The sequence below is a fragment of the Pseudoflavonifractor capillosus genome (assembly GCF_016902575.1).
GTDB classification, from domain to species: Bacteria; Bacillota; Clostridia; order Oscillospirales; family Oscillospiraceae; genus Enterenecus; species Enterenecus capillosus_A.
On the sequence record NZ_JACSNZ010000012.1, the window covers coordinates 1 to 49,065 of the forward strand.

The 49,065-nt window shown below is 59.7% G+C and carries 39 protein-coding genes; 14 read left to right on the plus strand and 25 right to left on the minus strand.

The features are described from left to right. Positions 1 to 637: 637 nt before the first annotated feature. From H9X86_RS05930 to rpmH, 11 genes are all read right to left on the minus strand, one after another. Positions 638 to 7,783 (minus strand): glycoside hydrolase family 2 TIM barrel-domain containing protein, encoded by a 7,146-nt coding sequence (locus H9X86_RS05930; RefSeq protein ID WP_204900647.1) that lies wholly within the window; start codon positions 7,781 to 7,783, stop codon positions 638 to 640. Positions 7,784 to 8,053: 270 nt separating this feature from the next. After that, positions 8,054 to 8,689, minus strand: a complete 636-nt coding sequence (locus H9X86_RS05935) for an HAD family hydrolase (protein WP_204900648.1) — start codon at positions 8,687 to 8,689, stop codon at positions 8,054 to 8,056. Between the two features lie 244 nt (positions 8,690 to 8,933). Next, complete coding sequence (locus tag H9X86_RS12735) at positions 8,934 to 10,193, minus strand: PSP1 domain-containing protein (RefSeq protein ID WP_204900649.1); 1,260 nt, start codon at positions 10,191 to 10,193, stop codon at positions 8,934 to 8,936. Positions 10,194 to 10,234: 41 nt separating this feature from the next. Then, positions 10,235 to 10,981 (minus strand): DNA polymerase III delta subunit-related protein, encoded by a 747-nt coding sequence (locus H9X86_RS05945; protein WP_204900650.1) that lies wholly within the window; start codon positions 10,979 to 10,981, stop codon positions 10,235 to 10,237. Further along, positions 10,981 to 11,304 carry a cyclic-di-AMP receptor gene (locus H9X86_RS05950; RefSeq protein WP_204900651.1) on the minus strand — a complete coding sequence of 108 codons (324 nt, stop codon included), beginning with the start codon at positions 11,302 to 11,304 and terminating at the stop codon, positions 10,981 to 10,983. The genes H9X86_RS05945 and H9X86_RS05950 overlap by 1 nt, the downstream gene beginning before the upstream one ends. 22 nt (positions 11,305 to 11,326) lie before the next feature. Continuing rightward, positions 11,327 to 12,604, minus strand: coding sequence for an aminotransferase class I/II-fold pyridoxal phosphate-dependent enzyme (locus H9X86_RS05955; protein ID WP_243416861.1), 1,278 nt, complete (start codon positions 12,602 to 12,604; stop codon positions 11,327 to 11,329). An 801-nt stretch (positions 12,605 to 13,405) separates the two neighbouring features. Then, complete coding sequence (gene jag, locus H9X86_RS05960) at positions 13,406 to 14,158, minus strand: RNA-binding cell elongation regulator Jag/EloR (RefSeq protein ID WP_204900652.1); 753 nt, start codon at positions 14,156 to 14,158, stop codon at positions 13,406 to 13,408. Between the two features lie 17 nt (positions 14,159 to 14,175). Continuing rightward, positions 14,176 to 15,477 carry a YidC/Oxa1 family membrane protein insertase gene (locus tag H9X86_RS05965; protein WP_204900653.1) on the minus strand — a complete coding sequence of 434 codons (1,302 nt, stop codon included), beginning with the start codon at positions 15,475 to 15,477 and terminating at the stop codon, positions 14,176 to 14,178. Between the two features lie 3 nt (positions 15,478 to 15,480). Next, entirely contained in the window at positions 15,481 to 15,726 is a 246-nt protein-coding gene (gene yidD / locus H9X86_RS05970) for a membrane protein insertion efficiency factor YidD (RefSeq protein WP_204900654.1), read from the minus strand. A 4-nt stretch (positions 15,727 to 15,730) separates the two neighbouring features. Beyond that, positions 15,731 to 16,069 carry a ribonuclease P protein component gene (rnpA, locus tag H9X86_RS05975; protein ID WP_204900655.1) on the minus strand — a complete coding sequence of 113 codons (339 nt, stop codon included), beginning with the start codon at positions 16,067 to 16,069 and terminating at the stop codon, positions 15,731 to 15,733. Between the two features lie 308 nt (positions 16,070 to 16,377). Continuing rightward, positions 16,378 to 16,512: a 50S ribosomal protein L34 gene (gene rpmH, locus H9X86_RS05980; protein WP_204900656.1), complete on the minus strand. Its 135-nt coding sequence runs from the start codon at positions 16,510 to 16,512 to the stop codon at positions 16,378 to 16,380. 594 nt (positions 16,513 to 17,106) lie between these two features. Between rpmH and dnaA the strand changes: the two genes are divergently transcribed. The 8 genes from dnaA (at position 17,107) to rnhA (ending at position 26,826) form a co-directional block, all read left to right on the plus strand. Then, the gene (dnaA, locus tag H9X86_RS05985; protein WP_204900657.1) at positions 17,107 to 18,423 is read left to right on the plus strand and encodes a chromosomal replication initiator protein DnaA; all 1,317 of its coding nucleotides are present in this window, start codon (positions 17,107 to 17,109) and stop codon (positions 18,421 to 18,423) included. 274 nt (positions 18,424 to 18,697) lie between these two features. Further along, positions 18,698 to 19,816 (plus strand): DNA polymerase III subunit beta, encoded by a 1,119-nt coding sequence (dnaN, locus tag H9X86_RS05990; RefSeq protein ID WP_204900658.1) that lies wholly within the window; start codon positions 18,698 to 18,700, stop codon positions 19,814 to 19,816. A 193-nt stretch (positions 19,817 to 20,009) separates the two neighbouring features. Next, on the plus strand, positions 20,010 to 20,225 hold the full coding sequence (locus H9X86_RS05995) for an RNA-binding S4 domain-containing protein (protein ID WP_204900659.1): 216 nt from the start codon (positions 20,010 to 20,012) through the stop codon (positions 20,223 to 20,225). Continuing rightward, complete coding sequence (gene recF / locus H9X86_RS06000; RefSeq protein WP_204900660.1) at positions 20,222 to 21,331, plus strand: DNA replication/repair protein RecF; 1,110 nt, start codon at positions 20,222 to 20,224, stop codon at positions 21,329 to 21,331. Before H9X86_RS05995 ends, recF begins: the two co-directional genes overlap by 4 nt. Before the next feature lie 5 nt (positions 21,332 to 21,336). Then, positions 21,337 to 21,621: an extracellular matrix regulator RemB gene (gene remB, locus H9X86_RS06005; protein ID WP_204900661.1), complete on the plus strand. Its 285-nt coding sequence runs from the start codon at positions 21,337 to 21,339 to the stop codon at positions 21,619 to 21,621. Between the two features lie 203 nt (positions 21,622 to 21,824). Continuing rightward, positions 21,825 to 23,768: a DNA topoisomerase (ATP-hydrolyzing) subunit B gene (gene gyrB, locus H9X86_RS06010; RefSeq protein ID WP_204900662.1), complete on the plus strand. Its 1,944-nt coding sequence runs from the start codon at positions 21,825 to 21,827 to the stop codon at positions 23,766 to 23,768. Positions 23,769 to 23,781: 13 nt separating this feature from the next. Then, positions 23,782 to 26,322: a DNA gyrase subunit A gene (gyrA, locus tag H9X86_RS06015; RefSeq protein WP_204900663.1), complete on the plus strand. Its 2,541-nt coding sequence runs from the start codon at positions 23,782 to 23,784 to the stop codon at positions 26,320 to 26,322. 66 nt (positions 26,323 to 26,388) lie between these two features. Continuing rightward, positions 26,389 to 26,826 (plus strand): ribonuclease HI, encoded by a 438-nt coding sequence (gene rnhA, locus H9X86_RS06020; protein ID WP_204900664.1) that lies wholly within the window; start codon positions 26,389 to 26,391, stop codon positions 26,824 to 26,826. A gap of 563 nt (positions 26,827 to 27,389) precedes the next feature. On the opposite strand, the gene aspS is transcribed toward rnhA, so the two are convergent. The 12 genes from aspS to H9X86_RS06080 form a co-directional block, all read right to left on the minus strand. Next, complete coding sequence (gene aspS / locus H9X86_RS06025) at positions 27,390 to 29,168, minus strand: aspartate--tRNA ligase (protein ID WP_204900665.1); 1,779 nt, start codon at positions 29,166 to 29,168, stop codon at positions 27,390 to 27,392. A 38-nt stretch (positions 29,169 to 29,206) separates the two neighbouring features. Then, a complete protein-coding gene (hisS, locus tag H9X86_RS06030) occupies positions 29,207 to 30,583 on the minus strand; it encodes a histidine--tRNA ligase (RefSeq protein ID WP_204900666.1) in 1,377 nt (458 codons plus the stop codon). A gap of 76 nt (positions 30,584 to 30,659) precedes the next feature. Beyond that, on the minus strand, positions 30,660 to 31,073 hold the full coding sequence (locus tag H9X86_RS06035; protein ID WP_204900667.1) for a methylglyoxal synthase: 414 nt from the start codon (positions 31,071 to 31,073) through the stop codon (positions 30,660 to 30,662). Positions 31,074 to 31,099: 26 nt separating this feature from the next. Beyond that, positions 31,100 to 31,834 carry a nucleotide-binding protein gene (locus H9X86_RS06040; protein ID WP_204900668.1) on the minus strand — a complete coding sequence of 245 codons (735 nt, stop codon included), beginning with the start codon at positions 31,832 to 31,834 and terminating at the stop codon, positions 31,100 to 31,102. Between the two features lie 159 nt (positions 31,835 to 31,993). Further along, on the minus strand, positions 31,994 to 32,704 hold the full coding sequence (gene rsmG / locus H9X86_RS06045) for a 16S rRNA (guanine(527)-N(7))-methyltransferase RsmG (RefSeq protein WP_204900669.1): 711 nt from the start codon (positions 32,702 to 32,704) through the stop codon (positions 31,994 to 31,996). Positions 32,705 to 32,717: 13 nt separating this feature from the next. Beyond that, positions 32,718 to 33,050, minus strand: coding sequence for a hypothetical protein (locus H9X86_RS06050; RefSeq protein WP_204900670.1), 333 nt, complete (start codon positions 33,048 to 33,050; stop codon positions 32,718 to 32,720). Further along, a complete protein-coding gene (mscL, locus tag H9X86_RS06055; protein WP_204900671.1) occupies positions 33,050 to 33,433 on the minus strand; it encodes a large-conductance mechanosensitive channel protein MscL in 384 nt (127 codons plus the stop codon). The genes H9X86_RS06050 and mscL overlap by 1 nt, the downstream gene beginning before the upstream one ends. Before the next feature lie 20 nt (positions 33,434 to 33,453). Continuing rightward, entirely contained in the window at positions 33,454 to 34,755 is a 1,302-nt protein-coding gene (gene serS, locus H9X86_RS06060) for a serine--tRNA ligase (protein ID WP_204900672.1), read from the minus strand. A gap of 201 nt (positions 34,756 to 34,956) precedes the next feature. Continuing rightward, a complete protein-coding gene (locus H9X86_RS06065) occupies positions 34,957 to 35,841 on the minus strand; it encodes a ParB/RepB/Spo0J family partition protein (protein ID WP_204900673.1) in 885 nt (294 codons plus the stop codon). Positions 35,842 to 35,887: 46 nt separating this feature from the next. Beyond that, the gene (locus H9X86_RS06070; protein ID WP_204900674.1) at positions 35,888 to 36,646 is read right to left on the minus strand and encodes a ParA family protein; all 759 of its coding nucleotides are present in this window, start codon (positions 36,644 to 36,646) and stop codon (positions 35,888 to 35,890) included. 787 nt (positions 36,647 to 37,433) lie between these two features. Beyond that, positions 37,434 to 38,231: a ParB/RepB/Spo0J family partition protein gene (locus H9X86_RS06075; RefSeq protein ID WP_204900675.1), complete on the minus strand. Its 798-nt coding sequence runs from the start codon at positions 38,229 to 38,231 to the stop codon at positions 37,434 to 37,436. Positions 38,232 to 38,351: 120 nt separating this feature from the next. Then, complete coding sequence (locus H9X86_RS06080) at positions 38,352 to 39,203, minus strand: YitT family protein (protein ID WP_204900676.1); 852 nt, start codon at positions 39,201 to 39,203, stop codon at positions 38,352 to 38,354. A 231-nt stretch (positions 39,204 to 39,434) separates the two neighbouring features. On the opposite strand from H9X86_RS06080, the gene H9X86_RS06085 reads away from it, so the two are divergent. From H9X86_RS06085 to H9X86_RS06110, 6 genes are all read left to right on the plus strand, one after another. Further along, positions 39,435 to 40,004 (plus strand): xanthine phosphoribosyltransferase, encoded by a 570-nt coding sequence (locus H9X86_RS06085; protein WP_204900677.1) that lies wholly within the window; start codon positions 39,435 to 39,437, stop codon positions 40,002 to 40,004. Between the two features lie 233 nt (positions 40,005 to 40,237). Then, entirely contained in the window at positions 40,238 to 41,479 is a 1,242-nt protein-coding gene (locus H9X86_RS06090) for a BMP family ABC transporter substrate-binding protein (protein WP_204900678.1), read from the plus strand. A 235-nt stretch (positions 41,480 to 41,714) separates the two neighbouring features. Next, complete coding sequence (locus H9X86_RS06095; RefSeq protein ID WP_204900679.1) at positions 41,715 to 43,295, plus strand: ABC transporter ATP-binding protein; 1,581 nt, start codon at positions 41,715 to 41,717, stop codon at positions 43,293 to 43,295. A 3-nt stretch (positions 43,296 to 43,298) separates the two neighbouring features. Next, positions 43,299 to 44,408, plus strand: a complete 1,110-nt coding sequence (locus H9X86_RS06100) for an ABC transporter permease (RefSeq protein ID WP_243416863.1) — start codon at positions 43,299 to 43,301, stop codon at positions 44,406 to 44,408. Beyond that, entirely contained in the window at positions 44,401 to 45,396 is a 996-nt protein-coding gene (locus tag H9X86_RS06105; RefSeq protein WP_204900681.1) for an ABC transporter permease, read from the plus strand. Before H9X86_RS06100 ends, H9X86_RS06105 begins: the two co-directional genes overlap by 8 nt. Before the next feature lie 72 nt (positions 45,397 to 45,468). Further along, positions 45,469 to 47,214: a S41 family peptidase gene (locus tag H9X86_RS06110; protein ID WP_204900682.1), complete on the plus strand. Its 1,746-nt coding sequence runs from the start codon at positions 45,469 to 45,471 to the stop codon at positions 47,212 to 47,214. An 849-nt stretch (positions 47,215 to 48,063) separates the two neighbouring features. On the opposite strand, the gene H9X86_RS06115 is transcribed toward H9X86_RS06110, so the two are convergent. Together H9X86_RS06115 and H9X86_RS06120 are read right to left on the minus strand one after the other, a co-directional pair. Beyond that, positions 48,064 to 48,510, minus strand: coding sequence for a nucleoside deaminase (locus H9X86_RS06115; protein WP_204900683.1), 447 nt, complete (start codon positions 48,508 to 48,510; stop codon positions 48,064 to 48,066). Position 48,511: 1 nt separating this feature from the next. Continuing rightward, on the minus strand, positions 48,512 to 49,065 hold a 554-nt coding region (locus H9X86_RS06120), incomplete at its 5' end, for a peptidylprolyl isomerase (RefSeq protein WP_204900684.1).

Sequence of the window (49,065 nt, forward strand, 5' to 3'; positions counted from 1 at the left end):
TCAGACGACCCACGGCCCGAAAAATCTCCTGCTGTTCCTGGTGATGCCAGCACACCAAGTTTTCATGGCAGCTGGCCCTACGGCTGGGCGGTTTCCCTGTCCGGGCCTTTCCCTGGCGTTGCGGCTGTTCCCAGCCGCCGATGCCCCGGCCCCCGGCAGCCGCAAGCGGCTGCACCCCACCGGGGTCAGGCTCTGGTGGGGAAGCTGTGCATGGCTTGTCTAGCTGTGTACTATGCCAGGAGCAGCCGCTTTCCTGGATCGGCACCAGACCAGAGCCAGCCATAGACTTGACGCATGTCCAGCCCCGTACCCCAAGGGGGGTACTTAGGGGGGAACGCCCTAAGCGATTCTTTCCCCAATTTCTCATCGGGGAGAAAGTCACCCTGCGGAGCAAACCAAAGCCAAAGGGATTGCCAGACAATCGTTGAAAAGCAAAGGCAAAAACACCCTGGGGAGCAAATAAGGCCAGCGGGTGCTACCAGAGAATTGGCGAGAGGACAATCCCCCAGCGGGTAGCGTCCCCGGGCTGGCAAGCCTGCACCTCGCCATCATCCTTCCGCCACAGCCCATAAAAGGCACCCCCAGGCCGGAATTTCCGGCCTGGGGGCTTTTTCGTTCTCCGTATATGGCTTAGGTCTTAGCCCTTGCGCTTGCGGGACACCACCACGGCGCCGCACAGCAGGCTCATGGACACTGCCATGGCTGCCACGTACAGCAGCATCTGGTTGGCATCGCCGGTGGGAGGCACTTTGCCGTCCTCGTCCACTGCCACGTTGGCCAGCACATAGGTGCTGAAGTGCTCCAGGTTGGCGGTGACGGTGCGGGCGTCCTTATCCACGGTGATGGCGATTTCCTCGGTGGTCTTGCCGTCGTCAGACACATAGAACAGCTTCAGGTTGTCCACAGACAGGTTCTCAGGGATGGCGAAGGTCATCTGTACCTTGCCGCTGGGCTGAACAGGCTTGCCGTTCAGGGTGGCGGTGATGTCCAGAATGGCGGTGTTCTTCATGTCATCCACCAGGTTCTTCAGGGCTTCCTTCACGGTGTCGTAGATCTTGCCCTGGGTGACACTCTCCACGGTGATCACGGTGTTTGCCTCAAACACCTTGTCGGCGTTGCCCACGGTGATCCGGTTATCGGTATTGTTGTCCAGAATCACGTCTCCACCGGTGACAGGGGCGGAGGGCTCGGGGTCTACGGGAGTGGAGGGCTGGGGATCCACACTGGTGGTGGGATCAGGATCCACACTGGTGGTGGGATCAGGATCAGGATTCACGCTGGTGGTGGGATCGGGATCGGGATTCTCGGTGGGAGGCACGTAGTTGGGATCCTTGGCACCGCAGTTGGTGCACACGCCATCCACATAGTGGTGGCCGGTGGCCTTGATAACCTCTTGCTCCACAAGGATCTCACCGCACACGGAGCACTTCACGCCGTCGGTGAGGCCGTCCTGAGTACAGGTGGCGGCCTTGCCGGGGATGGTCTCCTGGGTGTGTCCGGTGGCAGGAATGTCCTGCACATCCAAAGTGTCGGTATAGGTCTCCTCACCGAACTTCACGGTGGCGGTGTAGGTGGTGGTACCCATCTGGGTACAGGTGGCCTCTTCCTTCACCTTGGCGGTGACGGCTGCATCCATCTCCAGCTTATTGTCACAGGCGCAGGTAAACACAGCAGTGGCGGTCTTTCCATCCTTGCTGAAGGTGAAGGTGGGCTCGCCATAGGTGTGGGTGTGGGCGTCCTTTTCAAAGACGGCAGTGACAGTGACGTTCTTGGCAGGCATGGTGAAGGTGTTACCCGTGATCCCCACGGTCTCGTCGTCCACCTTCCACTCCTTGAAGTGCCAGCCCTCAGCAGCCTGCTGGAACAGGGTCACAGTGTCCCCGGCAGCGGCGGAGGTGGGATAGGCGGAGGCAGTGCCCTGGCCTTCCTTGTTCACCGTGATGCTGTACTCCTCCGGCTGGACGATGTCGCCGTTCTTGGTGATGACGATGAAGCTGACCAGCATGTCGTTGTTGTCATTGTCGGTGGCCTTGGGGCTCATCTTCAGCTTCACACTGCCCGCCTCGGTCAAAGTCATCTCCAGCTGGGCATACTGGCCGTTCTGGACGTTCAGGTTCTTGTCCACAGTGGCCAGCTGCTGATCGTCCTGGAGCAGCTCAATGGTGGCGTTGCGCTGATACTGGGTCTGATACCAGATGTTCTTGTAGCCCACATACACCTGATAGGTGCCGGCCTCCAGGCCATCGAACTGGTAGACCAGGGGCTTTCCATGACCGCTGTTCTCCTTAGAAGATGCGGTCATGTTGCGGATGGTGGAATAGATGTCGGTGCCGTAGTCCTCGTGGGTCTCAACCTCGGCCTCGGGGTTGGTGCAGCCCCAGCCGCTCTCCTGGGTATAGGCCTGGTCGGGGGTGGTGTTGCGCAGGGTGGCGGAGTTGTACTTGAGAATGTTGGCCACCGCATCGGTAAAGGCGGAAGCGCCGGCATCCACAAAGTAGACCACGTTGCCGGGCACCACAGCCACGGTGGTGGACACGTCATGGCCGGCCACGGTGCCGGTGAGGGGCAGAGTGCAAACCTCGGTGGCAGCGTTGATGGCATTCACCTGGGCCTGGTTCCAGGTCACTTGGGCGTCGGACTGTTCATCGCCCTGAATCACCCGCAGGGTGGCAGGGGGCGTGAAGGTCTGGCCCAGATAGTGATGGTCGGGCAGGTTGTCCAACACCTCGAAGTAGTTGGGATCGGTGCCGAAGTGGGCAGTGACCACCACGTCACGGGCGGGCATGGTGTCCATCAAAGCGGGGTTGCGGTAGGCGTCGGTGATGTGGGCGTCCTCGCCGTCGGTGGCCCAGTGGTCAAACACCTTGCCCTCAGGAATGTCGGCAAAGAAGGTCACAGAGGAACCCACCTTGTACATCTGAGAGGTGATGGTGCCCTCCTCGTCCAGGGAGCCGCCCACCACGGTGACGGTGTAGCCGTCCATATAGTTGGCGGTGACGGTGACGTTTTCGTCGGGCATGACGAAGGTGGTATTCTCGCTGTAAGCATCCTCAAAGGTGACGTTCTTGCTGGTGCTGGACCAGTGGTCGAACATCTTGTTCTCGGGAGCCTCGCCAGCCTCCAGAGTGATGGTCTGACCCACATACACCTGCTTCTCACTGGTTCCGGAGCCCAGGTTCAGGGTCAGGGTGCGCTGGCTGCCCTCAGTGATGGTAAAAGCCTTCTCAATGGCATCGCCGGTGAAAGCGCCGCAGAAGTTGATGGTGAGCTTACCAGTGCCCACAGCCTCGTTGTCGGCATACTCCACGGTGTAGTCCAAGCCACGGATGAGGGTCTGCTCACCCAGCTTTACCACGGGGTCGGGGCGGACTTCCTCACCCTTGTAGGTGTAGCTGTCCTCCAGGGTGACGGTGACGTTGCTGGTGTCAATGGTGGTGGCGCCGGTGACCCGGAACTCAGCGCCGGAGCCCCAGGCGTTGACGGTGTCACCGTAGGTGCTGCGAGGCACCACCAGAATGGACCGGACAGTGGCCACGCTGCCAAAGGAAGTGGTCTTCCAATTCGTATTCTTTGCCCAGCTGCCCGTGGCCACCTTGGTCCAGCCATCGCTGCTGGGATCGCCAGAGAGCTGATCCACCGTCTTGGAGCTGACATAAATGTCATGGTCACCAAAGGTGCCGTTGTAGCTGGGCTTGCCACCGTTCGTGTCCTGCCGGGGCAGATAGCGGATGCCGTTGATGGCAGTCTCCGCATCCAGCTCCACCATGAACCACAGCTTGTTCAAGGGGGTGGCTTTCCAGTTGGAGTGCCAGATGCTGCTCTCGTCGCCGTCAATGAGGTTGGAGCCGGGCTGGTCGTTGTGGTTGTTGTCCACCTTGACCTTGGAGAGGACGGAGCGGTCCAGCTCCTTGCCCTCACGGCCCAGTTTCACCACATAGTTGAACTCCTGGCCGTAGTTGTTGGCGGCAGTCACGGTGAGGGTGCCGTCCTCGTTGAAGGTGTAGGTGTAGTTCTCGGTGCCCTCCACGGTGACGGAGGTGATGGACTCGTTGGCAGCCAGGGTGTAGCTGGACCCGGTCTCGCTGCCCACGTCAAAGCCAGCCACTTCCTCGCCGTTGATGCTGATGGAGGTGATGGGGTAGGTGGAGGTGGGAACCTCGAAGCCCTCATTGCCCTTTTTCATCAGCTCAGTGGGATCCTTGGTGCTGACAGGGGAGATGCGGTAGGAGTAAGAATAGGTCTGGTTGGTGGGGAAGAAGTACCCATTCAGGGGCTTGTGGCCCATGAATGCGGTGTCGCTGACACCGTTCTGGTGCAGGTCCAGGTTCCACACAATGTCCTCACCCTGAGGAATCTGGTTGGGATGCCGATAGGTGGAGCTGTTGTAGGAGCCGGAGTTCATCTCCTCGGCGGTGTAGTGGGCCACGGAGCTCTCCAGCAGCTGATCGTCGCTGGTGACCATCAGGCCCACACCCTGTTCGTTGGTCAGGGCAGTCCAGCGGATGTCGGTGCGGTTGCCGTTGTCCTGGGGCTTGAGCATCTTCTTGCCGACCCAGGTGGAGTCCGCGCCCATGGCATCGTTGGGGTCGTACACGGTGGAGGTGTACACACCCACGGTGGAGCCGCTCTGGCGGTCCACATAGTTCTCGTCGGGGCCGCGGCCATAGTAGGTCAGGGTGTCATACTCCCCGCTGATGAGCATCCGGCCACCGATCTTAGGCAGACCGTTGGGGGCGAAGTTGCTGGTGGGAATAAACTGGCTCAAGACCACGATTTCGCCATTACCGTAGATCTGGTAGGCCATCAGGGCATCGGCATCCACCTTCATGGAGCCGCTCATGGCCATGAGCACCTGGTTGTCCGCCTTGGTAACTGCCACGTTCAGACCGGACAGGTTCTCCGCGGCGCCTGCGTTTTTCAGGTTGGAGTCCTTCTGCACAGTGGTGTCGTTGTAGGTCTCGGCACGGTACAGGCTCTGCTCAGGGCCCTGGGTCATGACCACGTTGCCATCAAGCTTGTAGGACTTGATGACACCATTTTTGGTGTCCAGGGTGATCTCAAACTTCTGGCCGTTGTCGGTGGTGCCGGTGAGGATCAGCTCGCTGCCCACTTGCCGGACAGACTGGAAGTCCTTGTCGGGAGCCTGGGTATCAGCGGCGGCACCGGCATCGGTGACATCCAGCTGGAACTGCTCATAGGCCACCTCATGGCCGGCCTTGGCCCAGTTGGTGTCCTTCTTCAAGGTCACAGAGAAGTCCAGCAGGTAGTCCCGGCCCTCCACCGCCTCAAACTGGGGCAGGGAGATGGTGACATCCTGGACGTGATCGCCGCTCATCAGGCTCTTGCCGTCCATGTTGGGGGTGTTCAGCTCCAGAGTGCCGCTGCCCAGGGTCTTGACCCCGTCCTCGGTGAGCTTCCAGGTGATGTTAAAGGCAGACAGGCTAGTGTTCTCGTATTCGTTGACCACCTTGACGGTAATCTCCCTGCCGGAGGTCACATCCAGGTTGTCCATGTAGAAGCTCACCTGCTGGTGTACCTTCTTGGCCTCGGTCATTTTGGGGGAGGGGGTGCGGTCGGCAAAGACCAAGCCGTTGCCGCAGAAGGCGTTGTCGTTGGCGGTCTTGTCGATCCAGTCGCCGCCATAGCCCCAGAACTCATCGTAGGTACCGTCCGAATTCTGCCGCACCGTGCGGATGGACTGGTCGATGTAGTCCCAGATAAAGCCGCCCTGGACATTGTCTTTCTCGCGGATGACATCCCAGTGCTCCAAGGCGTTGCCGTAGGCCTGGCCCATGGCGTGGTTGTACTCGGAGTGAACGTAGGGCATTTTCCCGTTGTAGTTGGCCACATTGCTGGGCAGGCTATACTGGGTGGAGTGGATATCCACAATGTTTGCTTTGCGCACATTTACGCTCCAGGGGTCGGCGCCAGCGGCCTTCTCATAGGAGTGCTGATAGCCGTCGCTCTCCCGCTCGTACTTGCGCAGACGGTCGGGGTCACGCTTGAGCAGGTACATAGAGGCGACCCAGAAGCAGTAGTTCTCATTCAGAGGCGCCCAGCTGTAGGTGGCCTCATTGCCCAGGGACCACATGATGACGCTGGGGTTGTTCTTGTACATCTCCAGGTTGGTGGCCACACGGTCCAGCACCGGAGCCACCCATTCGGGCATACCAGAGTTATTCTTGCCGGTGGGCACCTTGTCCCCGTTGGAGGCGGCGGCGTGGCTCTCCACGTTGGCCTCGGCGCACACATACAGGCCCAGCTCATCGGCCAGGTCGTACAGGGCCTTGTCGTTGGGGTAGTGAGCGGTACGAATGGCGTTGAGGTTGTTTTCCTTCATGACGGTCAAATCGGTGAGGTAGTCCTCAAAGGTGAGGGCATGTCCCGTCTCCAGATCAGTGTCGTGGCGGTTGACGCCCCGCAGCACCACCTGCCGCCCGGTGATCTGCATCTGCTCGTGGCCCTGATTGTCGATGTTCACCTTGTAGATCTCCCGGAAGCCGATGCGCTCCACCACTGCCTCCATCACAGTGCCGTCAGCCTTCTTCAGCTCCAGCACCAGAGAGTACAGGTTGGGGGTGTCGGGGAACCACTTGGCGGGGTTCCGCACCTCCATGGTGCTGGTGACGGTCCTGCCTGCATCGGCCAGCTTGACGGCATAGTCGGTGCTGGCCGCATCCAGGGTCACGGTCTGGTTGTCCGCCGTGGCCACAGGGGTGCCATCATCGTCCACAATGCGGGCGGAAATGGTGTATTCACCCTGGGCTTTGTTGAACAGGGCACGCACGTCGGTCTCCACCGTGACGGTGACGTCGCTGTCCTCACTGGTGCGGTCGTCAAACTTGGTCTTCACAAAGAAGTCCCGGATCTCCGCCTCATCCTTGGAGTACAGGTACACATCCCGGTAGATGCCGCTCTGGCGGATGAAGTCCTGGTTCTCCAGCCAGCTGCCGATGGACCAGCGGAACACCTTCAAAGCGATGGTGTTCTCCCCGCTCTCATTCAGATAGGGGGTGATGTTGAAATCGTGGGCGGTGAAGGAGTCGGTGGAATAGCCCACCTTTTGTCCGTTGACATAGAGATAGTAAGCAGACTCCACACTTTGGAAGGAGATAAAGACCTCCCGTCCGTCCCAGCTATCGGGCAGGGTAAAGCTGGTGCGGTAGTAGCCCACGGGGTTGTACTTGGTGGGGGCAGTGGGGTCGGTGTAGGTGTCGCTCTCAAAGTTGTTGAACCAGGGAAGGACCGTGTTTGTGTAGATGGGCTCGTCAAAGTACTTAAAGGTGCCGTCCTCATTGCGGTAGGTCTGCCAGGCCTGGGGCACATACTCCTTCTGGAAGGCGTCCCCGGTGTAGTCCTTGGCCAGGTAGGTGGCATCCACCTTGGCCGCCTCAGCAGGATTTTCCACCAGGGCGAAGTCCCACTTTCTGTCGGAGAGCAGCATGTAATAATCCGACGTCTCAGGGCCTACCTTGTCCAGCACGGATTTCTCCGCGGCCAGGGCGGTTTCGGCATCCTGATAGGAGATAAACTGGCTCTTGGCCCGCTCCCGGTTGATGCCGATGACCTCGCTGTCATCGTACCACTCGTCTCCGGTAAACTTGGCCTCTCCGTTTTCAAAGGCAATGCTGCTGGTAAAATGCGTTTCCCGGGTGCCCAGCACACCGTCGTAGACACCGGTGTCCGTGCCGTTGTTGCTGGCCGCCATGGCTGGGATCACCAAGCCGGCCGTCAGCGCCGTCGCCAGGGTCAAAGCCACTGTGCGCTTCCACACTGGTTTCATGTTCTACATCCTCCCTTTCCTTTGTCCAGGGTCCTAAGCGGTTTATACAAAAATTTGTCCGGGCGGACAACCGCCATTTTTACCATCATACCAAACAACTTGTCCTTTATCAAGGAAATATTTATATATTTTAACTTCATATCCTCCAAAAATCTCCTGTCATTTTTGTGGTTTCATCCAATTTCGCCGGATTGATATGAATTTTTCATAAAAATTACCGGGAATGGGACTGTAAAGTGTCCCATTCCCGGTTATACATGTATAGAAAAATCAGCGGCTCTCAAACAGCTCCAGCAGCTGACCGGGGGTGTACAGCACATAGGCAGCACTGTCCGCCCGGCCCTGCTCCACGCCGTTCCATTTGGCATAGGCAAAGTCCATCCCGGCAGACTGGGCTGCCTGGGCATCCGAGGGGGTATCACCCACGTAGAGAGCCTGGTCTGTGGTCAGTCCCAGGCGCTTCAGGCACTCCAGCAGGGGGGCGGGGTTTGGCTTGTGGAGGGTGGTGTCCTCCTCCAGCACCGCCGTCTCCATGTACCGATCCAGGCCGTTGCCCACCATGTCAATGTGATACTGGGCCCGGTTTTTGGAGGACACCGCCGCCTGGCGTACCCCCTGAGCCTGGAGGGCGTCCAGCACCTGCTCCACCCCTTCATAGGGGGTGGCCCCCTCCTCATACTCATTGACATAGCGCACCCACCGCCGGTAGACCTGCTGGGGGTTTTGGATGCCCAGTTCCTCCATGGTTTTCATGCCCGGATAGGCCATGAACTTGATGACATCTTTCAGCGCCCAGTCCTCTCCCAATTCCTCCTTGATAATCCGAATCAGAGGGTACATATTCATGTTGATGGTGTTGAGCAGGGTGCCGTCAATGTCATAGAGCACCCCTTGGTAGGTTTTCATAGGCTCCTCCTTGTGAAAAAGGTGCAGTCTTACGGCTGCACCTTTTGAATGAAGAATGAATAGTGAAGAATGAAGAATGCAAGCACTCCAGTCTCTGCAACGCCCAAAGCCTCCCTCAGGGAGGGAGATGGGCCGACGTAAGTCGGCTCGGAGGGAGCCAAAGAGCATGGCCCTCAAGTCTCTGCAACCATCAAAATCCGTGCCGCAAAGCGGCACACCACAATGATTCATGATTCATTCTTAATTATTCATTATTTTGTGGCTTTCTCCGGCGGTGATGGGGCCGGCTGCGCCGGCGCTTCTCCCCGCCGCCCTCACCGCTCTGGGTGGGCTGGCTGGGCTTGACATTGGGCTGCTTGGGCTGCTGCTGCTTTTGCTCCTTGCCCCCCTTGGGCTGGTTCTGCTGGGGCTTTTGACCCTTATTCTGCCGCTTTTGCTGCTGGGACTGAGGGGCAGACTGCTTGCCCTTGTCCGGCTGGGCGGCGGGCTGCCCCTCCTTTTTCCCGCTGCCACGGCGGCGGCGAGAGCGGGAGGACTTGCGCTCCTCCTCCTGGTTCACCGCCATATACTGCTCCAGCAGCGCCGCCAGGCTGGAGCCTTTGCTCAGGCTGTTCTCCTCCTGGATGGGCGTGCAGCGCAGCTTCTCCAGCTCCTCCTTGGGGGGAGCCACATAGTTCTCCGGCCGCTTGCCCTTGCCCGAGCGCACCACCCGGATCTCGGTGGTACGGTAGGTCTTAGGCTGCTCGGTGGAGTCCTCCAGGCGCACCTTCACCTGCTCCCGCAGCAGATTCACGGCGGTGACGTTGCCCACTCCGTCGGGACACTCCACAAAGGAGTCCTGCTTGGGGCAGCGCTTCACCGCATCCTCATAGGCATCCTGCTCGTATTTCAGGCAGCACATCAGCCGCCCGCAGGTGCCGGAGATCTTGGTGGGATTCAAAGACAGGTTCTGGGTCTTGGCCATCTTGATGGACACAGGCTGGAACTCGTCCAGGAACTGGTGGCAGCAAAAGGGCTTACCGCAGATGCCCAGGCCGCCCAGCATCCTGGCCTCGTCCCGCACGCCGATTTGACGCAGTTCAATGCGGGAGCGGAAGATGCCCGCCAGATCCTTTACCAAGGCCCGGAAATCCACCCGGCCCTCGGAGGTGAAAAAGAAGATGATCTTGCTGCCGTCGAAGCTGTACTCCACTTCCACCAGCTTCATGTCCAGGCCGTGGCGCTCCACCAGCTGCTGGCAGACCTTCATGGCCTCCTTTTCCTTGCGGTGGTTGTCCTGCACCTGCTTTTCATCCTTGGCGGTGGCAATGCGCACCACCGGGCGCAGGGGCTGCACCACGGCATCGTCCCGCACCATGGCGTTGGACCGGGAGCAGATGCCGTACTCCACACCTTTCCCCGTCTCCACGATGACCCCCACTCCCTGAGGGACGGTAAGACCGTTGGGGTCAAAATAATACTGTTTTCCGCCCTCTTTGAAGCGGACCGAAATAATCTCTGTCATGGATGTTCCTCCGTATATATCTCAGCCCCCCAGGGGCCGTTTCAGCCAAACAGGCGGGCGCACACCCACCCCAGCATATGGCCCACGCCGGGGTTGTACACGCCGTTTTCCCGGCACTGCTTCAAAATCTCCAGCACCCGGGCACCCCGCCGGGGCTGGGCGGTGAGCTGTCCGGCCACACACCCCTCGGTGAGGGACAAAAGCTCCAGCAGTTGGGCACTCTTGGCCTTTTCCAGCTCCAAAGCAGTCAAACCCCTGGCCACCTCCAGCTCGCTGCCACACAGCAGCAGCTGGGCCAGCTGCTCTGCCTTTTCCAGCTGCTTGGGGTCGGGCTGGAGCTGCTGTGGGGGCAATGCCAGGGTCTCGCACCGGGAGCGCACCGTCTCCAGCAGCAGCCCTGGCTGCTCACACAGCAAAAGAAAGGCCCCGTAGGCAGGGCCATCCTCCAGGCTTTTCAGCAGCGCATTCTGGGCCGCCGGATTCAGGGCATCGGCGGGGGAGATGATGTACACCTTCCGTGCGCCCTCATTGGGGGTGACATAGAGATCGGCCCGGAGAGCCCGGGCCTGATCCACACTGATCTCCCGCTTGTCCGCACCGGGCCCCACCCACTGCACATCGGGGTGGATGCCTGCATCCACCTTGCGGCAGTGGCGGCACACCCCGCAGGGTGCGGGGTGCCCGGTACACAGGTAGGCCGAGGCCATGCGGCGGGCCAGTTCTTTTCGACTGTCCTCACTGCCTCCGGTGATGAGGTAGGCGTGGGAGAGGGACTGGGGCAGCTCCATCACAGCCGCTCAAACCGCTCCACATCCACCACAAACACGGTGGCGCCACCCACGGTGACCTCCACCGGCATGGTGGGGATATAGCCGTAGGTCATCTCAGAGGCGGTGGGGATCATCTGCTTGCGGCTGTGGGAGTACTCCCGGATAATATCCATCACTGCCTGAACCTTCTCGTCCTCCACGCCAATGAGCAGCGTCACGTTGCCCGCCATCAAAAAGCCGCCGGTGGTGGACAGACGGGTGGACGAAAACCCGTTCTTGGACAGATTCTGGGTCACGGTACCCACATCGTCATGGTTGATGATAGCAATGATCAGTTTCATAGAATCTCCCCCTTGCTTTGCGTCAACAGTCATTGACCACTTTGATACTATCCATATTATATCCTATTTGCTCTAAATAGGCCAGATGTTTTTTGTCCACTTTTTCGCCGGGAGCCACCACCGGGATCCCCGGGGGGTAGGGAGCCAGCTGGCAGGCGCACACTTGCCCCACCGCCTCCTCCCAGGCCACCTCCTGGGTGGGGGCAAACAGGGCCTGCCTGGGACGCATCACCTGAGGCGGAGGCGGCGGGGGAGGGGGCAGCGGAGTGCCCGTCCCCAGGGGGATGCCCTCCAGGGCGGAGAGCAAGGCTGTGGCTGTGTCCGGCCCGTCGGCACAGGTGAAGATCAGCACCACATGGCCGCTGTCCGCCATCTCATAGTAGATGCCCCGCTCCATCAGCGTGCGGGCCACCTGGTGCCCATCATCGCAGCGCAGCACCAGACGGGTGGGGTCCAGCTCCACCTCACCAGGTGTGAGAGCCGGGAGGCGGCGGCGCAAGTTTTCCACAATCTTGGCGGTTTCTGTGTAAGCTCGCCGCCCTTCTCCCTCCAGGTAGTCCCGGGCCACATCCAGCCCCGCCATGAGCACATAGTTGGGGGAGGAGGAGCCGGTGAGGCTGGCCACCCGGCGCAGGTCCGCCCCCTCATATCCCCGGGCCAGCAGCAGGGCCGTCTGCCCCGGGGCGGGGAGGGTCTTGTGGGCGGACACCACCACCACGTCGGCACTCTGGTAGCCCGTGTAACCCAAAAAAGGCAGGTGTGCCCCATGGGCCCCGTCCACCATCAGCTTGGCCCCGTGGCGGTGACAAACGGCAGCAATGGCGGGGATATCCGACAACACACCGTAATAAGTCGGCGATATTATACATACAGTTTTTACTTTTTGGTGCTGTTCCAGGGCATTGAACACAGAGCGGTGACTGCCCCGATCCAGCAGCACCTCACTGCCCACCCCGGCAGTGAGGGCCAGCCCGGCCTGGATGCCCTGGGTGGAGCCGCCAGTGAGGAACAGGCAGGTGTCCATACCAGTGGCCTTGGCCCACAGCTGCTGGGCCTGCTGGATGGGATCATCCTCTTCGGGGTCGAAGAGGTCGCCGGTGGCGGGGTGCTCGGTGACATCCAAATGGGCCGGCCAGAACTCCAGCCCAGGGGCGGGGGAGCCGTGGTGGCCGGGCATGTCCAAGCGCTGGAGGGGCTGGTGGGACAGCTCCACCAGGCGGTCATAGAGGGGGGTGGGCATAGGCTCCACATCCTTTCGTAAACCTGTGGAAATGCCCTCTTTCAGTTCAAACCTGGGCAAATCCATAAACTTTTCGTATTTTACACTTATTATATTACACTTTGTATTTGAATAACATCATTTTATTTCTGGGGGATGGGTGGGGTTGGGGGGCTAATCCTTTTCCCCAGCCATGGCATGGCCTTGCCAGTCTGGCACAGAGCGCTCCGCTGGGGTCTATGTTTGCCCGGCCAAAAATAGACGAAAAAGCCGCCTAGGGCGTTCCCCCCTAGGTACCCCCCTTGAATAGCTGACTGGCATTGCGTCCCATATCCACGGCCCGGAACATCTCCTGCTGTTCCTGGTTATGCCACCACCCCAGGCCACCATGGCAGCTGGCCCTAGAGCCTGGGTAGTTCCCTGGTCCGGGCCTTCTCCCGGTGTAGCGGCTGTTCCCAGCCGCCGAAACCCAGGCAGCCCACAGCACGGGACCGCTGCACCCCACCAGGCCCTCAAGCCTGGAGGCAGGGGCCTCCGCCCGGCCGCAGTCGGCCGGGGTGCACCACAGGTAGGGCCGAAAACAGGAGAACGGAGCACCCCCCAGCAGCTATGGAGTGGGGGAGAGCACCATTTCCTCCCTGGCATGGTAACCGCCCTTCGGCCCGTCCTGGAAAGCAACTCCTCACAGCATGGGAAAGCGGGGTGGATTCCACAAGGCGGGGGAAGGCCCCGCCTTTGGTGGGTCTTTGGTGACTTTCTGCCCAATCAGAAAGTCACCCCAGCGGAGCGTCACCAGGCTGGCAAGTCTGCTCTTGATGGCAGCACAAGTGCAACAATGGCCTGCCGTGGATTTCCACAGCAGGCCATGAAGTTGTTGATCTCTCAGCGCTTTTGGGGATCGTAGGCCACAACGGTGCGGCGGTTGGGCTCAGTGCCGGTGGAGAAGGTGCTCACACCGGCCACGTCCTGCAAAGCGGCGTGAATGACGTGCCGCTCGTAGGCGTTCATGGCCTCCAGGGTAATGTTGCGGCGGTACTTGACCACCTTGGCGGCAGTCTTGTGGGCCAGACGCTGGAGGGCCTCCTCCCGGCGGGCACGATACCCCTCCGCATCCACATGGATGCGATAGCGGTGGCTGCGGCCCCGGTTGACCACATAGCCGGTGAGCTGCTGAATGGCGTCCAGGGTCTCGCCCCGGTGGCCAATGAGAGCGCCCATGTTCTCGCCCTCCAGCACCACCTGGTAGGTGTCCCCGTCCCGGGTGATCCGGGAGCTGGCCTCCACACCCATCTGGGCAAACAGGCCGGACTGGAAGCGGACAATGGCCTGGGCCACCTCGTCGTCCACAACTTCCTCCACGGGTGTGGAAGTTTCCTCAGCCTCCTGCTCAGGCTCCTCCGCCTTGGCGGGAGCGGCGGGGGCAACAGGGGCGGCAGCCTCCACAACCTCTTCCTCGTCGGGGGCCTCGTAGGTGAGCTTCACCTTGGCAGGCACCGAACCGATGCCCAAAAACCCGGTCTTGCCCCGCTCCAAAATCTCCAGAGACACATCGTCCCGATCCAGACCCAGCTGGGCCAGACCCTTGGCAATGGCCTCGTCCTCGTTCTTGCCTGTGACTTCAATAAACTTCAGCACGATGGTGCACTCCTCTCTCAGTCCTTGGGATCCTGCTCTTCGCTTTCGGGGGCGTAGGCCTCCTCATAGTCTCCGGCCTGCTCCTGCTCCTGGGCCTGCACAGGCTCCTCAGGGGTGGACACAGGGGGAATCACCGGGGTCTCCGGCTGCTGGGCCACCGTCTCCTCCGGCTCCACATCCTCTTCCACCGTCTGGCGGGTGGGGTTGGGATCCACATAGGGAGTGATGGGATAGCGGTTGGGGTCGTAGCTGCGGCCCAGGGCATAGGGGCGATCCCCTCTCTGGCTGGCAGTGACGTCCACGCCCTTGCCCTTCTTTTCCTTGTGCTGGACCTTCTTGCCCTTATTGGCGGCCATGGCCTGAGCCTTACGCTGAGCGGCCTGACGGCGGCGCTCCTTCTCTTCCTCCTTGGCCTTGGCAGCCCGGGCCTCCATCTCACGCTGGGCAGCCTCATAGTCCTTCTTCAGGATCTTGCCGCAGATGACTTCCTGCACCATCATGAACAGAGAGTTGGAGATCCAGTACAGACACAGACCCGCAGGCATGGTAAAGCCGATCCACAGAGAGATCAGGGGGCTGATGATCATCATGGAACGCATGCTGCCGTTGGTGTCCTGGTTGGCGTTCATCTTATTGGTGCGCTGGGACACCATCATGGACAGCAGGGACAGACACGCAGAGATGATAGGCAGCAAAAACAGGCCCACAGCACTGGGGGTGATGCCGCCCTGCCAAAAGTTTAGGCTGGGGATCTGGGACAAATCCAGCCCCAGGAAGTTGAAGTTGATGACGAACAGGCCGCCGGCGGACAGACCCGCTGCGGTGACAGCCTCCTTGGCGGTGGACAGGTTGCCAGCATTCAACTGAGCGGCCAGAGTCAACTCGCCAAAGCCGGAGCCAGCCTGGAAGCCAGCCACACCCAGTGCGCTGGCCACAGCGGTGGTGCCTGCATCGGTCAGACCCATCAGGTACTTCAAGGGCCGGCGGATGATGGCATACAGAGGCATCAGGATCAGCAGAGGCACCATGGACCAGCCACAGCCACCCATGGGGCTGACGTGGTTGTCCGCATAGAGCTTCTGGATCTCCTGGTTATAGCGCTCCCGGTCGGTGCCGCAGCGCTGTTGGATCTCCTTCATCTGGCCGCTGAGCAGATTCATCTTGATCATGCTCTTTTTGCCCTTGAGGGACAGGGGGAAGAGGATGATCTTCACCACCAGAGTAAAGAGGATCAGGGCCACGCCATAGTTGTCAAACACCTGACAGAAGGTTTTGAGCAGCCAACTAAAGGGCATGAGCACAATTTGCCAGATATCCATGTGTTACCTCCTGGACAATCGAGTTTTTTTCGGTGGAACAGGGTCGTAGATGAAGCCTTTTTCCTTGTGAAACGGATGGCAGCGCAGCACCCGCCACACCGCCAGCAGCCCACCCTTCACCGCCCCGTGTACCTCAATGGCCTCCAGGGCATAGGTGGAACAGGTGGGGATAAAGCGGCAGCAGGGTTGCCGGGCCGGAGAGATGTTTTTTCGATAAAAGCGCACCAAAAACAGCAAAACTGCCTTCATACACTTACTTCTCCATCAAATCCAGCTTGCGGCACAGGCGAAGGAAGGACTCCTCCAGCGGCCGATAGCGGCTAGAGCCTGCCCGCACCCGGGCAACCACCACCAGATCTATCCCCCGCACCAGCTCATGCTCATGCAGGCGGTAGATTTCCCGCAGGCGGCGGCGCAGCCGGTTGCGCACCACAGCATGTCCCACCTTGGTGGACACGGTGAGGCCCAGCCGATTGCTGTTGCGGCCGTTTTTCCGCACATACAGCGCCAGACGGCTGTCTGCGGCGGTATTTCCCTTGCGGTACAGGCGGCGGAAAATGTGGTTTTCCTTGATTGATACCGTGTATTTCACAAAAAAACTCCCTTCATCAGGGTGGAAACATCGGAATCCTGAAACGGCAACCTCCAGAGGTCTCCACAGGAGACGTTTCCAGCCATCCCCAAGAGCCACATGCGAGATTTTTTTCGTCCCAAAGAGGCGGGGCTTTACAGAAATACTTGGTGTATTTCAAAAAGCCGCAACGAATTTGGGGCGGAAAAGGGCCGCAAGGGGCCGCAGGGGCATGGATGAAAAGGTCTCCATATGAAGCCAGGGGCGAGGGATTTACTCCCGCGCCCCAGCCTTATTCTTATATTCCGATGTTGCCGCTGTTGCCACCATCAGTGGGTGAGACGAGCGCGGCCCTTGGCGCGGCGGCGAGCCAGAACCTTGCGACCGTCGGCAGTGGCCATGCGCTTGCGGAAACCATGGACCTTGGAGCGATGACGCTTCTTGGGCTGATAGGTACGAACCATGCGGAAACACCTCCTGTACAGATTGGCAAAGCACAGCGTGGACGCCGTGCCGCCCTCCACAACATCCCGTAGGGGATGCGGTCGGTAAAATCAATGCGCTCAATAGCGCACACGAAATTATACCCAAATCCGCCCCTTCTGTCAAGAAAAATTCCGATATTTTTTCTCCACACCCCACCAGCACAAGATATTGTGGTAATTCTTGACCTTCTTCACAACACCCGCCGTTTTTCCCCACTGTGTGGAGGTTTTGTGGAAAAATTTTTGGCTACAATATAAATAAGAATTGCCCTTTTCATATTTTTTTGCTATAATGTATGCCAAACCACAATGTACACATATTCCTTTCCCCGGTGCGTCATCCACCGGGGCTTTGACGCTTTGCGTCAAATGCCTCGGCCCACTTACCAGGGGAATGGTTTTTTGCGCGCTTACACATAGGGCCGCTCAAGCCCTATCACCGTGCCTTGAGGTGCGCCGCTACACTGCACACAGGGCGATGGATTCCATCTGTCGCTCCCCTTAGCGGCCTGTTTTTCCGCACAGGGTGTGGAAGGCTGAAATACTCTCTTGTAAGTTGAGGAGGCTCAAGCCATGAAATCGGCTGCTGACGTATGGGAAAAAGTAAAGACCCTCATGGAAAAGGATATGACCGCTGTGTCCATTGAGACCTGGTTTGGTGATGTGGAGGCGGTGGCCCTGGAGGACACCCGGCTGATCCTGTGTGTGCCCACAGAGTTTAAGCGAAACATCATCCGCACCCGGTTTCTCAAATCCGTGGAGGATGGGCTGCGGGAGCTGTTCTCCTTTGACGTGGCAGTCTCCCTGATGCTGCCGGAAGAGCGGGATCAGTACCGCAAGACCGGCCCCACCCAGCCCGGGGACCCCGCCTTCCAGGAGTACACCTTCGACCGATTCGTGGTGGGCTCCACCAACAAGTTCGCCTTTACCGCCGCTGAAAAGGTGGCCGACGAGCCTGGAGGAGCCTATAACCCCCTGTTCATCTACGGCCAGTCCGGTCTGGGCAAGACCCACCTGCTCCACGCCATTGCCAATCGGGTACGGGAAAACCACCCCGCCTACCGCATTATGTACATCAAAAGCGAGGACTTCGTCAACGAGCTCATCTCCAACCTGCGCCACGGCAACGATATGCAGGGCTTCCGGGACAAGTACCGCACCGTGGACCTCTTCTTAATGGACGACGTGCAGTTCATTGCCGGCAAGGACTCCAGCGAGGAGGAGCTGTTCCACACCTTTAATACTCTGTATGAGCAGAAAAAACAGATCGTCTTTACCTCCGACCGTCCGCCCCAGGAGATGCTGCGGCTGGAGCAGCGTCTGAAAACCCGCTTTGAGCAGGGCCTCCCCGCCGACATCCAGCCCCCGGACTACGAGACCCGTATGGCCATTCTGAAAAACAAGTCTCTGGAACGGGGCATTGTGCTGCCCGACCCGGTTTTGTCCTATGTGGCGGAGAACATCACCTCCAACGTGCGGCAAATCGAGGGCGTGGTCAACAAGATCATGGCCTTCCAGGAGCTGATGGGCGCCCAGGTGGACGTGGAAAACACCATCCGGGCTGTGCGGGACATCCTGCGGGCCAAAGAGGACTTTTTGCCCTCGGCGGAAACCATCATCCAAGAGGTGGCCCGGTTCTATGAGCTGGACAGTGATGTGCTCCGTGGCCAGAGCCAGAACAAGGAGATCGCCACCGCCCGCAACGTGGCCATGTATATTATTCGGGAAATGACCCAGCTGTCCCTGGCGGAGATCGGCCAGCAGTTCGGCGGCCGTCACCACTCCACCGTGCTCAACTCCATCAACCGGGTGGAGAAGATGATGAAGGATCAGCCCGAGCTCACCGAGATCATCCGGGACATCACCAACGCCGTGAACTCGGCCTGGTAATACGCCTTTTCCCCACTCAAAAATTCTTCCACAACTTGCACCAAGTTTTCCACAATGTTGTGGACTGTGGTGTGGAAGTGATGTGGAACGTCCCATTCACACATGGATCCGAGATGTCATGTGGAAGCTGTGTGGAAACTGGTCAGCCCCTCAAACCCCTGGGGCCGTAAGGATTGTGGAAATTTCCACAACTTCCGTAGCCCCTACTGCCTACTACGAATTTTATTAACCTTTCCTCTCTTTTTTGGCGGGGAAACGAGAAAGGACGCACACCATGAAATTCTCCTGTGAAAAAGCTCTTTTGCAATCCGCCGTTTTAATCGCCGGTCGTGTGGTAGCTGCAAAAAGTACCATTTCTGCTCTGGAAGGTATTTTAGTGGAAGCCTCCACCGATGGACTTCGCCTGTCCGGCTATAACCTGGAAACCGGGATCATTACCCAGGTAGACGCTCAAGTGTCTCAGCCTGGTTCTCTCATTTTGTCGGCAAGACTGTTTGGTGAGATCATCCGGAAGCTGCCCGACGACATGATCACCGTCTCCACCGAGGGAAATTCCGTCCACATCTCCTGTGGACCCACCTCTTTTGACATTATGGGCAGCCCCGCTGACGAATTTCCCGACCTGCCCGCCGTGGACGACGGAAGTTCCGTGACTTTGACCCAAAGCGCCCTGCGCTCCATGCTCTCCCAGGTGCTGTTCGCCGTGAGTACCAACGAGTCCCGTCCGGTGCACACCGGCGCTTTGTTTGAAGTGGAAGATTCCACATTGACTGTGGTAGCTGTGGATGGCTACCGTCTTGCCCTGCGCCGGGAAGCTTTTATCCGCAAATTCGGCATGAATACCTTCTCTTTTGTGGTGCCTGGAGCCGCTTTGACCGAAGTGGAGCGCATCTGCGGGGACAGCGACGAAGAAGTGATCGTCACCCTGGGTGACCGCCACGTCACCGTCCAGGTGGGTCAGACTCTGCTGGTTTCCCGCCGTTTGGAGGGCGAATTTCTCAATTATCGCCAGACAATCCCCCAAAACAACCCCATTTCCCTGTATGTGGACACCTCCATGCTGCAACTGTCCATCGACCGTGCCTCTCTGATTATCAACGATAAGCTGAAAAGCCCCCTGCGGTGCAAGTTCGAGGATGGCTCTCTGGCCATCTCCTCCCGCACCGCCATCGGCTCCGCCTTCGACCGCTGCCCCATCGCCGGGGACGGCCAGGGTCTGGAGATCGGCTTCAACAACCGGTATTTGATGGAAGCGGTGAAGGCCGCCCCCGCCCAGGAGGTGCGCATGGAGCTGGGCTCCCCCACCTCCCCCTGTCTGCTGCTGCCCAAGGATGGGGAGCCCGATAACTTCCTGTATATGATCCTGCCGGTGCGGCTGAAAGCGGGCGAATAAATATACACCATGGGTGTATATTTAATGAAGAATGAAGAATGCAGGCCCTGGGGCTGCCCAGCCCCTGCAAGATGCTACAGCAGTCTCGCCCATGTTAAATTTGTGCCGCCTTGCGGCACACCACAATCATTCATTATTCGTTCTTCATGATTCATTTTCTCTGGTTCATTTGGCGGTTTTAAGGAGAATTGATATGCAAAAGGATAGCATTACGATTACCACCGAGTTCATCAAACTGGACTCTCTTTTGAAGTTTGCCAACGCTGTGGCCACCGGCGGCGAGGCCAAGCAGATCGTCCAGGACGGTCTGGTGAAGGTCAACGGGGAAGTGTGCACCATGCGGGGCAAGAAAATCCGCCCCGGTGACGTGGTGGAGGTGGATGAGCAGCTGGAGCTGACGGTGGAATGACCGTCCAGCATCTCACCTTAGAGCACTTTCGCAACTACACCCACCTGGAGGCAGCGTTTCACCCTGGGGTAAATGTCATCGTGGGGGAGAACGCCCAGGGCAAGACCAATTTGTTGGAGGCCATTGGGTATCTCTCCTCGGGAGGCTCCCACCGGGCCCGGAACCACCGGGAGCTGGTGCAGTTTGGCGCACCCCGTGCCCAGGTCACCGGGCAGCTCTTCAACGGCCAGCGGGAGCTGGTGCTGGAGGCTCTGCTGCCAGTGGGCGCCCGGCGGAAGTTCACCTGCAACGGGGTGGGGCTGAAAACCCTGGGGGAGCTTTCGGGGCTGCTGCCGTCGGTGCTGTTTTGCCCTGAAGATCTCCACCTCATCCGGGAGGGGGCCGGGGTGCGGCGCCGGTTTTTGAATGACTGCATCTGTCAGCTGCGCCCCCGGTACGCCATGGCCCTATCCAACTACCGCAGGCTGTGGGAGCACAAGACCCGGATTTTGCGGGACTGCGGGGAAAAGCCATCACTGATGTATGCGCTAGACGCCTTTTCCCAGCAAATGGCGGAGTATGGGGCCATCCTGATCCACTACCGGGCCCATTTTGTCCGCAGGCTCCAGGAGACTGCCCCCGCCATCCACGCCGACTGCTCCGGGGGCGGGGAGGCGCTGGATCTCTCCTACCACACCGTGTCCACCGTTACCGACCCACTGGCCGCTCCCAAAGTGATTTTGGAGCAGCTGCTGGACCACATGGACAGCCACAAACGGGCGGAAATTCAAAGCAGAAGCTGCCTGTCCGGGCCACACAAGGACGATCTGGTGCTCAGTATCAACGGCCAGTCCGCCAAGGGCTTTGCCTCTCAGGGGCAGACCCGTACCGCCGCTCTGGCCCTGAAGCTGGCGGCCCGGGACATCATGTTCCAGGACACCGGACAGTGGCCGGTGCTGCTGCTGGACGATGTGCTCAGTGAACTGGACCGCAGGCGGCAGGAGTTTGTGCTCAACCGCATCCCCACGGGGCAGGTGTTCATCACCTGCTGTGAGGTGGAGAAGGAGGAACTTTTGGAGCAGGGGAAGGTGTTCCACATCTGCCAAGGGGCATTACAGGAGGGATAAGGGCTGTGTATTTGTATCTGGGACAAAACGTGATGATGCCCGATGAGGACATTGTGGGCATCTTCGATTTGGACAACACCACCTGGTCCCACCGCACCCGGAAGCTGTTGGACCGGGCGGAGGAGGAAGGACGGGTCATCTTCGTGGGAGAGGATCTGCCTCGCTCCTTTATCGTGTGTGAGACGGAGGAGGGGGAGGAAGTGGTATTTCTCTCCCAGTTCAACACCGCCACCCTGGCCAAGCGGGCGGCATCCAACCCCTGGACGGTGCTGGATGCCAGTGAAAAGTGAAGAATGAATCGTGAATAAGTACGGTGTGCCGCTGAAGCGGCACGGATTTTGAATAAAGTCCTGGGCGGAGGATCTGCGTAGGGGAGGGGCTTGCCCCTCCCGCAGGAAACAGGGCCATGCCAGGGACACTTTGGGCGGGGCAAGCCCCGCCCCTACAACGGAAGTTTACCTTTGAACCAACGTTTATTCGGGAGGAACTAGCAATGTCAGAACTTTTGGAACACAGCCCCACCGCCGTGGAGCACGAATACGGCGCATCGGAAATTCAGGTGCTGGAGGGGCTGGAGGCGGTGCGCAAGCGCCCGGGTATGTACATCGGCTCCACCTCGTCCTCCGGTCTCCATCACCTGGTGTATGAGATCGTGGACAACGCCATCGACGAGGCTCTGGCCGGGTACTGCGACACCATCACCGTGGAAATTTTGGATGGGGATGTGATCCGGGTCACCGATAATGGCCGCGGCATCCCCGTGGACATCCAGCCCCAGACCGGACGGCCCGCCCTGGAGGTGGTGTATACCGTCCTCCACGCCGGCGGTAAGTTCGGCGGCGGCGGCTATAAGGTCTCCGGCGGCCTCCACGGCGTGGGCGCCAGCGTGGTCAATGCCCTGTCTGAGTGGCTGGAGGTGCGGGTGCACAAAAACGGGAACATCTATGAGATGAAGTTCTCCCGGGGCAATATCACCCAGGAAATGACCATCATTGGCACCACCGACCACACCGGCACCGAGGTGGTGTTCAAGCCAGACCCGGAAATGTTCGAGGACACCGTGTATGACTACGAGATCCTCCACAAGCGGATGCGGGAGCAGGCCTTTCTCAACGCCGGCATCCACATCCTCATGGCTGACCGCCGTCAGGGCCAGGAGCAGGAGGAGTCCATGTGCTACCAGGGCGGCATCCGGGAGTTTGTCACCTTCATCAACAAGAACAAGACCGCCCTGCATGACGAGGTCATCTACATGGCAGGGTCCAAAGACGACTCCATGGCAGAGATCGCCCTGCAATACAATGACAGCTACAACGAGGTCATCGTGTCCTTCGCCAACAACGTGCACACCCCCGAGGGCGGTATGCACGAGGAGGGCTTTAAGCGTGCTCTCACCAACGTGCTCAACGCCTACGGCAAGAAGGCGGGGCTTTTGAAGGGGGACGACAAGGTCTCCGGCGAGGACTGCCGGGAGGGCCTGACCTGCGTCATTTCCGTGAAACTCACCGAGGCCCAGTTTGAGGGCCAGACCAAGGCCAAGCTGGGCAACAGCGAGATCCGCACCCTGGTCAACGCTGTGGTCTCCGACAAGCTGGAGCAGTTCTTGGAGGAGAACCCCGCCGTGGGCCGCACCATTTTGGAAAAGGCCATGATGGCCAACCGGGCCCGTGAAGCTGCCCGCCGTGCCCGGGAGAACATCCGGCGCAAAAATGCCCTGGAGGGTGCCACCCTCCCCGGCAAGCTGGCCGACTGCTATGAGCGTGACCCCGCTTTGACCGAAATTTACATCGTGGAGGGTGACTCCGCTGGCGGCTCTGCCAAGCAGGGCCGTGATTCCCGGTTCCAGGCCATTCTCCCCCTGTGGGGCAAGATGCTCAACGTGGAGAAAGCCCGGGCGGACAAGGTGTATGGCAACGACAAGCTCACCCCCGTCATCACCGCCCTGGGCGCTGGTCTGGGTGACGAGTTTGACGAGGAGAAGCTGCGCTACCACAAGGTGGTCATCATGGCGGATGCCGACGTGGACGGCGCCCACATCCGTACTCTGCTTTTGACCTTCTTCTTCCGCTTCATGCGCCCCCTCATTGACCGGGGCTATGTGTATGCCGCTGTGCCCCCCCTGTACAAGCTGACCCGGGGCAAGACCACCCGTGTGGCCTTCTCCGACCCCGAGCGTGACCAGATTTCCGCCGAGATGCGTGGGGACAACCCCAACGCCAAGGTGGATATCAGCCGCTTCAAGGGTCTGGGCGAGATGGACCCCCACGAGCTGTGGGAGACCACCATGAACCCGGAGACCCGTACCCTCAAACGCATTACCCTGGAGGATGCGGTGCGGGCCGACGAGATCTTCACTCTGCTTATGGGCGAGAAGGTGGAGCCCCGTCGGGAATACATCGAGAGAAACGCCGAAAAGGCCATGAACCTGGACTATTGAGGAGATTGCATCCATGGCAAACAAAGAAGATTACCAGAGCCGGGATATTACCTTTCCCGACCAGAAAATTGTAGAGATCAATTTGGAGCACGAGATGGAAAATGCGTACATCGAGTACGCCATGTCCGTCATCGTGGGCCGTGCCCTGCCTGACGTGCGGGACGGCTTGAAGCCGGTGCACCGCCGCATCCTCTACTCCATGTATGAAAGCGGCCTGACCAGCGATAAGCCCTTTAAGAAGTCCGCCACCTGCGTGGGCGACGTGCTGGGTAAATATCACCCCCACGGCGACGCCTCTGTGTACGACGCCATGGTGCGTCTGGCCCAGGACTTCTCCATGCGCTATCCCCTGGTGGACGGCCACGGCAACTTCGGCTCCGTGGACGGCGACCCCCCGGCCGCCTACCGTTACACCGAGGCTAGAATGTCCAAAATGTGCAACGACATGCTCCGGGACATCGACAAGGACACCGTGGACTGGGACCCCAACTTCGACGAGTCTCTGAAAGAGCCTCGGGTGCTTCCCTCCCGGTTCCCCAACCTGCTGGTCAACGGCTCCTCCGGCATCGCCGTGGGCATGACCACCAACATCCCGCCCCACAACCTGGCAGAGGTCATTGACGCCACCATCTGCGTGCTGGACAATGAACATGCCACTCTGGACGACCTGATGGAGCACATCAAAGGCCCTGACTTCCCCACTCGGGGCGTCATCATGGGTCGGGCCGGCATCCGGGCCGCCTACGCCACCGGCAAGGGCCACATCCGGGTGCGGGCGAGAACCGAGATGGAGGAGTTCGGCAACGGCCGCACCCGCATCATCGTCACCGAGCTGCCCTACCAGGTCAACAAGTCCCGGCTGGTGGAGAACATCGCCGAGCAGGTGAAGGACAAGCGTCTGGAGGGCATCTCCGGGCTGCGGGACGAGTCCGACGGCAAGAAGGGCATGCGCATTGTCATCGAGCTGAAAAAGGACGCCAACCCCCAGGTCACCCTGAATCGGCTCTTTGCCCAGACCCAGATGCAGACCACCTTCGGCGTGGTGCTGCTGGCCCTGGTGAACAACCAAAAGCAGCCTAAAATCCTCACCCTGCGCCAGATCATAGACGAGTATATTGCCTTCCAGGAGGAAGTCATCACCCGCCGCACTCAGTACGACCTGAAAAAGGCCCAGGAGCGTGCCCACCTGCTGCGTGGCCTGCTCATTGCCCAGGACAACATTGACGAGGTCATCCGCATCATCCGCTCCAGCTACGACGACGCCAAGGAGAAGCTGATGGAGCGCTTCGGCCTGGACGACGTGCAGGCCCAGGCCATTCTGGATATGCGCCTGAAGGCCCTCCAGGGCCTGGACCGGGAGAAGCTGCAGGCGGAGTTTGACGAGCTGCAGGCCCGGATCGAATATTATAACCAGCTGCTCTCCGACGAGAATATGCTGCGGGGCGTGCTGAAAGAGGAGCTCATTCAGATCCGGGACAAGTACGGCGACGAGCGCCGCACCGAGATCGGCTTTGCCGAGGACGATCTGGACATTGAAGACCTGATCGTGGAGGAGCAGTGCGTGTTCACCATGACCGCCAACGGCTACATCAAGCGCACCTCCGCCAGCGAGTACGCCGCCCAGGGTAAGGGCGGTATGGGTAAGAAGGGCATGGCCACCCGGGAGGAGGACTATGTGAACACCGTGTTCACCGCCTCCACCCACGACTGGATCCTGTTCTTCACCGATAAGGGCCGGGTGTTCCGCAAGAAGGGCTACCAGATCACCGAGGCGGGCCGCACCGCCCGGGGCACCAACATCGTCAATGTGCTCCAGGTGGACGGGGACGAGCGAGTCACCGAGATGATCCACACCCGGGACCTCACCGCCGAAGACCGCTACCTGGTGATGGTCACCCGCAACGGCACCGTCAAGCGCATTGCCGTGGAGGCCCTCCGCAACCTGCGCAACAACGGTCTGCGGGTCATCACCCTGGAGGAGGGAGATGAGCTCATCACCGTGCGGGAGACCGACGGCACGAGAAACATCCTCATCGCCACCCACGACGGTCAGGCCATCTGCTTTGATGAGAACGATGTCCGTGTCATGGGCCGCACCGCTGTGGGCGTGCGGGGCATCCGCTTGAAGGAAGGGGACTATGTGGTGGGCGCTGCCCGGGCCACCCCCGGCAAGGCGGTTCTCTCCATCACCCAGAACGGCTACGGCAAGCGCACCGCTGTGGAGGAGTACCGGATCACCAACCGTGGCGGTCTGGGCATCCGCAACTACATGGTCACCGAGAAGACCGGCCCGGTGGTGGGTATCAAGGTGGTGGACGGCAGCGAGGATCTGATCCTGGTCACCCAGTCCGGCACCCTCATCCGCACCGATGTGGACGGCATCCGTATGGCGGGCCGCTCCACCCAGGGCGTCATCGTCATGCGCTTCAAGGAGGACGGGGACGGGGTCATCGCCCTGGCCCTGGCCGACAAGGAGCCCGAGGACACCACCCCAGATACCGAGACTTCAACAGCTGTGGAAAACTCTGTGGAAGTTGTGGAAGATGAAAAATAACAAATTCTGACAAATAGAAAGAGCGCACAATTTGTGCGCTCTTTCTTATAAATAGGGTGATTTTTAATGAAAACAGTTACATTATATACGGATGGCGCTTGCTCGGGAAATCCCGGCCCCGGAGGCTGGGGGTGCATTTTGATGTACGGGCCTCACAAAAAGGAGCTGTCCGGGGGAGAGAGAAACACCACCAACAACCGCATGGAACTTACGGGAGTCATTCAGGGCTTGCAGGCCCTCACCGAGCCCTGTATCGTGGAGCTGTACTCCGACTCCAAGTACGTCATCGACGCTTTGCAAAAGGGGTGGGCGAAAGGCTGGAAGGCCCGGGGCTGGGTAAAGGCGGATAAGAAGCCTGCCCTCAATGCGGATTTGTGGGAGGTGCTGCTGGGCCTGTGCGAGAAGCACCAGGTGAACCTGCACTGGGTCAAGGGCCACGCCTCCAACCCCCACAACAACCGCTGTGACGAGCTGGCGGTGGGGGAGTGGAAGAGGCTGAAATAAAATGAAGAATGAAACATGAAGAATGAAGAATTGTAGGGTTAAATGAGAGAGGGGCTGCCCCTCTAACAATTCTTCGGCATAGCCCTGTCAGGCTGGCGGAGACGCTCCGCTGGGGTCTCTTTCTCAGCGTGGAGAAAGAGACGAAAGAATCGCCAAAGGCGGGGCCTTCCCCTGGTATGCCGCTGTTTCCAGCTTACGGGAGCCTGGCCTCCGGCGGCGGAAACGCCGCTTTTCCAGGGTAGGCCCGGACATGAAAAACGCCAGACCATAGGGCCAGTTGCCATGATAGCCTGGTGTGGTGGCAGTAACAGGGGCCACAGCAAGGGGAACGGGCCGGCCATAGGATTGACGCAGTTCCAGCCTCGTACCCCAGGGGGGTCCTTAGGGGGGAACGCCCTAAGCGGGTTTTGGTTTCTTTTGCCCGCTCAAAAGAAACCCCCAGCGGGAAGCGTCCCCACCAGGCTGGCAAGCCGGAACCTGGGCGGTTAGACGATCAATTTCTCTTGATTCGTAAAAACAAATTGGCCGGAGAAAAGCACCTGCTTTTCTCCGGCCAAAGGTTTTTATTCTTCTTCCTGCTTGACGCAGACGATGTTCAGCTCGTCCAGCTGCTTGGGGTCCACGAAGGAGGGAGCGCCCATCATCACGTCCTGGGCGTTTTTGTTCATGGGGAAGGGGATGATCTCACGGATGGAGTCTTCACCAGCCAGCAGCATCACCATGCGGTCCACACCGGGGGCAATGCCTGCGTGGGTGGGAGCGCCGTAGGTGAAGGCGTTGTACATGGCGGGGAACTTGCTCTTCACATCCTCCTCGCCCAGACGCACCAGCTGGAAGGCCTCCAGCATGATCTCGGGGTCGTGGTTCCGCACAGCGCCGGAGGAGAGCTCCACGCCGTTGCACACCAGGTCGTACTGGAAGGCGGTGATGGTCAGAGGGTCCACCTCACCGGCAGCGGCCTTCTTCAAAATCTCCAACCCGCCGTTGGGCATGGAGAAGGGGTTGTGGCAGAACTCCAGCTCCCCGGACTCTTCCCCCATCTCGTACATGGGGAAGTCCACGATCCAGCAGAACTCATAGCGCTCTTTGTCCATGTGGTTGGGGCAGAAAGCGCCCAGCTTGGAGCGGAGCACACCGGCGGTCTTTTGAGCGGTGAGCAGCTTGCCAGCCGTCAGGCCCACAAAGCAGCCGGGGGTGAGGCCCAGAGCCTCCACCACTTGCTCCTTGATGGGCTGGACAAACTTGGCGATGCCGCCCACGATCTCACCGTTCTCGTCGTAGCGGAACCAGTAGGCCTTCTCGCCGGACTGCACCTCCACCTCAGCGCACAGAGAGTCAATCTGCTTGCGGGTGCCCACAAAGTCGGTGACCACAATGGCCTTGACAGTGTTCCCCTCAAAGGGGCCGAAGCCGCAGCTGGAGAGCACCTGGGTGGCGTCGGTGAGGGTCAGGTCAATGCGCAGGTCGGGCTTGTCGGAGCCGTACTTGTCCATGGCCTCCAGGAAGGGGATGCGGGTGAAGGGAGCTTCAGAGGCCACATTGTAGGTGCCGTACTTGGCGAAGATGGGGGGCAGCACACGCTCCAGAACGGCGAACACGTCCTCTTGGTTTGCAAAGGCCATCTCCATATCCAGCTGGTAGAACTCGCCGGGGGAGCGGTCGCCCCGGGCGTCCTCGTCCCGGAAGCAGGGGGCAATCTGGAAGTAACGGTCAAAGCCAGAGGCCATGAGCAGCTGCTTGAACTGCTGGGGGGCCTGGGGCAGAGCGTAGAACTTGCCAGGGTGCTTGCGGCTGGGCACCAGGTAGTCCCGGGCGCCCTCGGGGGAGGAGGCGGTCAAAATGGGGGTGGTGATCTCCAGAAAGCCCTCAGCGGTCATGGCCTGGCGGAGCGCAGCCACCACGTTGCAGCGCAGGATGATGTTGTTCTTCACCTCGGGGTTGCGCAGGTCCAGGTAGCGGTACTTCAGACGCTGGGTCTCATCCGCCTGTCGGCTGCGGCTAATCTGGAAGGGCAGCTCGTTGTGGCGGCAGCGGCCCAGCACGTTGATGGCGGAGGGCACCACCTCAATGTCGCCGGTGGGCAGCTTGGGGTTCTTGCTGTCACGCTCACGCACCACGCCGGTGACCTGAATGGTGGACTCCTTGTTCAGGTCCTTGACAATGGCCATCATCTCAGCGGTCTCAATGACCACCTGGGTGGTGCCATAGAAGTCACGCAGCACCACAAAGGCCAGATTCTGGCCCACCTCACGGACGTTTTCCATGAAGCCAGCCAGGGTGACGGTCTGGCCCACATGCTCCATGCGCAGCTCCCCACAGGTGTGGGTACGGGATTGAACCATGGTAAATCAACTCCAAATAGTATTATTTATCTAAAATATTACGCCTTGTGGTCAGGCTCCTGGATGGGATCAATGCCTGCCATGCGCTCAGAGAGCTCCACAGCGATGGTGGTGACGGCCTGGTCAACAGGCAGGGTCTCCTGCTGGCCGGTGGTCATGTCCTTGACGGACACGGCATTCTGGGAGATCTCGTCGTCCCCCAGGAAGGCCACATAGGGCACACCGATCTTGTCGGCATAGCTCATCTTCTGCTTGAACTTCTTCTGCTCGGTGTACAGCTGGGCCCGCACTCCGGCCCCCCGCAGCTGGGTGGCAAAGGAAATGGCGGGGGAGAGGTCCTCCGTCATGGGCAGGATGAGCACATCCGCAGGTGCAGTGAGCATGTCCTCATTGAGGTAGCCCTGGTCCTCCAGGACGAAGAAGAGACGGGTGAGGCCAATGGAGATGCCCACTCCAGGCAGTTGTTTATCGGTATAATATTCCGCTAAGTTATCATATCGGCCACCGGAGCAGATGGAGCCGATCTCCGGGTGGTCCAGCATGGTGGTCTCGTACACGGTGCCGGTGTAGTAGTCCAGGCCACGGGCGATGGTGAGATCCACGGCAAAGTGGGTCTGGGGCACCCCGAAGGCGGAGAGGTACTTCACCACCGTGGTCAGTTCCTCCAGGCCCTGGTCGAACAGCTCGTGGCGACCACGGTACCCTGCCAGAGCGGAAAGCACCTGCTCATTATCCCCACGGATGGCGATGAAGTTGAGAATTTCCTGGGCCTGCTCCTGCGTGGTGCCAATGTCCTCCCCGGTGAGGAGGGCGGAGACCTTCTCGGGTCCGATCTTCTCCAGCTTGTCCACGGTGCGCATGATGTCCCCGGACTTCTCGGTGAGGCCCAGCATGGCATAGAAGCCGTTCAAAATCTTCCGGTTGTTCACCCGGATCTGGAACCGCTTCAACCCTAAGGCAGTGAAGGTCTGATAGATGATGGAGGGGATCTCCGCCTCGTTGACGATGTCCAGCTTGCCGTCGCCAATGATGTCGATATCCGCCTGGTAGAACTCCCGGAAGCGGCCCCGCTGGGCACGCTCACCCCGGTACACCTTGCCAATCTGGAAGCGGCGGAAGGGGAAGGCCAGGTCCCCATAGTGCAGGGCCACGTACTTGGCCAGAGGCACGGTGAGGTCAAAGCGCAGGGACAGGTCGGTGTCGCCCTTCATGAAGCGGTAGATCTGCTTCTCGGTCTCGCCGCCGGCCTTGGCCAGCAGCACCTCGCTGGCCTCGATGACCGGGGTGTCCAGGGGGGTGAAGCCGTAGAGGGAATAGGAGGAGCGCAGCAGCTCCACCATGCGGTCAAACTGCACCTGACGCTGGGGCAGCAGTTCCATAAACCCAGAGAGGGTGCGGGGTTTTTGTTTTGCCATATGAATCGGACTCCTTACAGCTAGAATGGGGGACAAAGGAAAGAGGTGTTGCCTGGGCAACACCTCCGAAAAAACCTTATACTTTCAGGGGGGTGGAGGGCTTGATGATCTCACGCCAGTTGAGGTCGCCACGGGCCAGGCCGTGGATGAGCATCTCGGCGGTGGCGGCGTTGGTGGCAATGGGCACATTGTTCTGGTCACACAGGCGGGTGATGTAGTGCAGATCCTGATCCAGATCATTGGCGTTGGGGTCGTTGAAAAACAGCACCATGTCGATCTCATTGTAAGCGATGCGAGCGCCAATCTGCTGTGCCCCGCCGTGGGCGTGGGCCATAAACAGCTGGACGGGCAGACCGGTGGCCTCAGCCACCAAGCGGCCTGTGCGGCTGGTGGCGCACACCGTGTGCTTGGAGAGGATGCCGCAGTAGGCGATGCAGAACTGCACCATCAGCTCCTTCTTTGCGTCGTGACTCATAAGAGCAATGTTCATGGGAATCCTTCCTTTCTGACAGGGGCTCAGCGAATGTGCAGCAGGGGCACCCGCTGGCCGAGCAATCGTTTGGCAATATTGAGATAAGCTGGTGCGGCGCCCTTGTAGGTTTTCAGCACCAGAGGTACACTTTCCGCAGCTGCCAGGGTGACCTGGGGATCCTCCGGCACCATGCCCAGCAGGGGCAGGCCGGCAGTGTCCATGGCGGCATCAATGGTGGTGCGCAGCTTGCCGATCAGACGGGGCTGAACCCGGTTGACCACCAGGTGGATGTCGTCTATGTGTCCCATGAGCTTGGTCACCGCCCGCTGGGCGTCCCGCAGGGCGGCAGGCTCGGTGGCGGAGACCACAATGGCACGGTCAGCGGCATACATGGCCAGCTGAAAGCCGTCCCCCAGCCCCGCCGGAGAGTCCAGAAAAATGAAATCATAGTACTCCCGGGCCTCGTCGATGATCTGTCGAAAGCCCTTCAAATCCAGGTGGATCAGGGACAGGGGAGCGGTGAGCAGATACAGACCCCGGATGTTGGGGTGTTCGGCCGCCGCTGTGAGCAGGGGGCAGCGGTGCTCCATCACGTCGGAGAAGTCCATCACAGCCCGGTCGGACATGCCCAGGGCAATATCCAGATTACGCAGACCAATGTCTACGTCAATGCACAGCACCCGACGGCCCAAGGCGGCCAGACAGGAGGCCACGCCTGCGGTGAGGGCGGTTTTTCCCGTTCCGCCCTTTCCCGATGTGACCATTACCGATGTTCCCATGTCTCAGCCTCCTCGCAACAAGAAAATCATATCATGAATTGTTACATATCGCAATGTTTTTTAAGGCATAGGCAAGAAAAAATGTAAATCCGTCGGCGAAGCCGACACCATACCTTTTCACGCTTCCCTCTTACCTATTCCCTGACGCCCTTTGGGGCGTCACAGGGGCGTCTTCTGCATCTTCGCCCACCGCCGGGGATACTTGGCGGGGCAGGGGGCCACCTTCTCTACCACCACCACCCGGTGGGTGATGTCCGTGTGGGGAATCTGGTAGTCATAACAGCCCTTGAGCTGCCCGCCCAGGACGGTGATGGCCTTCTGCGCCCGGTCCAGCTCCTCCTGGCAGTCGGGGCCTTTCATGGCCAGAAAACGGCCCCCCACCTTCACAAAGGGTAGGCACATCTCGCACAAAAGCCCTAAGTCCGCCACCGCCCGGGCGGTGGCATAGTCAAACTGCTCCCGCAGGGCGGGGTCTTGTCCCGCCTCCTCCGCCCGGGCGTGGAGAGTGATGACCCCATCCAGTCCCAGCTCCTCTGCCACCGTCTCCAGCCAGGTAAGCCGCTTTTGCAGCCCGTCCAGCAGGGTCAGAGACAGGGTGGGGCACAGGGTTTTCAGCACCATCCCCGGGAAGCCCGCCCCGGTGCCCACGTCAATGAGCTTGGCACCCTCCAGCCGCCCGCAGTTCAAGAGCGGGGCGCAGTCCAGCATGTGCAGCGTGGCCACATCAAAGGGCTGGGTGATGGCGGTGAGGTTCATCACCTGGTTTTGCTCAATCAATAAATTACCATATTTTTCTAACTTTTCCCCGCTGTCTGCGGGATAGGCGGGGAGATCCAGCTGAGCAAGGCCGGTGGAAATGAGAGATTCCATATCAGGGCCTCCTTTACAGCGGGGTGGTGACGTTGGCAATGAGGGCGGGAACACCCAGCCACAGACCCAGCACCACTGCCGCCACGCACAGCAGACCCATGAGCAGGCTCATAGGCAGTCCGCCGGGAGCGGTGCCTTGGCGTTGGCGGTGTACCACCACCACCAGCACACCCACCCCCACCGGCACCAGCAGCAGGGGCGCAGTGCCGGGGAGGGAACGGGCGGTGGCCAGGGTGTAGGTGACCAGTGCGGTGAGCATGAGCATGTACACAATTCCCACCCAGGCAGCTACCCGCTTTTCAAAGGAGGCGGGGGTGTAGCCGGTGTTATCCTGTTGCTCCGCCATCACTTGCCCTCCTTCAGCAGGTCACGAATTTCAGTCAGCAGCAGCTCCTCGTTGGAGGGCTTGGGGGGAGGCGCTGCCTCCTCCTTCTTTCGGTGCAGGCGGTTGAAGGCCTTGACGATACAGAACACGGCAAAGGCCATAATGATGAAGTTGAGCACCGCCTCCACAAAGCTGCCGTAGGCGATGGTGGCAGAGCCGATGGTCAGGGTCAGGTCGGAGAAGGACACCCGATCCACCAGCAGGCCCAGCAGGGGCATGAGGATGTCATTGGTGAGAGAGTCGGTGATGGACTTGAAGGCGCCGCCGATGATGACGCCTACTGCCAGATCCAGCACATTGCCCCGGTTCAAAAAGGTCTTAAATTCCCGAATAAAGCCTTTCATCGTATCACCTCTTCAGGCGTTTAGTGCTTGGGGGTGAGCACGGTCTGGCCGCCCATGTAGGGCTGGAGAGGGGCGGGGATGGTGACAGAACCGTCGGCCTGGAGGTTGTTCTCCAGGAAGGCAATGAGCATCCGGGGAGGAGCCACCACGGTGTTGTTCAGGGTGTGGGGCAGGTACATGCCATTCTCACCCTTGACACGCATCTTCAGGCGGCGGGCCTGGGCGTCGCCCAGGTTGGAGCAGGAGCACACCTCAAAGTACTTCTGCTGACGGGGGGACCAGGCCTCAATGTCGCAGGACTTCACCTTCAAATCAGCCAAATCGCCGGAGCAGCACTCCAGCTGGCGCACGGGGATGTTCATGGAGCGGAACAGCTCCACGGAGTAGCGCCACATCTTCTCGTACCACTCCATGGACTCCTCGGGCTTGCACACCACCACCATCTCCTGCTTCTCGAACTGGTGGATGCGGTACACACCACGCTCCTCAATGCCGTGGGCACCCTTCTCCTTGCGGAAGCAGGGGGAGTAGGAGGTGAGGGTGTAGGGCAGGGAGGTCTCGGGGATGATCTGGTCGATGAACTTGCCGATCATGGAGTGCTCGCTGGTGCCGATGAGGTAGAGATCCTCACCCTCGATCTTGTACATCATGGCATCCATCTCGGTCTGGCTCATGACGCCCTCCACCACGTTGCCGTGGATCATGAAGGGAGGCACGCAGTAGGTAAAGCCCTTGCCAATCATAAAGTCCCGGGCATAGGCCAGCACGGCGGAGTGGAGCCGGGCAATGTCGCCCATGAGATAGTAGAAGCCGTTGCCGGACACACGGCCAGCGGAGTCCAGGTCGATGCCGTCAAAGGACTCCATAATAGCGGTGTGGTAGGGCACCTCGAAGTCGGGGGTGGCAGGCTCGCCGAACCGCTCCACCTCCACGTTGAACTCGTCGCTCTCGCCGATGGGCACGGAGGGGTCGATGATGTTGGGAATCTTCAGCAGAATGGAGCGAATTTCCCCGGCCAGCTTGGTCTCCAGCTCCTCCAGCTCGGCCAGACGGTCGGCGTTGGCCTTCACCTGAGCCTTAACGGCCTCGGCCTCCTCCAGCTTGGAGGGGTCCTTCTTGGCCTGGCCCATGAGCATACCGATCTGCTTGGACAGGGAGTTGCGGGAGGCCCGCAGGTTGTTGGCCTCGGTCATGGCGTCACGGTTCTGACGGTCCAGCTCAATGACCTGGTCTACCAGGGGCAGCTTGGCATCCTGAAACTTCTTTTTGATGTTTTCTTTGACAATTTCGGGATTTTCCCGGATAAACTTGATGTCTAACATAATACTGGCTCCTTTATTCGTGTTTCTGGGAGAATATAAATGAAAAATGAATAGTGAATCATGAATCATTATGGTGTGCCGCTGTGCGGCACGGATTACATTTTGGGGCGGTAGGGGAGGGGCAAGCCCCTCCCGAATTTCTCAGAGTAATACCAGAAAACTGGCTGACAGAGCACCCTCAGGGCTTGCATTCTTCATTTTTCATTCTTCGTTCTTCATTGCCTGCGGCAGCTGGCCCAGCTGTTCCAGCAGGTTGTTCAGGTCGTCCACATTATAATACTCCAGCTCAATGCGGCCCTTCTTCTTGCCTGCGGTGATTTTCACCTTCCGGCCCAGGTGGGAGGCCAGCTGCTGCTGGGCCTGGTCAATATACATCTGGTGCTCGTGGACGGGCTTCTCTTTCTTCACCTTGGGTTCCAGGGTGAAGTGCTTGGCAGCGGCTTCTGCCTGGCGAACAGACAGCCCCTGCTCTGCAATCCAGTCGGCAAAGGCAATCTGGGTCTGCTCGCCCTCCACCATGAGGATGGCTCGGCCGTGTCCGGCAGACAGGGTGCCATCTGCCAGCTTGTCCCGCACAGCAGGGGGGAGGGAGGTGAGACGCAGAGCGTTGGCAATGGCAGGGCGGGATTTACCCATGCGCTGTGCCACTTCCTCCTGGGTGAGGCCGTAGTCGGTGAGGAGCACCAGATACCCCTCCGCCTCTTCCATGGGATTCAGATCCTCCCGCTGGAGGTTTTCAATGAGGCCCAGCTCCATCACCTTGCGGTCGTCTGCCTCGATGATGACCACGGGCACCTCGGCAAGACCTGCCTCTTTGGCAGCCCGCCACCGGCGTTCTCCGGCAATGATCTGATAATATCCACTGGACAGCCGACGGACGGTAATGGGCTGGATGATACCGTGTTCCCGGATGGAGTCCGCCAAATCTGCCAGAGATTCCGGGTCAAACCGCTTCCGGGGCTGGTTTAAGCCCGGCTCCACCTGGGAAATGGGCAGCTGTACCGCCCCAGCCTCCTGGGTCTGGAGGGCGGCATCCCCCATGAGGGCACCCAGTCCCCGGCCTAAGCCGCCTTTGACTTTAGCCATGTGAAGATCTCCTTTCGTTGATATCTGAGTGTTTCACGTGAAACACTCACCCTTGATTCTTCTTGTGAAACTCCTCGGCCAGGGCCTCATAGGCCTCTGCGCCTCTGGACCACTTGTCGTAGGCCAGCACCGGTCTGCCGTGGCTGGGCGCCTCGGACAGGCGTACATTGCGGGGAATGACGCTGGCGTACACCTTGCCGGGGAAGTACCGCTTGACTTCCTCTGCTACCTGCATGGACAGGTTGGTGCGCCCGTCGTACATGGTCAGCACCACACCTTCCAGCTCCAGGCTGGGGTTCAGGGAGCGCTTGGCCAGGCGCACGGTGTACATCAGGTCACTGAGTCCCTCCAGAGCGTAATACTCGCACTGTACCGGCACCAGAAGGGTGTCGGCGGCACACAGGGAGTCCAGGGTGAGCAGCTCCAGGGAAGGGGGGCAGTCGATGAAGATATAGTCGTAATTGTCCTTGACTTCCTCCAGGGCGTCTTTCAGCCGGTATTCCCGCCGCTCCATGGCGATGAGCTCCACGGTGGCGCCGGACAGAGCCTTGTTGGAGGGCACCACGTCCGCCCAGTCGGTGGACACAATGGCCTTGGACATGGGGGCGTTGCCCAATAACACGTCATACACGCTGGGGGAACGGTTCTTGTCCACTCCAAAGCCAGAAGTGGCGTTACCCTGGGGGTCAAAGTCGCATACCAGCACCTTGTGACCCTGTTGGGTCAGGGCTGCGGCCAGATTGACACAGGTGGTGGTCTTTCCCACACCGCCCTTTTGGTTGACGATGGCAATGGTTTTTGACATAACACAACCCGCCTTTTTCTTTCAAAGGATATACAGAACTGATTTTGATTATACCTTTTTGCGAGTAAATTTTCAACCATCCTGGAGCAAGAAAATAATGTTTCACGTGAAACATTATGGACGCTCCGCTGGGGGATGTTTTTGCCTTTGCTTCTCAACGATTGCCTGGCAATGCCCTTTGGCCTTGGTTTGCTCCGCAGGGTGACTTTCTCCCCGATGAGAAAGTCACCAAAGAATCGCCTAGGGCGTTCCCCCCTAGGTACCCCCCTTTGAGTACCAGACTGGCACTGCGTCTTATGTCTCACGGCCCGGAAAGTCTCTACTGCTCCTGATGATGCCAGCATACCAGGCTTTCGTGGCAACTGGCCCTAGGGGCTGGGCAGTTTCCACGTCCGGGCCTTTTTCTGGTGTTGCGGCTGTTGCCAGCCGCCGATGGTCAGGCTCCCGGCAGCCGGGAACGGCTGCAACCCACCAGGATCAGGCCCTGGAGGGGAAGTATCTACCACTTGCCTGGCTGTGCACCTTGCAAGGAGCAACTGCTTTCCAGGATTGGTACGAAACCAGGGCCGGCCATAGACTTGACGCACCACCAAGCCCGTACCCCAAGGGGGGTCCTTAGGGGGGAACGCCCTAAGCGATTCTTTCCCCGATTTCTCATCGCGGAGAAATCGGGCCCAGCGGAGCGTCCCCACCAGGCTGGCAAGCCTGCGCCCGGTAAACGGTAAAAGACAAAGCCCCCAGCAGCGGGATAAAAAAATGCTGCCCCAAAACCGGGACAGCATTTTTCTTACTCTGGATTTTTACTGATGTGGATGGTCACCTTCACCCCATCCTCCACTTCCTCTTTGGTGTACTGGGTGTGCAGCCCAGAGGCCTCCATGAGGTTCACCGAGCGGCGCAGGGTGTTGAAAAACAGCCGCACATCCTTAATGCGAAAAATAGGGGAGGGGGCGGGCTTGTCCTGGTGGGTGTCACAGAGCTTGGCAATGTATGCCTCCGACTGGGCCACCGTGAGATTGTGACGGACGATGTACTGGGCGGCTTTGCGCTGGGCCTCCCCGTTCTCCAGCTTCAACAGCGCCCGGGCGTGTCGCTCGGTGAGCTGAGCCTGTCGGAGAATGTCAATGACGTCAGGGGGCAGCTTGAGAAGCCGCAGCTTGTTGGCCACCGCCGACTGGCTCTTGCCCACCCGCCGGGCCACCTCGTCCTGGGACAGGTGGTAGATGGTGATGAGGCGGCGCAGGGCAATGGCCTCCTCCCACACGTCCAGATCCCGCCGTTGGATGTTCTCCACCAGGGCCAGCAGGGAGGAGGTCTCCGCATCCGTCTGCACCACCAGACAGGGCACCGTGGTCATCCCCGCCATCTGCGCCGCCCGCAGCCGCCGCTCTCCGGAGATCAGCTCCCAGTTGTCCCCCACCTTGCGCACCGTCAGGGGCTGCAAAATGCCCAGCTGGGCAATGGAGTCGGACAGCTCCTGCAATTCCGCCTGGGAAAAGATACTCCTGGGCTGGTTGGGGTTGGGCTGGATGCTGGCCACAGGCAGGGTCATCACCTGCCGTTTATCCTTCAAAAAAAGCGCCATTCCTCATCTGCCTCCTAAGGAAACTCAGGTTTCCCTGTATTTTTCCACATTGTAGCACGAAGCTGTGGAAAAATTCTGTCGGAGCATGGGATGTGGAATGGCGCAAAAGGGTTTTTTTTCTCAGGCTCGCAAAAAGCCTTTGCCAAAAATTTCGCTGGAGTTGGTGATAAGCATAAACGCATGGGGGTCAATGGACTTCAAATGACGGCGCAGCGCCACCGCTTGGGCTCGGGACAGGGCGGTGAGCACCACCCATTTGTCCTGGTGGGAGTAGGCTCCTTCAGCCTTCCAGAATGTGGCAGAGCGGTGGAGGGTGTGGGTGATGAAGTCGCACACCTCTTCCGGGCAGGAGGTCACCAGAATGAAGCTCTTGCGCCGGTTCAGGGACTCGATCACCGAGTCCACCAGCACGGATTTCAGCACCAGGCCCAGCAGGGAGAACAGGCCGGTCTCCACATCAATGAGGATGAGTGTGGAGCCTGCAATGAGCACGTCCACGTACAGCAGGGCCATACCAATGTCCAGACTGGTAAATTTTTTCAAGATCATGGCTAAAATATCAGTGCCGCCTGTGGAACCCTGGGTGTTAAAGAGAATGGCGGAGCCAAGGGCAGGCAGGATGACGCCAAAAAACAGTTCCAGCAGCTTCTCGTCTGTGAGAGGGCTGGACATGGGCACCAGCCACTCCAGGCCGCTGAGCATCCCGGAGAAGAGGAGGGAGCAGTAGATGGTGCGCACTCCGAAGCCCCGGTTGAGAAAGAAAAAGCCCAAAAAGAGAAACAGCACGTTGATGACCGAGGCGAACAGGGAGGAGCTGATGGCGGGGAAGATGGAGGATAAAATGACGGCGATACCCGTTACCCCTCCTGTGGAAAATTGGTTGGGAAATTTGAAGAAATAGGTGCCCATGGCCACCAGGGCGGTGCCCAGGGTGAGCAGTGCGTAGTCCACCAGAAATTGCTTCACTTTCATGGAATGGATACCCCTTTCTGTATGTGAAACTGGGTAAAACTGGAACGGTTTCTACAATTTGTTGATGGGATTTCTAAAGTGTAAATATTGTACCAGAAATAATACTTGACAACAAGGAAGATATGTGCAAAAAATAGAATGGAACAATAGGAGATTTTTTGTTAAAATATCAGGTATCTTATTTCGTAACCGGGGGGATCCGGGAGAAGCATAAGAGAGGAGCGAAGAGCGGTGAAACTGTTGGAACAGCGCATTCAGGAAGACGGAGTCATGGAGGGGGAAGACGTATTAAAGGTGGACAGCTTCCTCAACCATCAGATGGATGTGGGGCTCTTTGCGGAGATGGGCAAGGAGTGGGCACGGCTCTTTGAAGGGGAGAATGTGACCAAGATCCTCACCATCGAGGCCTCCGGCATTGGCATTGCCTGTGTGGTGGCCCAGCAGTTTGGGGTGCCTGTGCTCTTTGCTAAGAAGAATAAGACCAAAAACATCGCCGGCGAGGTGTACTCCGCCCAGGTGGAGTCCTTCACCCATGGCCGGGTGTATGATATCATCGTGTCCAAGAAGTTTTTAGGCCCCGGAGACCGGGTGCTGCTCATTGACGACTTTTTGGCCAACGGGGCCGCCCTCCAGGGCCTCATTAAGCTGGTGCGGGACTCCGGCGCCACCCTGGTGGGGGCTGGCATCGCCGTGGAAAAGGCCTTCCAGCCCGGCGGTGAACTGATCCGCTCCATGGGGGTGCGGGTGGAGTCTCTGGCCCGCATCAAATCCATGAGCTCCCAGGGAATTGAGTTTTGCTAAAGCTGGTTGAAAAGGGAACGGTCAACCCCTCAGTCAGCCTGACGGCTGACAGCTCCCCTTGCACAGGGGAGCCGAAGGGCAGTGCCGCACCCAGAGCCTCCCTTGTGTAAAGGGAGGTGGCCCGGCGTAAGCCGGGGCGGAGGGATTGACACCGTTGATTCGGATTTCAGAAAAGGGACGCCCTTTTTTTGAAATAAATTAGGATAGGATATTTTTAAGGAGGAAAGAAACCCATGAAAAAGCGTATTCTTGCCCTGGTTCTGGCCGGTGTGATGGCGCTGGGTCTGGCCGCCTGCTCCGGCAACACCGGCAGCACCGCCAGCGAGAACCCCCAGAGCTCCACGTCCGGCACCGCCGACAGCGACTTCAAGGTCGGCGCCATCTACATCAACAAGAAGAGCGACACCGCCGGCTACACCTACGCCCACCACAAGGGCATCACCACCGCCATGAACGAGCTGGGTCTGGACACCGAGTCTCAGCTGGTCATCGTGGACGAGGTGCAGGAGAACTCTGACGACGTGGCTGCCGCTGTGGACACCCTGGTGGGTGAGGGCTGCGACATCATCTTCGGCATCTCCTTCGGCTATCTGGACGCCATGAACGACAAGGCCGCCGAGTACCCCGAGGTGATCTTCTCCCACGCCACCGGCTACCTGTCCAATGAGACCAACTTCAACAACTACTTCGGCCGCATCTACCAGGCCCGCTACCTCACCGGCGTGGCCGCTGGTTTGAAGAGCCTGGAGACCGGCAACAATCATGTGGGCTACGTCTCCGCCTACGGCACCGAGTATGCCGAGACCTGCTCCGGCATCAACGGCTTCACCCTGGGCGTGCAGTCCGTGAACCCCGACGCCACCGTGTACGTCAAGGAGCTGGGCGCCTGGAGCGACGAGCAGAACGAGTACGCCTTCGCTGAGGAGCTCATCAACAGCTATGACTGCGGCGTCATCGCCCAGCACTGTGACTCCGCTCAGCCCCAGATCGCCGCTGAGAAGGCCGGCGTGTTCGGCTGCGGCTACAACTCCGACATGACTGTGGACGCCCCCAAGGCTCACCTCACCGCCGCTGTGTGGAACTGGGATGTGTACTACAAGACCGCCATGGAGACCGCTATGACCTGCGGCGGCGCTGAGAACTTTGTCTCCGCCATGGGCGGCTCCGCCTACTACGAGGGCCTGGTGAAGGGCCTGGTGGGCGTGTCTGAGCTCAGCGACAACTGCGCCCCCAACACCCAGGCCTACCTGGATGCGGTCATCGAGCTCATCGCCTCCGGTGAGTGGGATGTGTTCTCCGGTGTGAAGCTGTCCTACACCCTCAATGACGACGGCACCGTGTCCATCACCAAGACTGACTCCGCTCTGAAGACCAACGACGGCACCGAGATCGTGCCCGCCGGTGGCGCAAGTGTGGAAGATGGGGTCATCACTGGCACCATGAACTACTTTGTGGAGGGCGTGAAGGTGGGCTAAGACCCCCGCCCCATCAAGCAAGACCCGATTTCATCCGGGCCGGCCGGGAAAAACGGCCGGCCCGGATGGTTATTTCCCGGGGCAAAACCAGGAAATGAAAAATGAAGAATGAATAACGAATAATTATGGTGTGCCGCATTGCGGCACGGATTTCATAAGGGGCAGAGACTTGAGGGCCTGCATTCTTCATTATTCATTCTTCGTTCTTCATTCAAAAGAGAAGGAGGATGATTTCATGGCAGAAGAGTATGCCGTGGAACTTCGTGGCATCACCAAGACCTTCGGCCCGGTGGTGGCCAACCACAATGTCAACCTGAATCTCCGAAAAGGAGAGATCCTCTCCCTGTTGGGGGAGAACGGCTCGGGCAAGACCACCCTGATGAATATGCTCTCGGGCATCTACACCCCGGACAGCGGCACCATTTTGGTGGATGGACAGCCTGTCACCATATCCTCCCCTCAGGATGCCAAGCGCCTGGGCATCGGCATGGTGCATCAGCACTTTAAGCTGGTGGACGTGTTCTCCGCCGCCGACAACATCTGGATGGGCGCTCAGGAGGCGGGGATGGTGCTGAAAAAGGACCGCTACCAGAAGATCGAGGAGATGGCCAAAAAGTTCGGATTCGACCTGGATCCCCGCAAGCAGGTGTGCAACATGGCGGTGTCGGAAAAGCAGACCTTGGAGATCATCAAGGTGCTCTACTACGGGGCCAAGGTCATCATCTTGGACGAGCCCACCGCCGTGCTCACCGTCCAGGAGATTGACAAGCTCTTCGGCGTGCTGCGGCGCATGAAGGAGCAGGGCCACTCCATCATCATCATTACCCACAAGCTCAACGAAGTGATGGACATTTCCGACCGGGTGGCCATTCTCCGCAAGGGCGAGTATATCACCACCGTGGACACCAAGGATACCAACGAGCAGGAGCTCACCGAGTGGATGGTGGGCCACAAGATCGACTTGAACATTGAGCGGCCCAAGATGGAGAAGCTCAAGCCTCTGCTGGAGATCCGGGACCTCACCATCCGCAGCGACGAGGGCAACGTGGCCATTGACAACGTGAGCTTTTACATCCGAGGCGGCGAGATGCTGGGCGTGGCAGGCATCGCCGGATGCGGCCAGAAGGAGCTGTGTGAGGCCATTGCAGGCCTGCGGCCCATTGAGTCGGGCAAGATGATCCACAAGGGTGAGAACATCGTGGGCCTCAGCCCCAAGGAGATTTTGGCCAAGGGCATTTCCATGTCCTTCATCCCAGAGGATCGTCTGGGTATGGGCCTGGCCCCCTCCATGTCCATCACCGACAACATGATTTTGAAAAACTACAACGACACCAAGGGGCCTTTTGTGGACCGCAAGGCAGGCCGGGAGGACGCCCAGAAGGTCATTGACCAGCTGGGTGTGGTCACCCCCTCCACCGAGACCCCGGTGCGCCGCCTCTCCGGCGGCAACGTGCAGAAGGTGCTGCTGGGCCGGGAGATCAAGGCAGGCCCCAACGTCATCGTCACCGCCTACCCGGTGCGTGGCCTGGACATCAATTCCTCCTACGCCATCTACAACATTCTCAATGAGCAGAAAAAGAGCGGGGTGGGCATCCTCTTTGTGGGAGAGGATCTGGACGTGATGATGGCCCTGTGTGATAAGATCCTGGTGCTGTGTCACGGCAAGGTCATGGGCGTGGTTCACGCCCACAAGACCACCAAAGAGGAGCTGGGCCTGATGATGACCGGCAGCCTGGATCTCACCCACAAGTACGAGGACAAGCCCGCCGGCTACGCCGCCGACAGCTTATTCCATGAGGAAGGGGAGGAGAAGTAAGTGATGCGCATTCATGTGGTCAAGCGGGACGACTGCCCGCTGTGGAAAAAGATCCTCCTCATTGTGGGAGCGGTGGCCCTGGCCCTGGTGCTGGGCGGCCTGGTGCTGCTGGCCATGGGGGTCAACCCTGTGGAGTATTACTTCAAAATGTTCACCATGGGCATGGTGGGAAACAAGATCGCCTATAAGGCGGTGGAGAACTACCTGAAGATCCTGGTGCCCCTCATCCTCACCGCCTTGGGATTGTCCCTGGCTTTCAAGATGCGGTTTTGGAACATCGGCGGCGAGGGCCAGTTCATCGTGGGCGCCATTGCCGCCACTGCCGTGGCCTTTAAGGCCGGGCCGGTGCTGCCCCCGATGGTGACCCTGCTGCTCATGTGCGTGGCCGCCATGGCCGCTGCCGGGCTGCTGGGCCTGTTTGTGGCCGCCCTCAAGGTGAAGTTCGGCACCAACGAGACTCTGCTCACCCTGATGCTCAACTATGTGGCCCTGTACTTTCTCATTTTCCTGGGTGAGACCAAGGCGGACTGGAACTTCTTTTTGAACCCCCAGTCCGCTCGGCCCACCTTCGCCAGCTTTGCCTCTATGGTGTCCTTCCCCAAAATCATGCTGGGCAAGTTCGGACTGAACATCTGCGTGATTTTGACCCTGGTCATCGGCGTGCTGGTATATATCTACCTCAAGCGCACCAAGCAGGGCTATGAGATCGCCGTGGTGGGTGACTCCATGGGCACCGCCCACTATGCGGGCATGAAGGTGAACACCATTGTACTGCGCACGGTGTTCCTCTCCGCCTGCCTCATTGGCCTGGCTGCCGCCTGTAAGGTGGGTACCGCCGGCATCCTGTCCACCTCCTTTACCGACGATGTGGGCTGGACGGGCATTATTGTGGCGTGGCTGGCCAAGCTGAGCACCGGGGGCATCTTTGTGGTGTCCGCCCTCATCGGGGTGCTGCAATACGGCTCCACCGCCGCTGCCGCCACCTTCGCCGCCGTAGACTCCAGCTTTGCCGATATGCTCCAGGGCGTGATCTTGTTCCTGGTGCTGGCCGCGGACTTCTTCACACGCTTCCGTGTGGTCATTGCCAAAAAGGAGGTGGAGCGCCATGGATGATAAGCTGAACATTGTCACCACATTCCTCCACAACATCATCGTCTACAACATCCCCCTGCTCTACGGCACCGTGGGAGAGATCACCATTGAGAAGTCGGGCAGCTTGAATCTGGGCGTGGAGGGCACCATGGCGGTGGGCGCCATCTTTGGCTACCTGGTGGGATGCCAAGCCAACTCCATGCTGGTGGGCATTCTGGTGGCCTTCCTCACCGCCGCCCTGTGCGGGCTCATCTTTGCAGTCCTCACCGTCACCTTCCAGGCCAACCAGAACATCACCGGCCTGACCATCACCACCTTCGGTGTGGGCGTGTTCTTCTTCGTGGGCAACGGCGTGAAAGCCGTGAGCTGGCCCGCCATGAACAACTACCCCAACATTCAAAACGGCTTTGCCAACCTGCCCATCCCCGGTCTGTCCAAGATCCCCGTGCTGGGCGAGGTACTCTTTGACCACAACATTTTGGTGTACCTGGGTGTGGTCATTGCCCTGGTGATGTGGTGGTATCTGAAGTACACCCGCACCGGCCTGCGCCTGCGCTCGGTGGGTGAGAACCCCGCCGCCGCCGACTCGGTGGGCATCAATGTCCGCCGCTACAAGTACCTGCACATCATGCTGGGCTCCGGCATCATGGGCATTGGCGGCTACTACATGGGCCTGAACATGAACGGCTCTCTGTCCTCCAGCTGCTGGATCAACGGCTATGGCTGGATCGCCGTGGCCCTGGTCATCTTCGCCAACTGGAGCCCCGCCTTTGCCATGGTGGGCACCGTGGTCTTCGGCTTCTTCAACACCCTGCGGGTGTCCGGCCCCTCTCTGGCCATGGCCTTCCCCGGCCCCCTGGGCTGGCTGGCGGGCGTGCCCTCCCAGCTCTACCAGGCCCTGCCCTTTATCATTACCGCCCTGGTGCTCATTGTCACCTCGGTGAAAAAGAGCAAGAACAGCGGCCAGCCTGCTGCTCTGGGCCTGAACTATTTCCGAGAAGAACGGTAACACAACAATTTCCACCACGCCCTCCTTCGGGAGGGTGGGGTGGAAGTTGTGCCTTTGAGGGGGTGTAGAGGAATGAAATGGACGTGGAAAAAGACGCTGGCGGCGGTGTGCGCCCTGGCGTGCGTGGCGGGAGTGGCCCTGTATTGGGCCGGAACACAGCCCGACACCCTGCACTCCGGGGTGCGGGTGGACACCCTCACCGGCCAGCAGGAGGAGAACCTGTACAAGCTGGGCAAGGTGTGGGGGTATGTGAAGTACCACCACCCGGCGGTGGTGGCCGGGGAGGTGGACTGGGACCAGGCCCTCTTTGAGGCGCTGCCCCCGGTGCTGGAAGCTGCCGAAGGGGAAGAGGCCAACCAGGCCCTGGTCCGGTGGCTGGAGGAGTACCCCGTGCCCGACGCCGCCGGAGCGGAGACCCCCCAGGGCATGGAGGGAGCGGAGATGGTGGTCACCCCCGACGATACCTGGACCCAGGACCAGGGGTGGCTGGGCCAGGAGCTCTCCCAGTATCTCACCCAGCTGGGAAAACAGCCGGTGCAGGCCGGGGCGGAGGGGTATGCCGCCTTTGTGGACGGAGACATGAGGGTGAAATTTGACCGGGAGTCGTCGGAGGACTTTGACCCCCGGGACGACGGGGTGAAGCTGCTGGGCCTGTTCCGGTTTTGGAACGCGTTCCAATACTTTTCCCCCTATGTGTCCCTCACCGACCAGGATTGGGACACGGTGCTCCGGGAGGGCATCCGGCCCATGGTGGAGGCCAGGACCAAACAGGACTACGTGCTGGCCCTGGCCCAGGTCACCGCCCAGACCGGGGACAACCACGTGTACCTCCTGGGCTCCTCCAGCGCATGGGTCAACCAGTACGGGGCCTACTATCTGCCGTGCAGCCTGACCATGGCCCAGGGACAGCTGGTGGTGGCCCAGACCCAGGGGGAGGACACGGGGCTTCAGCGGGGGGACGTGCTGGTGGAAGTGGACGGCACCACCGTGGAGCAGCGCCTGACCCAGCTGCGCCGGTACTTTGTCTTTTCCCGGGAGGACGCCTATCTCAATCAGATTGAATACCAGATGGTGCAGACCAAGGAGTCCACCGCCCAGGTGACGGTGCTGCGGGACGGGGCAGAGGTATCGCTCCAGGTGGACACCACCAAGGAAACCTATGAGGCCCAAAACCCCTATGAGACGGGGGTGCTGGAGGGGGAGAACATTGGCTACCTGGACCCCTCCGCCCTCACCAGCCAGGAGCAGCTGGAGGGGTGGATGGAGCAGGTGCAGGACACCGACGGTCTGATTTTAGACCTGCGCTCCTATCCTGCGTTTCCCGTGGCCTACATCCTGGGGGAGGCCCTCATCCCCCAGCCCACCGAGTTTGCCCGCGTGGCGTTCCCTGACCCCACCGCCCCGGGGCAGTTCTACACCCTGGAGGGGGTAAATCGCTGCGGCAAGGGCTGGATGGCCCAGACGGGCCAGGGGGACCAGGACTACCCCGCCTATTCGGGCAAAGTGGTGATTTTAATCGACCAGACCAGCCAGAGCCAGAGCGAGTACACCACCATGGCTCTGCGGCAATGTCCCCAGGCGATGGTGGTGGGCACCCCATCCGTGGGCGCGGACGGGGATATGGCCATGCTGCCCCTGCCCGGAGGGCTGATGGCCACCTTCAGCGGCCTGGGGGTGTACACCCCGGAGGGGGAGCAGACCCAGCGGGTGGGGGTGCAGCCCGACGTGTGGTGCCAGCCCACTCTGGAGGGCATTCAGGCCGGCCGGGACGAGCTGGTGGAAAAGGCCGTTTCGCTCATCCGAGCGGACGAGGGATAGACAAAAAACTTCCACACCCTTCTTTCCGGGTGTGGAAGTTTTTTGTGCCCAAAGGCTCCCTTGTGGGAGGAAAGCAGGTTCTGGCTTGCCAACCTGGTGGGGACGCGCTGGCGCTGGGGTCTATTTTTGAGCGGCCAAAAATAGACGAAAAAGCCGCTTAGGGCGTTCCCCCCTAAGGACCCCCCTTAGGGTACCAGGCTGGAACTGCGTCATGTTGACTCTCGGCCCGTAACCCTTGCTGTGGCCCCTGGTACTGCCACCACACCAGGCCACCCTGGGCAACTGGCCCTATGGCTGGGCGGTTTTCATGTCCGGGCCTACCATGGAGAAGCGGCGTTGCCGCCGCCGGGAGCCAGGCCATCGGCAGCTGGGAACAGCTGCTTTTCCAGGGTAAGGCCCTGGGAGTAGAAGCATACGCCAGCAGAGGAGTAGGCGCTCCCAATAGAATTACCATGCCATCTATGTGACCCCACCGGGCCAAGGGCCGAAGATCACTCTGGAGCAGGAGCAGCCTTGTACCGGCGGGGAGGATTCCACAAGGAGGGGGAAGGCCCCTCCTTTGGCGATTCTTTGGTGGCTTTCTCATCGCTGAGAAAGCCACCCAGCGGAGCGTCCCCACCCAGGCCGGTGGACATCTCCAGACAAATCGGAGAAGAACGAGCTCTCTGGAAAAGAGAACAACAAAAACCCCGGAGCCGCTTGCAAAGCTCCGGGGTTTTTATAAAAGGATGGAGGATAGAATGAAAAAGAAAGGATATCTCTTGCAAGTGTTATGTTACGCAAGAGTCTTTACAAAAGTTTGTGCAGAATTGTTACAAAAGTATTAAATCCTGCAAAGAGTTTGTAAAGTCACCGAAGAGCGGAAAAAAATTCCTCCAAAATGCCCCGACAAGGGGCCTCCAGCAGTCCTCCGTAGATGCGGGGATGGTGGTTGAACCGCTCCTCAAACAGGTTGAGCACCGACCCACAGCAGCCGGATTTGTCCTCCTTCGCCCCGTAGCGCACGGTGGCGATGCGGGCGTTGATGATGGCCCCGGCGCACATGGGGCAGGGCTCCAGGGTCACATACAGGGTGCACCCGGTGAGCCGCCAAGTGCCCAGAGCGGCACAGGCCATGTTGATGGCCTCCACCTCGGCGTGGGCGGTGGCCCGGCCCTCTTCCTCCCGGCGGTTGCGGCCCCGGCCGATGATCTCCCCCTCCGGGGAGACGATGACGCACCCCACGGGCACGTCCCCCTGGGGGATGCAGGCCCTGGCTTCCTTCAGGGCCTCTTGCATATAAGCCTCGTGGGTCATGTTACTTGTCCGTGTGGATGGTCACAGAGGTAATGACCGGCTGCTGGTCGGCGGCGATGAGGCCGTTGCCGTCGATGGGCTGGGCTGCCTTGCACACGGCGTCCACCACGTCCATGCCCTGGGTCACTGTGCCGAAGGCGGCATAGTCTCCGTCCAGATAGGTGTTGTCCTCCTGGACAATGAAGAACTGGGAGCTGGCGGAGTTGGGGTCATTGGAACGGGCCATGGAGATGGTGCCCCGGGTGTGGGAGAGGTTGTTTTCGTAGCCGTTGCTGGAAAACTCACCCACGATCTCGTGCTCCGAGCCGCCGGTGCCGTCCCCGTTGGGGTCACCGCCCTGGATCATGAACCCATCTACGATGCGGTGGAAGGTGAGGCCGTCATAAAAGCCGCTCTCGGCCAGCTCCACGAAGTTGGCGCAGGTGATGGGAGCCACGGACTGATCCAGCTCCACGGTGATGGTGCCGTAGTCCTTGACCTCAATGTCGGCGGTGTAGGTCACGCCCTCCTCCAGAGCGGGGGGTGTGTAGGTGTCAGCGGGGACAGTGGGGGGAG

Bases quoted from the DNA above. Each gene is read 5' to 3' on its own strand.
- dnaN (WP_204900658.1), top strand. From the start codon at position 18,698: ATGAAATTCTCCTGTGAAAAAGCTCTTTTGCAATCCGCCGTTTTAATC.
- H9X86_RS12735 (WP_204900649.1), bottom strand. From the start codon at position 10,193: ATGACAGAGATTATTTCGGTCCGCTTCAAAGAGGGCGGAAAACAGTAT.
- gyrA (WP_204900663.1), top strand. From the start codon at position 23,782: ATGGCAAACAAAGAAGATTACCAGAGCCGGGATATTACCTTTCCCGAC.
- yidD (WP_204900654.1), bottom strand. From the start codon at position 15,726: ATGAAGGCAGTTTTGCTGTTTTTGGTGCGCTTTTATCGAAAAAACATC.
- H9X86_RS06110 (WP_204900682.1), top strand. From the start codon at position 45,469: ATGAAATGGACGTGGAAAAAGACGCTGGCGGCGGTGTGCGCCCTGGCG.
- dnaA (WP_204900657.1), top strand. From the start codon at position 17,107: ATGAAATCGGCTGCTGACGTATGGGAAAAAGTAAAGACCCTCATGGAA.
- serS (WP_204900672.1), bottom strand. From the start codon at position 34,755: ATGTTAGACATCAAGTTTATCCGGGAAAATCCCGAAATTGTCAAAGAA.
- mscL (WP_204900671.1), bottom strand. From the start codon at position 33,433: ATGAAAGGCTTTATTCGGGAATTTAAGACCTTTTTGAACCGGGGCAAT.
- hisS (WP_204900666.1), bottom strand. From the start codon at position 30,583: ATGGCAAAACAAAAACCCCGCACCCTCTCTGGGTTTATGGAACTGCTG.
- H9X86_RS06065 (WP_204900673.1), bottom strand. From the start codon at position 35,841: ATGGCTAAAGTCAAAGGCGGCTTAGGCCGGGGACTGGGTGCCCTCATG.
- H9X86_RS05950 (WP_204900651.1), bottom strand. From the start codon at position 11,304: ATGAAACTGATCATTGCTATCATCAACCATGACGATGTGGGTACCGTG.
- H9X86_RS06115 (WP_204900683.1), bottom strand. From the start codon at position 48,510: ATGACCCACGAGGCTTATATGCAAGAGGCCCTGAAGGAAGCCAGGGCC.
- H9X86_RS06100 (WP_243416863.1), top strand. From the start codon at position 43,299: ATGCGCATTCATGTGGTCAAGCGGGACGACTGCCCGCTGTGGAAAAAG.
- H9X86_RS06075 (WP_204900675.1), bottom strand. From the start codon at position 38,231: ATGGCGCTTTTTTTGAAGGATAAACGGCAGGTGATGACCCTGCCTGTG.
- H9X86_RS05965 (WP_204900653.1), bottom strand. From the start codon at position 15,477: ATGGATATCTGGCAAATTGTGCTCATGCCCTTTAGTTGGCTGCTCAAA.
- aspS (WP_204900665.1), bottom strand. From the start codon at position 29,168: ATGGTTCAATCCCGTACCCACACCTGTGGGGAGCTGCGCATGGAGCAT.
- H9X86_RS06040 (WP_204900668.1), bottom strand. From the start codon at position 31,834: ATGGGAACATCGGTAATGGTCACATCGGGAAAGGGCGGAACGGGAAAA.
- rnhA (WP_204900664.1), top strand. From the start codon at position 26,389: ATGAAAACAGTTACATTATATACGGATGGCGCTTGCTCGGGAAATCCC.
- rpmH (WP_204900656.1), bottom strand. From the start codon at position 16,512: ATGGTTCGTACCTATCAGCCCAAGAAGCGTCATCGCTCCAAGGTCCAT.
- recF (WP_204900660.1), top strand. From the start codon at position 20,222: ATGACCGTCCAGCATCTCACCTTAGAGCACTTTCGCAACTACACCCAC.
- H9X86_RS05930 (WP_204900647.1), bottom strand. From the start codon at position 7,783: ATGAAACCAGTGTGGAAGCGCACAGTGGCTTTGACCCTGGCGACGGCG.
- H9X86_RS06105 (WP_204900681.1), top strand. From the start codon at position 44,401: ATGGATGATAAGCTGAACATTGTCACCACATTCCTCCACAACATCATC.
- H9X86_RS05995 (WP_204900659.1), top strand. From the start codon at position 20,010: ATGCAAAAGGATAGCATTACGATTACCACCGAGTTCATCAAACTGGAC.
- H9X86_RS06080 (WP_204900676.1), bottom strand. From the start codon at position 39,203: ATGAAAGTGAAGCAATTTCTGGTGGACTACGCACTGCTCACCCTGGGC.
- H9X86_RS06070 (WP_204900674.1), bottom strand. From the start codon at position 36,646: ATGTCAAAAACCATTGCCATCGTCAACCAAAAGGGCGGTGTGGGAAAG.
- rsmG (WP_204900669.1), bottom strand. From the start codon at position 32,704: ATGGAATCTCTCATTTCCACCGGCCTTGCTCAGCTGGATCTCCCCGCC.
- H9X86_RS06035 (WP_204900667.1), bottom strand. From the start codon at position 31,073: ATGAACATTGCTCTTATGAGTCACGACGCAAAGAAGGAGCTGATGGTG.
- H9X86_RS06050 (WP_204900670.1), bottom strand. From the start codon at position 33,050: ATGGCGGAGCAACAGGATAACACCGGCTACACCCCCGCCTCCTTTGAA.
- H9X86_RS05935 (WP_204900648.1), bottom strand. From the start codon at position 8,689: ATGAAAACCTACCAAGGGGTGCTCTATGACATTGACGGCACCCTGCTC.
- H9X86_RS06090 (WP_204900678.1), top strand. From the start codon at position 40,238: ATGAAAAAGCGTATTCTTGCCCTGGTTCTGGCCGGTGTGATGGCGCTG.
- H9X86_RS06095 (WP_204900679.1), top strand. From the start codon at position 41,715: ATGGCAGAAGAGTATGCCGTGGAACTTCGTGGCATCACCAAGACCTTC.
- gyrB (WP_204900662.1), top strand. From the start codon at position 21,825: ATGTCAGAACTTTTGGAACACAGCCCCACCGCCGTGGAGCACGAATAC.
- H9X86_RS05945 (WP_204900650.1), bottom strand. From the start codon at position 10,981: ATGGAGCTGCCCCAGTCCCTCTCCCACGCCTACCTCATCACCGGAGGC.